General features: G+C 49.1%; 56 protein-coding genes, 1 other RNA gene and 2 riboswitches. Of the genes, 35 read left to right on the plus strand and 22 right to left on the minus strand.

Annotation, left to right across the window (positions count from 1 at the left end; genetic code table 11):
* On the plus strand, positions 1–279 hold a 279-nt coding region (locus AC4IFB_RS00730; protein WP_490779087.1), incomplete at its 5' end, for a hypothetical protein.
* A gap of 327 nt (positions 280–606) precedes the next feature.
* Here AC4IFB_RS00730 and pdxA read toward each other — a convergent pair.
* Genes pdxA through AC4IFB_RS00745 form a run of 3 tightly spaced genes read right to left on the minus strand, consistent with a single transcriptional unit; the run spans position 607 to position 5155 of the window.
* The gene (gene pdxA, locus AC4IFB_RS00735) at positions 607–1605 is read right to left on the minus strand and encodes a 4-hydroxythreonine-4-phosphate dehydrogenase PdxA (RefSeq protein WP_490779088.1); all 999 of its coding nucleotides are present in this window, start codon (positions 1603–1605) and stop codon (positions 607–609) included.
* Positions 1602–2912 carry a peptidylprolyl isomerase gene (locus AC4IFB_RS00740; protein ID WP_490775183.1) on the minus strand — a complete coding sequence of 437 codons (1311 nt, stop codon included), beginning with the start codon at positions 2910–2912 and terminating at the stop codon, positions 1602–1604. Before AC4IFB_RS00740 ends, pdxA begins: the two co-directional genes overlap by 4 nt.
* Positions 2912–5155, minus strand: coding sequence for an LPS-assembly protein LptD (locus AC4IFB_RS00745; protein WP_490779089.1), 2244 nt, complete (start codon positions 5153–5155; stop codon positions 2912–2914). The genes AC4IFB_RS00740 and AC4IFB_RS00745 overlap by 1 nt, the downstream gene beginning before the upstream one ends.
* 562 nt (positions 5156–5717) lie before the next feature.
* Here AC4IFB_RS00745 and AC4IFB_RS00750 point away from each other — a divergent pair.
* From AC4IFB_RS00750 to AC4IFB_RS00765, 4 genes are all read left to right on the plus strand, one after another.
* Positions 5718–6902 (plus strand): efflux RND transporter periplasmic adaptor subunit, encoded by a 1185-nt coding sequence (locus tag AC4IFB_RS00750; protein WP_490779090.1) that lies wholly within the window; start codon positions 5718–5720, stop codon positions 6900–6902.
* The gene (locus tag AC4IFB_RS00755) at positions 6856–10038 is read left to right on the plus strand and encodes an efflux RND transporter permease subunit (protein ID WP_490779091.1); all 3183 of its coding nucleotides are present in this window, start codon (positions 6856–6858) and stop codon (positions 10036–10038) included. Before AC4IFB_RS00750 ends, AC4IFB_RS00755 begins: the two co-directional genes overlap by 47 nt.
* A 445-nt stretch (positions 10039–10483) precedes the next feature.
* Entirely contained in the window at positions 10484–11476 is a 993-nt protein-coding gene (locus tag AC4IFB_RS00760; RefSeq protein WP_490779092.1) for an aminoglycoside phosphotransferase family protein, read from the plus strand.
* Positions 11477–11955: 479 nt separating this feature from the next.
* A complete protein-coding gene (locus AC4IFB_RS00765; RefSeq protein ID WP_490779093.1) occupies positions 11956–12975 on the plus strand; it encodes a porin in 1020 nt (339 codons plus the stop codon).
* A 141-nt stretch (positions 12976–13116) separates the two neighbouring features.
* Here the strand turns inward: AC4IFB_RS00765 and rpiA are convergent, their stop codons facing one another.
* Positions 13117–13776 (minus strand): ribose-5-phosphate isomerase RpiA, encoded by a 660-nt coding sequence (rpiA, locus tag AC4IFB_RS00770; protein ID WP_490775177.1) that lies wholly within the window; start codon positions 13774–13776, stop codon positions 13117–13119.
* Positions 13777–14125: 349 nt separating this feature from the next.
* On the opposite strand from rpiA, the gene ilvA reads away from it, so the two are divergent.
* Complete coding sequence (ilvA, locus tag AC4IFB_RS00775; protein ID WP_490775176.1) at positions 14126–15652, plus strand: threonine ammonia-lyase, biosynthetic; 1527 nt, start codon at positions 14126–14128, stop codon at positions 15650–15652.
* A gap of 51 nt (positions 15653–15703) precedes the next feature.
* Here the strand turns inward: ilvA and AC4IFB_RS00780 are convergent, their stop codons facing one another.
* From AC4IFB_RS00780 to AC4IFB_RS00800, 5 genes are all read right to left on the minus strand, one after another.
* The gene (locus AC4IFB_RS00780) at positions 15704–16159 is read right to left on the minus strand and encodes a hypothetical protein (protein WP_490775175.1); all 456 of its coding nucleotides are present in this window, start codon (positions 16157–16159) and stop codon (positions 15704–15706) included.
* A gap of 776 nt (positions 16160–16935) precedes the next feature.
* A complete protein-coding gene (locus AC4IFB_RS00785) occupies positions 16936–17520 on the minus strand; it encodes a 5-formyltetrahydrofolate cyclo-ligase (RefSeq protein ID WP_490779094.1) in 585 nt (194 codons plus the stop codon).
* Positions 17521–17539: 19 nt separating this feature from the next.
* Positions 17540–17725: non-coding RNA, 6S RNA (gene ssrS, locus AC4IFB_RS00790), on the minus strand.
* A 27-nt stretch (positions 17726–17752) separates the two neighbouring features.
* Positions 17753–18067, minus strand: coding sequence for a cell division protein ZapA (locus AC4IFB_RS00795; protein ID WP_490779095.1), 315 nt, complete (start codon positions 18065–18067; stop codon positions 17753–17755).
* Entirely contained in the window at positions 18064–18297 is a 234-nt protein-coding gene (locus AC4IFB_RS00800) for a TIGR02449 family protein (protein WP_490775220.1), read from the minus strand. The genes AC4IFB_RS00795 and AC4IFB_RS00800 overlap by 4 nt, the downstream gene beginning before the upstream one ends.
* A 377-nt stretch (positions 18298–18674) precedes the next feature.
* On the opposite strand from AC4IFB_RS00800, the gene AC4IFB_RS00805 reads away from it, so the two are divergent.
* From AC4IFB_RS00805 to AC4IFB_RS00865, 13 genes are all read left to right on the plus strand, one after another.
* Entirely contained in the window at positions 18675–19241 is a 567-nt protein-coding gene (locus tag AC4IFB_RS00805; RefSeq protein ID WP_490775172.1) for a UPF0149 family protein, read from the plus strand.
* Entirely contained in the window at positions 19222–20535 is a 1314-nt protein-coding gene (gene pepP / locus AC4IFB_RS00810; protein WP_490779096.1) for a Xaa-Pro aminopeptidase, read from the plus strand. Before AC4IFB_RS00805 ends, pepP begins: the two co-directional genes overlap by 20 nt.
* On the plus strand, positions 20532–21758 hold the full coding sequence (ubiH, locus tag AC4IFB_RS00815; RefSeq protein ID WP_490779097.1) for a 2-octaprenyl-6-methoxyphenyl hydroxylase: 1227 nt from the start codon (positions 20532–20534) through the stop codon (positions 21756–21758). Before pepP ends, ubiH begins: the two co-directional genes overlap by 4 nt.
* A gap of 2 nt (positions 21759–21760) precedes the next feature.
* The gene (locus tag AC4IFB_RS00820) at positions 21761–22978 is read left to right on the plus strand and encodes a UbiH/UbiF/VisC/COQ6 family ubiquinone biosynthesis hydroxylase (protein ID WP_490779098.1); all 1218 of its coding nucleotides are present in this window, start codon (positions 21761–21763) and stop codon (positions 22976–22978) included.
* 67 nt (positions 22979–23045) lie between these two features.
* Positions 23046–23134: riboswitch (glycine riboswitch) on the plus strand.
* A gap of 18 nt (positions 23135–23152) precedes the next feature.
* Positions 23153–23252, plus strand: a riboswitch (glycine riboswitch).
* A gap of 52 nt (positions 23253–23304) precedes the next feature.
* Positions 23305–24396, plus strand: coding sequence for a glycine cleavage system aminomethyltransferase GcvT (gene gcvT, locus AC4IFB_RS00825; protein ID WP_490779099.1), 1092 nt, complete (start codon positions 23305–23307; stop codon positions 24394–24396).
* A gap of 27 nt (positions 24397–24423) precedes the next feature.
* A complete protein-coding gene (gene gcvH / locus AC4IFB_RS00830) occupies positions 24424–24816 on the plus strand; it encodes a glycine cleavage system protein GcvH (RefSeq protein ID WP_490779100.1) in 393 nt (130 codons plus the stop codon).
* A gap of 37 nt (positions 24817–24853) precedes the next feature.
* A complete protein-coding gene (gene gcvPA / locus AC4IFB_RS00835; RefSeq protein WP_490779101.1) occupies positions 24854–26251 on the plus strand; it encodes an aminomethyl-transferring glycine dehydrogenase subunit GcvPA in 1398 nt (465 codons plus the stop codon).
* Positions 26252–26261: 10 nt separating this feature from the next.
* Positions 26262–27707, plus strand: a complete 1446-nt coding sequence (gene gcvPB / locus AC4IFB_RS00840) for an aminomethyl-transferring glycine dehydrogenase subunit GcvPB (RefSeq protein WP_490779102.1) — start codon at positions 26262–26264, stop codon at positions 27705–27707.
* Positions 27708–27813: 106 nt separating this feature from the next.
* Positions 27814–28746 (plus strand): carbohydrate kinase family protein, encoded by a 933-nt coding sequence (locus tag AC4IFB_RS00845; protein WP_490779103.1) that lies wholly within the window; start codon positions 27814–27816, stop codon positions 28744–28746.
* Between the two features lie 87 nt (positions 28747–28833).
* Positions 28834–30072 carry a molybdopterin molybdotransferase MoeA gene (locus tag AC4IFB_RS00850; RefSeq protein WP_490779104.1) on the plus strand — a complete coding sequence of 413 codons (1239 nt, stop codon included), beginning with the start codon at positions 28834–28836 and terminating at the stop codon, positions 30070–30072.
* A 198-nt stretch (positions 30073–30270) separates the two neighbouring features.
* The gene (gene moaD / locus AC4IFB_RS00855; RefSeq protein ID WP_490775162.1) at positions 30271–30522 is read left to right on the plus strand and encodes a molybdopterin converting factor subunit 1; all 252 of its coding nucleotides are present in this window, start codon (positions 30271–30273) and stop codon (positions 30520–30522) included.
* Between the two features lie 3 nt (positions 30523–30525).
* Complete coding sequence (gene moaE / locus AC4IFB_RS00860; protein ID WP_490779105.1) at positions 30526–30990, plus strand: molybdopterin synthase catalytic subunit MoaE; 465 nt, start codon at positions 30526–30528, stop codon at positions 30988–30990.
* Positions 30991–31256: 266 nt separating this feature from the next.
* Positions 31257–31898, plus strand: coding sequence for a hypothetical protein (locus AC4IFB_RS00865; protein WP_490779106.1), 642 nt, complete (start codon positions 31257–31259; stop codon positions 31896–31898).
* Between the two features lie 149 nt (positions 31899–32047).
* Here AC4IFB_RS00865 and AC4IFB_RS00870 read toward each other — a convergent pair whose 3' ends face one another.
* A complete protein-coding gene (locus AC4IFB_RS00870) occupies positions 32048–32422 on the minus strand; it encodes a helix-turn-helix domain-containing protein (RefSeq protein WP_490775159.1) in 375 nt (124 codons plus the stop codon).
* Positions 32423–32661: 239 nt separating this feature from the next.
* Here AC4IFB_RS00870 and lgt point away from each other — a divergent pair, with 239 nt between their 5' ends.
* From lgt to folA, 3 genes are read left to right on the plus strand one after another with little or no spacing between them, the layout of a single operon-like run.
* Positions 32662–33507, plus strand: coding sequence for a prolipoprotein diacylglyceryl transferase (lgt, locus tag AC4IFB_RS00875; RefSeq protein WP_490775219.1), 846 nt, complete (start codon positions 32662–32664; stop codon positions 33505–33507).
* 57 nt (positions 33508–33564) lie between these two features.
* Positions 33565–34359: a thymidylate synthase gene (locus AC4IFB_RS00880; RefSeq protein ID WP_490779107.1), complete on the plus strand. Its 795-nt coding sequence runs from the start codon at positions 33565–33567 to the stop codon at positions 34357–34359.
* Positions 34360–34387: 28 nt separating this feature from the next.
* Positions 34388–34876 carry a type 3 dihydrofolate reductase gene (gene folA, locus AC4IFB_RS00885; RefSeq protein WP_490775157.1) on the plus strand — a complete coding sequence of 163 codons (489 nt, stop codon included), beginning with the start codon at positions 34388–34390 and terminating at the stop codon, positions 34874–34876.
* An 82-nt stretch (positions 34877–34958) separates the two neighbouring features.
* Here folA and AC4IFB_RS00890 read toward each other — a convergent pair whose 3' ends face one another.
* The gene (locus AC4IFB_RS00890; RefSeq protein WP_490779108.1) at positions 34959–35789 is read right to left on the minus strand and encodes a symmetrical bis(5'-nucleosyl)-tetraphosphatase; all 831 of its coding nucleotides are present in this window, start codon (positions 35787–35789) and stop codon (positions 34959–34961) included.
* 114 nt (positions 35790–35903) lie between these two features.
* The gene (apaG, locus tag AC4IFB_RS00895; protein ID WP_490775155.1) at positions 35904–36287 is read right to left on the minus strand and encodes a Co2+/Mg2+ efflux protein ApaG; all 384 of its coding nucleotides are present in this window, start codon (positions 36285–36287) and stop codon (positions 35904–35906) included.
* 514 nt (positions 36288–36801) lie between these two features.
* Here apaG and AC4IFB_RS00900 point away from each other — a divergent pair.
* Together AC4IFB_RS00900 and AC4IFB_RS00905 are read left to right on the plus strand one after the other, a co-directional pair.
* Positions 36802–37272, plus strand: a complete 471-nt coding sequence (locus AC4IFB_RS00900; protein WP_490779109.1) for an ankyrin repeat domain-containing protein — start codon at positions 36802–36804, stop codon at positions 37270–37272.
* A gap of 130 nt (positions 37273–37402) precedes the next feature.
* Positions 37403–37558: a hypothetical protein gene (locus AC4IFB_RS00905; RefSeq protein ID WP_490775153.1), complete on the plus strand. Its 156-nt coding sequence runs from the start codon at positions 37403–37405 to the stop codon at positions 37556–37558.
* Positions 37559–37628: 70 nt separating this feature from the next.
* Here the strand turns inward: AC4IFB_RS00905 and coq7 are convergent, their stop codons facing one another.
* Positions 37629–38273, minus strand: coding sequence for a 2-polyprenyl-3-methyl-6-methoxy-1,4-benzoquinone monooxygenase (gene coq7, locus AC4IFB_RS00910; protein WP_490775152.1), 645 nt, complete (start codon positions 38271–38273; stop codon positions 37629–37631).
* Between the two features lie 46 nt (positions 38274–38319).
* Positions 38320–39516 (minus strand): (Fe-S)-binding protein, encoded by a 1197-nt coding sequence (locus AC4IFB_RS00915; protein WP_490779110.1) that lies wholly within the window; start codon positions 39514–39516, stop codon positions 38320–38322.
* Positions 39517–39754: 238 nt separating this feature from the next.
* Between AC4IFB_RS00915 and AC4IFB_RS00920 the strand changes: the two genes are divergently transcribed.
* The 11 genes from AC4IFB_RS00920 (at position 39755) to AC4IFB_RS00970 (ending at position 50320) form a co-directional block, all read left to right on the plus strand.
* Positions 39755–40063, plus strand: coding sequence for a (2Fe-2S) ferredoxin domain-containing protein (locus AC4IFB_RS00920; RefSeq protein ID WP_490779111.1), 309 nt, complete (start codon positions 39755–39757; stop codon positions 40061–40063).
* A 331-nt stretch (positions 40064–40394) separates the two neighbouring features.
* Positions 40395–42161 carry an Ig-like domain-containing protein gene (locus AC4IFB_RS00925; protein WP_490779112.1) on the plus strand — a complete coding sequence of 589 codons (1767 nt, stop codon included), beginning with the start codon at positions 40395–40397 and terminating at the stop codon, positions 42159–42161.
* A gap of 320 nt (positions 42162–42481) precedes the next feature.
* Positions 42482–43297: an ABC transporter ATP-binding protein gene (locus AC4IFB_RS00930; protein WP_490779113.1), complete on the plus strand. Its 816-nt coding sequence runs from the start codon at positions 42482–42484 to the stop codon at positions 43295–43297.
* The gene (gene mlaE, locus AC4IFB_RS00935; RefSeq protein ID WP_490775218.1) at positions 43294–44076 is read left to right on the plus strand and encodes a lipid asymmetry maintenance ABC transporter permease subunit MlaE; all 783 of its coding nucleotides are present in this window, start codon (positions 43294–43296) and stop codon (positions 44074–44076) included. Before AC4IFB_RS00930 ends, mlaE begins: the two co-directional genes overlap by 4 nt.
* Before the next feature lie 2 nt (positions 44077–44078).
* Complete coding sequence (mlaD, locus tag AC4IFB_RS00940) at positions 44079–44558, plus strand: outer membrane lipid asymmetry maintenance protein MlaD (RefSeq protein ID WP_490775147.1); 480 nt, start codon at positions 44079–44081, stop codon at positions 44556–44558.
* Positions 44548–44883, plus strand: a complete 336-nt coding sequence (locus AC4IFB_RS00945; RefSeq protein ID WP_490775146.1) for an STAS domain-containing protein — start codon at positions 44548–44550, stop codon at positions 44881–44883. Before mlaD ends, AC4IFB_RS00945 begins: the two co-directional genes overlap by 11 nt.
* 208 nt (positions 44884–45091) lie before the next feature.
* Complete coding sequence (gene trxA / locus AC4IFB_RS00950; RefSeq protein ID WP_490775145.1) at positions 45092–45418, plus strand: thioredoxin TrxA; 327 nt, start codon at positions 45092–45094, stop codon at positions 45416–45418.
* A gap of 178 nt (positions 45419–45596) precedes the next feature.
* On the plus strand, positions 45597–46853 hold the full coding sequence (gene rho, locus AC4IFB_RS00955) for a transcription termination factor Rho (protein WP_490775144.1): 1257 nt from the start codon (positions 45597–45599) through the stop codon (positions 46851–46853).
* 316 nt (positions 46854–47169) lie between these two features.
* Entirely contained in the window at positions 47170–47823 is a 654-nt protein-coding gene (gene murU, locus AC4IFB_RS00960) for an N-acetylmuramate alpha-1-phosphate uridylyltransferase MurU (RefSeq protein WP_490775143.1), read from the plus strand.
* A 22-nt stretch (positions 47824–47845) separates the two neighbouring features.
* Positions 47846–49264 (plus strand): glutamate-cysteine ligase family protein, encoded by a 1419-nt coding sequence (locus AC4IFB_RS00965; protein WP_490779114.1) that lies wholly within the window; start codon positions 47846–47848, stop codon positions 49262–49264.
* A gap of 15 nt (positions 49265–49279) precedes the next feature.
* Positions 49280–50320, plus strand: a complete 1041-nt coding sequence (locus AC4IFB_RS00970; protein WP_490779115.1) for a M14 family metallopeptidase — start codon at positions 49280–49282, stop codon at positions 50318–50320.
* Positions 50321–50343: 23 nt separating this feature from the next.
* On the opposite strand, the gene AC4IFB_RS00975 is transcribed toward AC4IFB_RS00970, so the two are convergent.
* The 8 genes from AC4IFB_RS00975 to galE form a co-directional block, all read right to left on the minus strand.
* Positions 50344–51039, minus strand: coding sequence for a YdcF family protein (locus AC4IFB_RS00975; protein ID WP_490775140.1), 696 nt, complete (start codon positions 51037–51039; stop codon positions 50344–50346).
* 74 nt (positions 51040–51113) lie between these two features.
* Positions 51114–52088, minus strand: a complete 975-nt coding sequence (gene lipA, locus AC4IFB_RS00980; protein ID WP_490779116.1) for a lipoyl synthase — start codon at positions 52086–52088, stop codon at positions 51114–51116.
* The gene (gene lipB / locus AC4IFB_RS00985) at positions 52075–52722 is read right to left on the minus strand and encodes a lipoyl(octanoyl) transferase LipB (protein WP_490779117.1); all 648 of its coding nucleotides are present in this window, start codon (positions 52720–52722) and stop codon (positions 52075–52077) included. Before lipB ends, lipA begins: the two co-directional genes overlap by 14 nt.
* Before the next feature lie 5 nt (positions 52723–52727).
* Complete coding sequence (locus tag AC4IFB_RS00990; RefSeq protein ID WP_490775137.1) at positions 52728–52994, minus strand: HP0495 family protein; 267 nt, start codon at positions 52992–52994, stop codon at positions 52728–52730.
* A 4-nt stretch (positions 52995–52998) separates the two neighbouring features.
* On the minus strand, positions 52999–54147 hold the full coding sequence (locus tag AC4IFB_RS00995; RefSeq protein ID WP_490775136.1) for a D-alanyl-D-alanine carboxypeptidase family protein: 1149 nt from the start codon (positions 54145–54147) through the stop codon (positions 52999–53001).
* Positions 54148–54536: 389 nt separating this feature from the next.
* Positions 54537–55031, minus strand: coding sequence for a hypothetical protein (locus AC4IFB_RS01000; RefSeq protein ID WP_490774956.1), 495 nt, complete (start codon positions 55029–55031; stop codon positions 54537–54539).
* 463 nt (positions 55032–55494) lie between these two features.
* Positions 55495–56295 carry an undecaprenyl-diphosphate phosphatase gene (locus tag AC4IFB_RS01005; RefSeq protein ID WP_490774955.1) on the minus strand — a complete coding sequence of 267 codons (801 nt, stop codon included), beginning with the start codon at positions 56293–56295 and terminating at the stop codon, positions 55495–55497.
* A 4-nt stretch (positions 56296–56299) separates the two neighbouring features.
* Positions 56300–57298 carry a UDP-glucose 4-epimerase GalE gene (gene galE / locus AC4IFB_RS01010; RefSeq protein WP_490774954.1) on the minus strand — a complete coding sequence of 333 codons (999 nt, stop codon included), beginning with the start codon at positions 57296–57298 and terminating at the stop codon, positions 56300–56302.
* Positions 57299–57411 lie beyond the last annotated feature (113 nt).

The raw sequence follows: 57411 nt of genomic DNA on the forward strand, positions 1-57411 counted from the left end.
CAAGTCGGTATAGAGATGCTGCTGGTAATGAACAAACTATCTGGGGTTTTAGTGAATGCTCACCCTGATGGTGCGGCAGGGCCGCACCCTACGATTCATCATGGCCCTAGCCTCAACAGAATCGTCAAGATCGAACAGCAAGGTAGCCTGGATGGAGTGAAGCGGAATCCGGGAAGATTGGTGCAGTGTTCTCCCGGATTCCGTTGCACTTCATCCACGCTACGGGTTGCTGTATTCAACGAGTACAGTGAATCGCCGGGGGACAAAACTGAATCGTGATCACTCCCGAAACAAATTCACCTGTAGGGTGCGGCCCTGCCGCACCATGTCCAACTAAAACCAAACCACCTAACAAGTCGGTATAGAGATGCTGCTGGTAATGAACAAACAATCTGGGTTTTTTTACTGAATGCTCACCCTGATGGTGCGGCAGGGCCGCACCCTACGATTCATCATGGCTACGGGTTGCCGTATTCAACGAGGAGAGTGCCTCGCCCGGGGGCGAAACTGAATCGTGATGACTCCCGAAATAAATTGATCTGTAGGGTGCGGCCCTGCCGCACCATCAGGGAGAGAATTCTCCAAAGTTGCAGAAGCCCATAGCAATCACATCTCAGCCTTGAGCCTGCTTCTCGCCATGGTGTCAGCAACCTTCACTGCATAGATCAAACTTCCAAGATCAGCCTGGTCTGTTCCCGCCAGGGGTAGTGCCGTGCCATGATCTACTGATGTGCGGATGATCGGCAGTCCCAAAGTGATGTTGACCGCATGGCCGAAACCGATATGTTTCAGAACAGGTAGGCCCTGGTCGTGGAACATCGCCAGCACAGCATCGGCCTGCTGAAGGTGGATCGGTGTGAACAGCGTATCGGCAGGTAGAGGCCCGATCAGTTGCATGCCCTGACTGTTGAGTTCTGCCAATACAGGTTCGATCACCTCGATCTCCTCCCGTCCAAGATGGCCCTGTTCCCCCGCGTGAGGATTGAGCCCGCATACCAGGATTCGAGGTTGTTTGATTCCAAAGCACTGCTGTAGGTCGTTATGCAGAATGGTGGCGACTCTGCGCAGACGATCTTTGGTGATGGCTTGACTGACATCCTTGAGTGGTAGGTGAGTGGTTGCCAGTGCAACTCGTAGCTCCGGTGTCGCAAGCATCATTACCGGGTGGGCATTGTCACACAAGCCGGAAAGATACTCAGTATGACCGGTAAAAGAGAGACCGGCATCGTTGATCACCCCTTTATGCACCGGGCCGGTAACCATGCCATTGAAATCCCCATTGAGGCAACCTTCGGTAGCGCGCTTCAGGGTTTCAATGACATAGGCTGCATTGTCCGGATTGAGCTTGCCACAGCGCACCTCATTTTGTAGTGACGCCGGCAGATAACGCAGTTGTCCTGGGGGTAGTGGCGAGGGCGGCTGATCTGCTTCAAACGGATGCAGTTTCAGTTCCATTCCCAGGCGTTCCGCCCTCAGCTGCAACAAGTGAGGGTCAGCAATAGCGATAATTTCTGTTTCCGGATAGGGCCGCTGGGCCAGCATGACGCAAATATCCGGTCCTATACCGGCGGGTTCGCCGGGAGTAAGTGCAAGACGTGTGATCAAGGGGTATTCAACTCTTCCAATAGTACTTCAACATAAGCCTCGTCACGCAGGCGACGCAGCCATAGCTCAATAGCCTCTTCCGATTTCTGCTTCTGGATTTCCTGGCGCGCTTTGTTCTTAATAACCTCTTCAGTACTGTCGTGCTGGCGTCGTTCCAGAGGCTGTACGATGTGCCAGCCAAACTGAGATTTAAAGGGCTCACTGATCTGATTCAGCTCCAGGGCATTCATCTGTTCCTCAAATTGAGCAACCAGGTCACCAGGATTTGTCCATCCCAGGTCACCCCCTTTTATAGCCGAAGCCTTATCATCTGAGTGTGACCTGGCCAGGGTTTCGAATAAATCTCCATTGATGATTCGGTCTCTAAGGGTTTCAAGACGCTGACGGGCTTCGTCATCAGAGACGATTTCATTGGTGTTGATCAGAATATGCCGGGCATGAGTCTGATTAATGATCATTTTCTGGCCGCCTTTCACCTCAGCCAGTTTTACAATATGAAAACCTGATGCATTCCGAATCGGTTCGCTGATACTGCCGCTATCCATTTCGTCGACTACGCTGGTGAAGAGGCTGGGTATGCGGGAGGTCTCCACCCATCCGAGGTCACCCCCTTCCAGGGCCTGCCGGCCATCAGAGTATCTTATCGCCAATTCGTTGAAATCAGCACCTTGTGTAAGTTGTTCGTGGATCTCGGATGCCTGCTTCTTGGCTTGCTGGACATCCTGCGGGGAAGCGCCTTCCGGTGTAGCAATAAGGATGTGAAAAAGTCGAACCGCGGTTCGCTGACGGCTGGAACCCATCTCCCGGGCAAGAAAGTTCTTAATATCCTGCTCAGTAATATTGATGCGATTGATCACCTCTTTCTGTTTCAGGCGGTTGATCAGGATGTCTTCCCGCAGCTGCTCTCTGAACAGGGGGAATCTGATGCCATCCGCTTCCAGGGTCTCACGAAGCTGCAGCAGTGTGATTTTGTTGGTTTCAGCGATATTGGAAATGGCCTTGGTCACCGTAGCATCATCCACTCTGAGGCCCAGTCGATCAGCGGCCTGCAGCTGCAGGCGCTTGGCAATCATACGCTCCAGAATCTGCTCCTGAAGAATCTGCATGGGGGGCAGGTTGGTGGGCTTTTGTGTCATTTGCGCCAACATTTCCCGGGTCTTATTGTCGAGTTCGCTCTTCGCGATGACGTCATCATTGACTATCGCCACAATGTAATCCAACTCTTTTACGGCCGAGAGTGAAGCGCTACTGGTGATCAGCAGGCTTAACAGTATAAACAGGGAGACAAGTGGGTATCGTTTAGTCATTAATATCGCTCAGGCTGGAAACCGTAAATAGACTGTTGCAGCTCCTGATCAGCCGATTGGCCAAGTGCACCGAGGCCTCGCAACTCAAGTTGCAACATAAAACGCGTCTCCTCTTCTTCATCTTTATCCTCATTTGCCACATAACGCTGATAGAAGGTTCTGAGTTTCCAGCAGCAGCGGCCACCATACTCGAAACCCACTATTCTATTCATATTCCTTTCATAAAGGTATGAGTGCTTCCATTTTCCGAACAAACTGAGTTTATGGCCAAATGGCCAATAGGCAGAAATATCCAGATCCTCGATAGAATTTCGTTTGAAATTGTAATCAATATTGAACAGCTCTTGCTCATCGGAGTGGTAGCGCAGGGTGAATCGGCCCTTATCGATATTCTCCTCTTCCAGATGAGGATTTCTACGAACACTCAGGGTGGTTTGCCAGGCTCTACCAAAGTGGGCTGCCAATTCAGCCACAACAGCGGACGATGGGTCATCCTCAACCGACCCAGTGAGTTGTACCTCTCTCTCCTCGGAGTAGTAGATCTGACCAATACTGGCACGTAATCGTTCCTGACCATTATCTGCTTGAAACCAGCGGGTAGTCACTCCGAAGGCGATTTGATTGGCATCGCCGAAGCGATCACTTCCGGTAAAACGATTTTCTTTAAACAGATTGGTGAATTTAAGATCCAGGTCGGCGGTATCGAAATCGGGTATAGCTGATTGATCCTCATAAGGGGCATACAGATAGTAGAGTCGGGGTTCCAGTGTCTGGTAGGCTGAATCGCCAAACCAGGAGGTCTCCCGCTCAAAAACCAGTCCGCTGTCGAGGCTGAAGGCGGGTACGAAGTAGTCTGGTTTGGCCTCTTCTGTTGCAGAGTCCCTTTCGAGATCGTAACTGGCGTAATTCAGGCTCACGCTGGGGATCAGGTGTCCCCAGCTGCGCCTTAGCGGCAAGCTGATGCTTGGACGTAGAATCAAGCGTTGACCATTGGTCAGGCTGTCGTGTTTGAAATGGGTATACTCCCCTGTGAAACCGAGTTGAAGTCCAAACGGATTGGAGAAGTTGGAATAACTGGTATGAAACTGAGGCAGGCGGCGATAGGGACGGTTGCTTTCACTCAATGTCTCATCAATGGTCTGGAAGCTCTGTACCCGGCTCAGGAAACGCCAGTCATTGAAGCGATAGCGAATCTCTCCGACCCGTTCTAAATTTCGGGTACTGGTGATGGCCAGTCCTGTACCGAAATCGTCGAGATAGTCACTGTCACTTACCGCATTGGTTTCAATGCGGGTGGTCAAACCACGCATCGGACGACTGGCATGATAAAAGCGCAGTGCCCGCCGCTCCTGGCCATGTTCCGAGCTCTCCAGCTGATCATTGGGTAGAAGCTCGCCACTGATTTCAGTTCGCTGTCTGTCACCCAGATAGCGCAATTCAGCACCCATCATAAGACCCCGCTTACTCATCCAGCGTGGCGTCAGGGTGGCATCATAGTTGGGTGCGAGATTGAAATAGTAGGGGGTCGAGAGTTCACTCCCCAGACGATTGGATGAGCCGACGGAGGGGACAAGAAACCCCGTTTTTCTTCTATCATCCACTGGAAAGGTGAAGTAGGGCAGGTAGAGAATCGGTATCCCCCCCAAACGCAATCGTGCATGTTTGGCGCTTCCCCAGCCCTCGGCCATATCTATCTCCAACTCTGAAGCGGCCAGACTCCAATCATCTCTTCCTGGAGGGCAGGTGGTGTAGGTTACACTCTGATATCTCGACTGCTGCTTGCTGAGAAGATCTATTTTTTCAGCATATCCACGGGCGTTGGCTGTTGTGAGCCTAAATTCCGTATCACTCAACCAGCCACGGTCATTGTCCAGCTCGAGATATCCCTGGTTGGCGCTCATCAACAATCCAGGTTGCTGCAGGTAGAGGTTGCCGAATAGCTCAGCAGCACGACGGCTCTCCCAATAGGTTAAACGATCCGCCTCTGCATAACCGTCGAGACGCCAGAGTTTAACGGCGCCATTTAATTCGCTTTGCCCCCTGTTTTGATCATGAACCATCCAGTCTGCATGAATCTGAATTGGCTCCATAGGCAGGGGTCTTGGGGGAGTGTCAGGGTCATTCAGTTGGTTTTCCGGATCGCAATAGTCCCAGTTGACCCCTTGCTCCAGCCTGGTCGATTCCGCGGCAACCGACAGTGCAGACCAAAGCAGTAGCAGTTGCAATAGATGAGGTTTAAACATTAAGTGGCTTGGGCCTGTGAACACGAATCCAATAGACTCTGCCGGGAGAGAAGCTCCTCTCCAGTCGGGCAGAATCAGCAAATGATAACCTAGTGTGGTGTAACGTATAAACTGTACCAATCAGAGGCCCGTCAATGCCTCAAGACCAGGCGCAGCGCGCAGGCAATGGCAGCGTCCTTGTCAAGCGCAGCAACGCAGGATTGAGGCATTGACGGACCTCCCTTCGGGCGAGACGCTAAGCCGTCATCTGCGTCGTTGCGTGGCTTGGAAAGGGCGCGCCATTCCCGGCGCCACGCGCCTAGCAGCTAACGGCTTAGCGTCTCGCTGATTGGTACAGTTTATACGTTACACCACACGAGCTGGAGAGAAAAACAGCCCCAGGTCGTAATTTTCTTCGTTGATTCGCTGGGGAACCTTTGTTTATGTGGTGTTTCATACAGAGTGACAATATTGGCGCAGGCCTAGTTTTGCACTAGTTCAAAGCCTGGCTATTGATAAATCATCACGCAGAGCGGGATAAATTCGCATAGAATCCACCCACTAAGTTACATGAGGATAACGCTTGACCACTGTTACACGCCGTTTTTTGATGACACTGACCATTCTGATCGTCACTGTCATGGTTGTGGCGCTACTGATTGCCACGCGACCTGAAGCAAATGTGGAGATCAATGAACCTGCAATTACGCGGGTCGAGGTGACCCAGGTCGAACAACGAGACATCCTCCCCGAAGTGACCTATACAGGCGTGCTGCGCCCCCGCCTGACCGCCTCTTTGAGATTCGAAGTCTCTGGAGAACTGCAGGTTCGTCATGTCGAACCAGGTTTTCAAGTGGAAACGGGGGGGCTGTTACTGCAATTGAAAGATGCCGACTATAGGGATGCGCTGATTGAGGCGGAGTCGCAATTGAGTGAGACCCAGGCTACGTTGAAGCGTGACCGTACCCTGCTTGAACTTGCAAGAGAGAATCGCGGTTTGGCTGAGCGGGAATATGAACGACTCGAAAAACTGGGTAAGGGCTCTCTGGCCTCGGTTTCAACCCGCGAAAGTTCTCGTCAGCAGCTGATCAATCTTCAGAGTGAAGAGGCTCGCCTCTCTTTCAGTCTGGAGAGCAGTTTGGCGCGTATGGAGCGGCAAAAGGCAGCCATCAGCCGTGCACAGCGGAATCTTGACCGTACCTCTCTACGGGCGCCATTCTCAGGTCGGGTCAATCGGGTGATGGTGGAGGCAGGAGACTATATATCCGCCAACACGCTGGTAGTGGAGTTGATCGATACCAGCACCCTCGAGCTGCAGGTGGCTGTCAGCAGCGATGTGGTGTCTGCGCTCACCCTTGGCCAGAAGCTGGAAGTCGATGTCGATGGTCAGACGGTTGAGGGTGAACTGGTTGCTTTGCAATACGATCCAGATACCCAGACACACACCTACCCGTTGCGTATACAGATCCAGGAGGAGGGGTTGATTCCTGGGCAGTTGGGTCAGGTCAGGCTACCGCTACGCCCACGAAAGAGTGCGATGATCGTTCCGGCATCCGCGCTATTGCGTGAGGAAGGTAAATATTATCTCTTTCTGGTGCAGAATAAGCGTTTGGTACGGCAATCGGTCACGCCTGGAATACGCCATGGAAATTTACAGATTGTATTGGGTGGTGTGGAGCCGGAAGCACTACTGGTGGCGCGAGATGTTGATGTGTTGAGCCATGACATCGAAGTTCAGATTGAAGATCAAAGGCTCTCCAGTGATTGATTTTTCGATCCGTAATCCACTATTGGTAAACCTGTTTCTGGTCATCATTCTGATGTCTGGCTTGATCTCCTGGTATGCCATGCCACAAGAGATGTTTCCTGTAGTGGAGCAGGATAAGGTCAGTATAAAAACCTTTTTTGAAGGCGCTTCTCCAGAAGAGGTTGAACGGCAGATTACGCTACCCATAGAACAGGAGCTGGATGGCCTGGCAGATATCGATGTGATCAGCTCTACCAGTAACGAGGGTGGCTCGAATATTCTCATCGATTTGAAGAGTGGATCTGATGTAGATAATTTCATGCGTAAAGTCCGTACTGCACTCGATCAGGTTGATGACCTGCCCGAAGAGGCGGAAGAGCCGGAACTGGCCAGACTCGAGACCCGCTTCCCGGTGATCTCAGTGAGTTTGTATGGAGAGATCTCCCGCAGTGAACTCTATCTCATTGCTGAAGAGATCAAAGAGGAGTTGATACAGATTCCTGGCGCCGCCTCGGTCGGGGTTGCTGGCGACAGAGACTGGGAGATCTGGGTGGTTGTCGATCCTCAGGTGCTGGCTGCCAGAAGTGTCTCCCTTAACCAGGTCTCGCAGGCTCTGCGTAACAATCTGAGAGATCTGCCTGGCGGTACTTTAAATGCAACGGGGGGCGATATTCGACTGCGGGGTATGGGCGTGCCCCCTGATCCGCAACAGATGTCCACTATCGTATTGCGTAATAACGAAATGGGTGGGCAGTTACGACTCGGAGATATAGCCAAAGTCCAGCTTAGACATGAAGAGGCATTGACCCTGGGCCGCTTTAACGGCAAGTCTTCGGTTAATCTGACCATCAGTAAAACCAGCCAGGCCAGCACTATCGAAGTGGCGAAGTTGGTGCGGAAGTATGTTCAGGATCGTCAGCAAACCCTTCCTGTCGGGGTTAAGTTAGGTTTGTTCAGTGATCTTTCTGTGTATGTCAAAAATCGTCTTGAGACGGTTAAGTCATCCGGGATAGTCGGCCTGGCCCTGGTTCTGCTGGCACTCTATCTGATGCTTAACTTTCGTGTGGCATTCATCACTGCTCTGGGAATCCCGGTCTCATTTCTGGTGGCAGTGATTGCGCTCTATATGCTCGGCTATAGCATTAATATGGTCTCACTGTTTGCGTTTCTTATCGCCCTTGGACTGATTGTCGATGATGCGATCATTGTCAGTGAAAATGTCTATCGTCATTTAGAGTTGGGAGAGTCTCCGGCAAATGCGGCTACCTTGGGTACGAGCGAGGTCTACTGGCCTGTGGTTGCCTCGACTTCAACCACCATTGCGGCATTCATGCCGATGTTTGCCATTGGTGGCACCATGGGCGCGTTTATATCGGTAATCCCGGTTGTGGTGAGCGCATCACTGTTAGGATCACTGTTGGAGGCATTTGGTGTACTACCCTCTCATGCCAAAGAGATGCTGCGCAAAGCAAGAACTCGAAAGGCTGGAAGAATTGACTGGTCTGCATTAAATCGCCGCTATACCAAACTACTACGCACCTGTTTGGATTATCGATATCCAGTGGCGATGTTGAGCATTGGTGTATTGGTTATTGTGGTTACCTTTGCGGCCACACGAATTCCTTTTCTTCTATTCGGTCATGTGGATGTTGGGCAGTTCTTCGTCAACATAGAGGCGCCCAGTACTTACAGTATCGATGACTCCTCCCGACTGGCAGAAAAACTTGAGAAGACCCTCATGCAGACTTTGGGCGATGACGAGTTGGATACTCTGCTGACCAATGTGGGGGTAACGTTTATCGACTTTCATCGGGTGAAGATGGGCAGTCGCTATATTCAGTTGATCGTCGATCTGAAAAAACAGAAACCCCAGGGCTTTATCGAACAGTGGATATCGCCAGTAGTCAGCTTGAAGTTTAGCTGGGAAGGTAGTCGTGAACGCAGCTCCGCAGAGGTTATTGATGAGGTGCGTAGTGCCCTGCAGCAGATACCGGGTATTCAGCGGATGTCTGTACTGCGTGCCCAGGGAGGGCCGGCTGGTGCTGATGTTGAAGTGGGTATTTTAGGCGAGTCAGTCGATGAAATCAGTCGCTCTGCTGAATTGATACGCGGTTTCATACAACGACTGCCGGGTGTATCGGATGCGCGTCAGGATATGGATCCGGGAAAACTTGAGTATCGTTATGAACTGAATGAGCGTGGGCGACGGTTAGGACTCTCTCAAACGCAATTGGCCGATGCGGTGCGTACCGGCTTTCTGGGGCTCAAACTCTCTTATGTCAGTTGGCAGGACAAGCGAATTCCAGTTCGGCTGATTTACAATGATGAGATTCGTCACGATGCCGGTGCTTTGACCCGTTTACCCATTACATTGGATGATGACCGTACCGTCTATCTGGGAGATGTGGCGGATATTCAGGAGGCCAGGGGGTACAACGCAATCAGTCGGCGAAATCTAAATCGTTTGGCCACGGTAACCGCCGAAGTGGATGCAAAGATCACCACTCCAAATCAGGTTCTTGAGCAGATTAAAACCGAGTTTTCAAAATTGCCGGACGGGCAGCGGATGATTTTTCTTGGAGAAAAGAAAAAGGCTCAAGAGTCAATGGCTGGTATGAAACGGGCTGCGATAATTGCTCTGGCAGTTATCTTTTTTATTCTTGCTGCACTATTTAAGTCACTGCTTGATCCATTGGTGGTTATGTTTGCCATACCATTTGGCGCTATTGGTGTAATACTTGGTCATTGGATATTTGGTTACCATTTACAATTTCTCTCATTGGTAGGGTTTCTGGCATTGACCGGTATTGTGGTCAATGACTCTTTGATACTTATTGATTTTGCAAAGCGTCTAAGGCGTGAAGGTTGGGAACGAAAAGCGGCCCTTGTAGAAGCTGGTCGAGTACGTATTCGTCCCATTCTCTTGACCACGGCAACCACATTCCTTGGTATATCTCCATTAATATTCTTTGCTACAGGACAGACCGCGTTTCTCTCACCTATGGCTGTAAGCCTGGGATTTGGTTTAGTGTTTGCAACAGTGCTGATTCTGCTGGCGCTGCCATGTTTCTATCTGATTGCGGATGATATGCGCAGTCGAGTATTAAAACAGCAGGAGAACCCTCCAGTGGATGACTATATCTCAGAAAGCCCCTAGTGGTTGTGTCACCGTTTTATAGATTGTCAGGTTTAGAAGTAGAAGAGAGAGACACTACCCCACCCTTGTGTGAATCTTTTTGGTGCTATTATTTCGCCCTCCCTAATCAGCTTTTCCTCTGCTTCTCGCCCGTTTTAAAACGGAATTTCAAGAAGCACATTCGGCTGGGATTTGCGTAGGGTGGGGCCATGCCCCACCACATCAGTTGGCGTAGGGTGGGGCCATGCCCCACCACATCAGTTTAAAAAATAGTATGAAGTTATTGGTGTTTTTCAATCGAGATCTACAATAGCGGTGAATAACTAACCGCATGTTGCAGGGATAGCTCTCTACCCAACACGTGTTACAAGGATTTACTCATTTGAAGATGATCAGGTGACGCAGCTAAAGCTATTGTGTACATTCCTACGGGTTTGAATATCGGTTAACGGCAACTGGAGCTTACATGCCACAACGTATCGAGCAGCTGAAAGATTGGTTGAACACTCTGCCTGGAATGGATAGTTACACATTTGAACCGGCATCGGGTGATGCCAGTTTTCGGCGCTATTTTCGTATCGGCGTAGCAGATAAAAGCTATATCGTAATGGATGCACCGCCAGAAAAAGAGGATACAAAACCATTTATTCAGGTGGCAGAAGCTTTTGAAAGTATTGGTTTGAATGTCCCTCATATCCACGCCAAGAATCTCGAACAGGGTTTTTTACTACTTGAGGATTTAGGTGAAACCCTCTATCTGGATAGCCTGTCGAAGCAGACAGTAGATCGTTTGTATGGCGATGCATTGGGTGCACTTGTCACACTACAGGCCTGTGGCCCAGTTAGCGGTTTGCCTCTATATGATCGAGAATTGTTAATCAGCGAGATGAGCCTGTTCAGTGATTGGTTGATAGAGCGGCATCTGAATTTGACCCTGAGTAGTGACGAACGTCAGTTATTGGAAAAGACCTTCAACGAACTCGCAGATAATGCACTGCAGCAACCTCAGGTTTGTGTCCATCGGGATTACCATTCACGAAACCTGATGGTGACTAAATCCCATAATCCCGGAGTAATCGATTTTCAGGATGCAGTTGTTGGGCCGGTGACCTACGATCTGGTCTCTCTTTTACGTGACTGCTATATCGACTGGTCAAAAGAACAAGTCGAGGATTGGGTAAAGGGCTATTTTGAATTGGCTTGCCAATCGGGTGTTTTAAGCCAAGAGCATGAAGATCAGTTTTTAATCTGGTTTGACCTTATGGGGATTCAACGTCATCTGAAAGCAAGCGGTATCTTTGCCAGACTTAATCAGCGTGACGGAAAGCCGGGCTACCTGCAGGATATACCGAGAACATTGAACTATATCGTTGATGTTGCCAGTCGACACAGATCGATGGCTGATCTTGGTGGTTTTTTGAGTGGACGGGTTCTTCCTGCGTTAAGCAATAGACTCTAAGCAAAGTGCTTTACTGACGCTGTTTGTCAGAGGTTTGTAAGATAAACGCAGCAGCGTATCATTCTCCCTACTGAATAGTGTTTACCAACCACAGATACCCTATTTTAATCAGGTAATTCATGCTGTTAGTTCAGAGTTTGAATTCTTAATATGACGTATCTATCTGTATTCACGAACTATTCTTAGAAAAACACCAGTTTGCTGTTGCGATGATTATTTGGCAACAAATAGCGCAACATAAACCAAGTATTTTGCTTGGTCTTACTCTGAACTTAAGTAATAAATTAAGCTAAAATAGTACGTTAACTTATTGATTACATATTTATTTAGTTTTTATAAATTCTATGTGTATCAAATAAACAACAAATTGGTTTTATGTGTCTTTTATGCAAAAAAGGGCTTGCAATTTAAGTTTTCGTTGTCTAATATTCGCATCGTAGTCAAATTTTCTACCCATCAATTCTTCGGAGTTAACTCAAATGAAAAAAGTACTCTCTTTGGCAATCGCCGCTGCCCTGGTGGCTCCTGTTGCAGCTATGGCTGATGCCACTATCTACGGTAAAGTCCGTCAGTCTCTCGATATCGTTGATTTCTCTGATGCGGGCGGCGATGATGAAATCCAGATCAACAACCGTACTTCACGTCTTGGCGTTAAAGGTTCAGAAGACCTGGGTAACGGTCTGACCGGTGTTTACAAGATTGAATATGGTGTGAACATCTCCAGCAAAGGTAGTCACGAGTTCAGCGGTAGCGGCGCACTGGGCGCTCGTAACGCTTTCGTTGGCCTGGCTGGCGGTTTTGGTACTTTCGTAATTGGTCGTCACGACACCCCTCTGAAAATCTCCACCGGTTCTCTGGACTACTTCGGTGACACCGCTGTTGATAACAACCTGGGCTACACCGAAGATCTGCTTGATCTGCGTGCTGACGGTACCCTGGCTTACATCTCACCTGCAATGGCTGGCCTGACCGCTGCTATCGCTCTGGTTCCTGGTGAGAACACAACTGAAGTTGAAGGCGAAGAGGCTGATGGCCTGACCGACGCTTACTCTGTAGCTCTGATGTACTCTAACTTCGGTGTTTTCGCTTCTATCGCTTATGAAGTAGCTACTCCTGAGACCACAGTTCATCCTGTAGTTGGTGGTGACGCTGATGATCACGAAAATATGCGTTTAGGTCTTGGTTACGACGGCGGCATGTTCAAAGTTGGTCTGATCTATGACACCATCGAGAACCCAGTAGACGATTCTACCAGTATCATGCTCAATGGTTCTGTGAAAGCAGGTCCTGGTGCTGTTAAGGCTAAATACTTCAAGGTTGATTCTGATGATTCTACCGGTAGCCTGTTCCGTACCGACAGCCACGATGGTTTCGGCTTCGGTTACGACTACAACCTGAGCAAGCGTACCCAGGTTGCTGCTTACTACGTAACCTCTGAAATGGATGACAGCGGCGACAAATCTAGCGTTGTCAGCTTCCAGGTCAACCACAAATTCTAATCATTATTAGAGTTTAGGTTGTCTCAAAAAGGCGGGGCTCTCTGAGCCCCGCTTTTTTTTGTCTTCTTTTATGCTTCCTAACCTAGACAGATTATTCTGAGGTTCTTGAGTAAAAAAAGTGTGTGAATCGGAGTCTCGATCCTATTTGGGGTGTACTGTTTTCGGACCCTCTTCTGTACCCAGGATCAATACATCCGCCCCGCGCAATGCAAATATTCCAGTCGTCACAACACCAGCGATTGCATTGATCTCATGCTCCATCTCTCTGGGTTTCATGATTTCAAGATTATGTACATCAAGGATGGCGTTACCATTATCTGTTATGAAATCTTCACGCCAGACTGGGGTGCCGCCAAGTTTTACGAGTTGTCGGGCGACATGGCTTCTGGCCATGGGAATAACTTCAACAGGAAGTGGGAATGAGCCCAGCATGTCTACCAATTTGCTCTGGTCGGCGATGCAGACAAAAGATTTACTGGCGCCAGCGATGATCTTTTCCCTGGTCAGGGCGCCACCGCCACCTTTGATCAGGTTGAGATAGTGGTCAGACTCATCAGCACCATCGATATAGACCTCCAGGTCGCCAGTCGAATTCAAGTCCAAGACAGGTATGCCATGGCTTTTCAGTCGTTCTGTTGAAGCATCAGAGCTTGAGACTGCACCCTCTATCTTGCCTTTTACGGTAGCGAGATAGTCTATAAAGTGGTTGACTGTAGAACCGGTGCCTACACCAATGATACCGCCTGTGACATATTGTAAGGCAGCTTCAGCGGCCTGTTTTTTTAGTTCATCTGCATTCATTTGATCCCTCCGGGTACTGCTAGTTAGGCTTAATGAATAAATGGTAATTAAAAACGTGACCAGAAACCATCAGATATGCCCAAGCAAAAAGTACTTGGATCTCTGATATGTTTAATTTATTCCTTAGCACACTAGGCTTGTAATTGATCTGATGACTTAGTTGTTGTCTGTAAAGAGATGCTTTAGGCCTCGCCGGTTACGAGGGATTAAGGTGTGGAAGCATCAAACACAAAAAAATAAGCATCTCAGAACTGTTTTTGTTCGGTTTTAAACCGGCAGTGGGTAATAATACCCATGCAAGTTGAGAAAGTCAGTTATTGTAACCCTGATTGTCATTTGGAATGAGCCAATGCCCCTAGCTTATATAGAAAAAATTCTTCGAGCACGTGTTTACGATGTAGCGAAGGAGACGCCTTTAGATCGCATCAGCCTTCTATCGTCCCGCCTGGACAACCAAGTGTTATTGAAAAGAGAGGATATGCAGCCCGTATTCTCTTTTAAACTGCGTGGCGCTTACAACAAGATGGTCAGTCTGCCTGAAAGCAAACGTGAGCAGGGTGTGATTGCTGCGTCAGCCGGGAATCATGCACAAGGGGTCGCCCTGGCGGCGCAGAGGCTGAAGATTCAGGCATTGATTGTGATGCCAAAGACTACACCATTGATAAAGGTTAAATCAGTACGAAATCTTGGCGCGAAGATCGTCTTGGCGGGTGACTCCTATGATGAGGCTTATGCGAAATCGGTTGAGTTGGCAAAGGAAGAGGGTTTGACCTTTATTCATCCGTTTGATGATCCAGAGGTAATTGCGGGGCAGGGCACTATAGGTATGGAGTTGTTGAGGCAGCATCCTACTCCACCAGAGGCAGTGTTTGTTCCTGTTGGTGGAGGCGGATTGATTGCTGGGGTTGGTGCGTATATCAAATATGTCTACCCTCAAGTAAAGGTTATCGGTGTTGAACCGGAAGATGCACCCTCTCTATATACCGCCTTGGCATCGAAACGTCGTGTTAGGTTGAAGCAGGTGGGCATATTTACCGATGGTGTTGCAGTCAGGCAGGTCGGTAAGGAGACCTTCCGTCTGGCTCGTAAGGTTGTAGATGAGGTGATCCTGGTTAATACAGATGAAATTTGTGCTGCAATCAAGGATATTTTCGATGATACACGGACCATAGCAGAACCTGCTGGAGCGCTCGCTATTGCTGGATTGAAACGCTATGTAAAACGTGAGGGTTGTCGAGGAAAAGACCTGATTGCTATCAATAGCGGTGCGAATATCAATTTTGATCGTCTACGCCATGTTGCTGAACGGGCTGAGTTTGGTGAACGTAGGGAAGCTCTGTTTGCAGTACAGATCCCTGAAAAGCCTGGTAGCTTCTTTCGTTTCTGTCAACTTATTGGCAAGCGAAGCATTACAGAGTTTAACTATCGTTTCTGTGATGCAGTAAAAGCGCAAATATTTGTTGGAATTGAGTTGAGTGGCGGCGACGAAGAGCGTGAGTCACTATTCCAGCGATTTTTGGATAAAGGTTACTCTGTTGTTGATATGACCGATAATGAGACTGCCAAGTTGCATATACGATATATGGTTGGCGGGCATGCTAAAGGGATCGGGGATGAATGTCTGATACGTTTTGAGTTCCCAGAGAGGCCTGGTGCGCTACTCTACTTCCTTAACCATTTGGGTAAGGAGTGGAATATAAGTCTGTTCCACTATCGGAATCATGGCGCGGCCTATGGGCGTGTTTTGATGGGGATTCAGGTGCCGCAAACTGAGAAAAGTGAGTTTATACGGAAACTTAAAGGTCTTGATTATCCCTTTTGGGATGAGACTGATAACCCGGCATACCGCTTGTTTGCTGGAGTTAGCGAAGATTGAGAGGGCGAGAAGCAACAAACCCCGCATTGCGGGGTTTGTTGTTGCTAATGCCTAGCTCGCGGCCCTTTTCTTTCTAGGAGTCACTTTCCTAGGACGTGCCGGTCTCTTTTTGGCAGCTACCTTCTTTTTAGCTGTCTTTTTCTTGGTGACCTTTTTCTTTGCCACCTTTTTCTTAGTAGCCTTCTTCTTAGCTACCTTCTTTTTAGCCGACCGCTTTTTAGTCGTCTTCTTAGCTACCCGCTTCTTAGTGGCTTTCTTCTTTGCCACTCTCTTCTTGGTAGCCTTCTTTTTAGCTGTCTTCTTTTTGGTCACTTTCTTTTTAGCGACCTTCTTTTTGGTAGCTCTCTTCTTCGCTGCTACCTTTTTCTTAGCTACCTTTTTCTTGGTGGCTGCTCTCTTCTTAGTTGTTACCTTCTTTTTGGTAGCTCTTTTCTTAACAGCTACCTTCTTGGTTGTGGTTGAACGTTTTGCTGCTGCCTTCTTTTTGGCGGCTTTTTTCTTCGCCATGTATGTTCCCTCCCAGAAGAACTACCTAACAGATGAACTGAGTATAATTCAGCTTTTAAAAAAATCCAGAACATAAAGCAATCTTTTGTTAATTAATTCAACTTGTTGTTACTTTTTTTGCCCATGTAAGTCTATTTTGACGTGATTACGATCAAAAATGGGTGTTGATCTTATATTTCTCGTTAGAGGTTGAAGTAGAAAAATCAGGATATCTGTTTAACTTCTTTCATTTGAATAACGATATGTAAGCCTATCTGATGGCGCCACTCTATGGAGCCGCTAGATAAAATATGATTAACATCCCTTGTTGTTGATCTGCTTTCTGATGCAATTCTATCTCTTTCAAAAGCCTCTTTAACGCTTTATGAAGTCAATCAGTATGCTATGGCTCCATCCAACTGCATTTTTTATATCGCTAAGAGATGCAATAACGTGACTATGTTATGGCTCTACTTATGAGTGTGTATAGTTTGCCAACTACCACTGAACCGAATGAGGCGTTGTCATGTTATTGATGTGATTCTATATGAATCAAGATTGATGCTGATCGTTGGTTGATGTCATATCGGCGTACTATGTTTGATAGTGATACCAGCTTAGGCTTATGCGCTGATTCTTTAACTCAAACCACCTGATTATTGATTTAACTTTGCTCATCAAGGGTCGTATTCTTATTTGGTGAGGTTGTCAGATAGAAGGTCAAGATTCATTGCAGGTAGCGCCAGTGTTGTCCGCAAAACTATGTTCAGCAGTGGTTTCTCCGGTTAAATGGAGTGTCAGAAAGAGTAGAGACCTGATTCAGTTATGACCTGATCGAGAGGAATATCCCATGTATTGCTATCCAGCATGGGTTGTAATTGAAAATCATGCGCCAGACCGACCATCTTAGGACCTCGCAGGTGAGTACGAAATCGTTTGAATGCAAATGTACGATCGTAATACCCACCCCCCATGCCTATTCGGTTGCCCTCCAGATCAAAAGCAATCAGTGGCACGAACACCATATCCAGAGACCAGGGACTGATTAACTGCTGATATTTGAAGATTGGTTCAGGAATACCGAATTTGTTGGCCTTTAGCTTTGAGTTGTAGGAGTAGGGGGCAAACAAGAGTCCAATGTCAGGGATATTTCGTAATATCGGCAGGTAGGGGGTCTTTGCAGACCTTAGCGCTTCAGTCAGTAGTGGATATGGGTCGATTTCACCTGAGACAGCATGGTAGAAAGCGATACGCTTACTCTGTCTGAAGGCTTTTAGGTTAGATGCTAAGCGAGATATCTGCAGACTATGTCTTTTGAGTGTCTGCCGGCTGAGTTGGCGACGTTTGGTTTTGATCTGTTGTCGAAGTAATTGAATATGCATGGGTATTGATGGGAGAAGTGACACCCCCGTTTGTGCCGTCGCTTACCATTGTTCTTGAACCAGAGGGTTCAAGTGGGGACAACAGTAGCAACCTCAGGCTTTCCGCATGAAAACGGACATGCACACCGGTGCTAGCATTATGTCCCCAGGGTAGATATTAGGCTCAAGAAAATACCCGGGTCACTAACATGCACCACAGGGGGGTCACAACTTAAGGCTAAACCTATTTGGATCAAAGTTCCAGTTGATTGGTGGTGTTGAGTGCAATCTCGATCTTCTCTTGCAGGCTCTTTATGCGTCGCGTGATGTTTTGAGAGCCGTCATCCTTGGTTTTCTGGCTGAGGAGAAGGTCGTTGGCAATATTCAGTGCTGACATTACCGCAATTCTCTCAGTACCGATAATCCGCCCACCCTGTCGAATTTCACGCATCTGGCCATCTACATATGCTGCAGCCTGTAACAGTGACTCACGCTCATCCGGATGGCAGGATATACGATACTCTTTGTCCAGGATCGAGACGGTGACCGGTAAAATATCGCTATTCACTGAGGTGCTTCCATTGATTTAAGCCGGGTGATCATGGCTTCAACTCGGGTTCGTGCCAGCTCGGTTTTCTCAATCAATGCGGCTCGTTCTGCTACAAGGTTGTCCTGTCTCATACGTAAGGATTTATTTTCGTCCTTGAGGTAGGAACAGGCGCGTATCAGCTCTTCAACACGGACTTCGAGTGCCTGCAGATCAAATTCGGCTGGATTTTGTGTCTCTTTCTCTGTCATGGGCATCAATATAGTGGGCAGTTTGTGGTGGGTCAATCACTATAACTGCATGATATGATTCGAATCTATAAACTCCATGCTGGAATTGGTCATGCTAAGTCGAGCACTACACTAGTCTACAGCAAGGCATCATAACTAATGTAGTACATCTACACTAAGTTCATATAATCCAGCCGAAGAGCTGTAGTCGTGAGTCTTACATTTAAAAATAGATGGTAAGGGAGTTCAAGAAATCTCTCGATCCAGCTTGTGTTTGTTGCCAAAGGAATCACTCTTTTTGCGGGGTAAGGTCTTGATTCCGGGTATCCTTGAAGTCAATAACATGAACTATTAAGGTGCTGCACTGTTAACAATTTAAGAGGCATGAAGGAAATGAGATGTTAGATGATAAGCAGATGCCTGAATATGAGCATCTCGAGAAGCTACTAGGGGTCATGAGTTCAGATGTCGGGGCGAGTGAATTGCACGGCTTAATCAGTGGATTGATTTGTGCCGGTACGCCAGAGGCAGCTGTTGATTGGATTACAGCATTTTTCGAAGCCTGGCCCGCTGAAGATCTGCTGGCTCAAGAAGCCAGAGAGCTTATCGGGCAGCTCTATTATGCTTCCAAGCGTCAGATCACTCATGATGAATACTCATTCATGCCTTTACTTCCTGAAGAGGAGGAATCAATTGCGCAACGCGCCAAAGGCTTGAGTGAATGGTGCGAAGGCTATCTCTATGGACTTGGGTTGGCTGGGGTGACGGAAAGCAATCTGTCTGGTGATGCTAAAGAGGCGATTCAGGATCTGAGTCACTTCACCCGCCTGGACTATGAAGAGCTTGAATCGGGTGAAGCAACAGAGATGGCCTATGTTGAACTACAGGAGTTCCTTAAAGTGGTTACACTGCTGATGTGGGAAGAGCTGGTCAGCATTAGGGGAGATGAGAGTGCAGATAAATGAGTTTAAGCGCCGTCGGCGTGAATTGATGCGTATGATGGGGCCGGGCAGTATTGCGATCCTGCCTACTGCTCCTCAGCTGATTCGCAACCGCGATGTGCACTATCCTTATCGTCCGGACAGTGATTTTTTCTACCTCACAGGTTTTCCCGAACCTGAGGCGGTGTTGGTTCTGATTCCCGGTCGCAAGCAGGCTGAATATATCTTATTCAATCGTGAATCAGATCCTGTTAAAGAGTTATGGGATGGCGCCAGAGCAGGACAAGAAGGGGCCTGTGAAAAGTATGCTGCAGATGACTCCTTTCCAATTGGTGATCTGAATGACATTCTGCCTCGAATGTTGGAGCAGTGTGAGCGAATCTTCTATGTCATGGGGTGTAATCCGCAATTCGACAAGCGGCTATCAGAGTGGATAAACACAATCCGATGCGAATCCCGTACTGGTGCTCAGGGACCTGTGGAGATAATTGCCCTTGATCACTATTTACACGAGATGCGTCTGATTAAAAGTCGTTCCGAGTTGAAGGTCTTACGCCAAGCCGCGAAAATCTCCGCTCAGGCGCACAAGAAGGTCATGCAGGCATGCAAGCCGGGTGTTTGGGAGTATCAACTCGAAGCTGAGTTCGTCAAGGTGTGCAGTCATCAAGGTGCAAGGGATCAAGCTTATCCACCTATTGTTGGCGGTGGTGAGAATGCCTGTACATTGCATTATATCGATAACGAAGCGCAGCTTCAGGCGAAGCAGATGCTGCTGATCGATGCCGGGTGTGAATATGACTACTATGCCTCTGACATCACTCGAAGCTATCCGGTAAATGGTAGTTTCAGTGAACCCCAGCGCCAGTTGTATGAATTGGTACTGGCGGCTCAGGAAGCCGCAATCGAGAAAGTGAAGCCAGGTAATCATTGGAATGAGCCACATGATGCGGCAGTACGAACTATCACTCGTGGCTTGATCAAGTTGGGCATTATCAAAGGAACTCTGGCTAAATCCATTCGTGATGAAAAATATAAACCCTTCTTTCCCCATCGAACCGGTCATTGGCTGGGAATGGATGTGCACGATGTAGGTGATTACAAAGTGGATGGTACTTGGCGTATGTTCGAGCCAGGGATGGTTTTAACCATTGAACCCGGCCTCTATATACCTGCTGGGACAAAAGGTGTGGCAAAAAAATGGTGGAATATTGGTATCCGCATTGAGGATGATGTGGTTGTAACCAAGCAAGGGTCTGATGTGTTGACTAAGGATGTTCCGAAGACGGTTTCTGAGATTGAATCGATAATGGCAGGATGAACGGCGTGACGGATCAATATGACATTCTGATAGTCGGTGGCGGTATGGTTGGCGCCAGTCTTGCTCACGCCCTCAGCGGTCAGGGTTATACGATTGGTGTAATAGAGGCCTGGCCATTGGATTCCACGCTCCAGCCAAGCTATGACGATCGGGTTATAGCACTCTCCTGGGGGAGTCGTCTGATACTTGAGGGCATGGGTGTCTGGCGTGGTATTGAGCCGGTTGCTCAGCCAATATTGGATATACATATCTCTGATCGCGGACACTTTGGCTTTACCCGCCTGAATCATCAGCAGGAGGGAGTTGATGCTTTGGGGTATGTGGTCACTGCGCGAGCCCTTGGCAGTGCCTTGCTGAATGAGCTTGAGCATCGCCCTGATGTCAATTTGATCTGTCCTGCAAACTTAAAAAGTTTTTCTGTTTCGGACAGCCGTGTCGAAGTGAAAATCGAACATGAAAATGTTGAGCGTCAAATCAACAGCCGACTGTTGGTTGCAGCAGATGGTGGAGATTCGCTGGTGAGGCGATTCCTTTCGATACCTTTGAAAGAGCGAGGTTATGGTCAGACCGCAATTATTGCCAACCTCAGCAGTGATAGAGCACATCAGAGTGTCGCCTATGAGCGCTTCACCGATTCCGGGCCACTTGCCCTGTTGCCGATGACTGATGATCGTCTCTCAATGGTGTGGACGGCGGAAGATCATCAGGTCGCTGATTTGATGGGGCTTAAGGATGATCTCTTTTTAGAGCGTTTACAGGATAGGTTCGGTTATCGTTTGGGGCACTTATGCCGTTTGGGCAAGCGGGTCGCCTACCCACTGCGGCTTCGCCAAGCTGTGGAACAGGTTCGTTCTCGCATTGCTCTGGTTGGAAATGCGGCTCACGCAATTCATCCAGTCACTGGTCAGGGATTCAACCTGGGTTTGCGGGATGTTGCCGTACTGGCAGATGTGCTTACTGAAGCCGCAAAGCATGGAGAGGATCCAGGGGATCTTTCCCTGTTAAATGAATATCGCAAATGGCGCGAGGGAGACCAGAACAGGGTGGCGGCCATTACTGATGGACTGGCGCGTCTGTTTGCCAATCCGTTTGGTCCGCTAAGATTGATGCGTAATATGGGACTCGTTGGTCTTGATCTGTTGCCTGGTTTAAAGCATCAGGTTGCCAGGCAGTTTATGGGGGTCAATAGCAGGCGCCAATCAAAATTGGGTAGAGGAGTTTAATCATGACAGATCCAAAGTCGCAACCTGACTTCGATTTACTGATTGTTGGCGGCGGCATGGTGGGTAGTGCTTTGGCCTGTGCTATGGCGGACGCAGGGTTTGATGTCTGTATCGTGGATCTACGGGAACCCGCTCGCAATTGGCCGCAACAGGAGGTGGACCTTCGAGTCTCTGCCTTGACCCGCGCTTCACAACGAATTCTGGAAAATCTTAAAGCCTGGCCACGGATGACTGAGATGCGGGTCAGTCCCTATAGCAAGATGGAGGTTTGGGATGCGGGTGGCAATGGACGCATTCGATTCAGTGCAGCAGAGATCGGTGAAATAGATCTGGGACATATCGTTGAAAACAGAGTCACCCAATTAGCTTTATGGGAGCGTCTTGAGTCCTACCCGAATGTGCGAATCAGCTTTCCTGAGCGGGTGAGTAGTTTGAATTTGAGCCAGGTGCCTGAGGTTGTCCTTCAGAGTGGTGAGCGTCTGACTGCAAAACTGATTGTCGCTGCTGATGGGCGTGATTCTGAGGTCAGACACTTGGCGGATATTGCAACCAAGGGTTGGGATTATGATCAGCATGCGATTGTCGCCACAATCAAGCCGGAGAGGTTTCATCAACATACCGCAATGCAGCGATTCATGAGTTCCGGGCCACTTGCACTGTTACCGATTGATGATGGGCGATGCTCTATTGTCTGGTCCACTTCGCCGACGCAAGCAGAAGTGCTGATGGCGCTTGATGATGCCGATTTCTGCGAGGAGCTGACTCAGGCCAGTGAGTCTGTTCTGGGGGATATTCTTGAAGTCGGGCCTCGTGGTATTTTTCCGTTGCGACTCGAGCATGCAGAGACCTATATCCAACCTGGGTTAGCCCTGATCGGGGATGCGGCTCATGCAATGCATCCGCTTGCGGGCCAGGGGGTCAACCTGGGTCTGATGGATGCGATGACGCTGGTTGATGTCCTGACTGATGCACGTAGAGCCGGCAGGCCAATTGGCTCTATGAGTACGCTGCGACGTTATGAGAGAGCAAGAAAAGGGGCCAATATTGCAATGTTGGGCGCGATGGATGGATTCAAGCGTCTGTTCAGCAATGAAGTGCCCCCGTTGAAGCTGCTGAGGAATCTGGGCTTGAATCTCGCTGACCGTTCAGGATTTTTAAAGCAGCAGCTGATACGCCGAGCGCTGGGGGTTATCGGGGACAGGCCCAGATTGGCCCGTTGACCATGATAAATTCTGAGGTTTTTGCCGATTGGCAACGGCTCAGTGGCAAGGTATAGTCTCAACTCGACCCGCCCCCGTGGGAGAGATCGGTGAAAGCCGACGCCGAAGGCGCAAAACCGCCCGGAATCGCTCAGGCAAAAGGACCGTGGGGGTAAGCCATCGTTTTGTAAGGCTTAGATCGACTCTGGAGAGTGGTGTAATAGCACCCACCGACGGGGCAGGCGCTCTAGATTGAAGTGCGCCAAACTCTCAGGTTTAGGACAGAGGGGCGGCGTGGATGTATTCATCCGCGCCGCCCTTTTGCGTTTAAAACCGAGAGAATGTTAATGAATAAACAGACAGTTCTTTATGCCAAGCATCAGGCGATGGGTGCAAAGCTGGTTCCATTCGGTGGTTGGGATATGCCACTGCACTACGGTTCGCAGTTACAAGAGCACCATCAGGTGCGTAGAGATGCAGGGATGTTCGATGTCTCTCATATGACCGTAGTCGACCTGAAAGGGGCTGGGGTCAGGTCCTTTCTTCGTTATCTTCTCGCGAATGATGTCAATCGCTTAAAAGTTATTGGCAAGGCGCTCTATACCTGCATGCTCAATGAGCAGGGCGGGGTGGTTGATGACCTTATCGTCTACTATCTCGGCGATGAGTGGTATCGGTTGGTGGTGAATGCCGCCACTACTGAGAAAGATCTTGCATGGATGGAGGCCCAGTCTGCTGAATTCGATCTGAAGATAACGCCAAGGCGTGATTTAGCCATGATTGCAGTGCAGGGACCGAATGCAAAATCGAAGACCCTGCCCCTGCTCTCTCAGCAGCTGCAACAGACCGGCTCTGATCTGAAACCCTTCAACGCGGTTGCTGATGGTGATTGGTTTCTCGCCAGTACAGGTTATACCGGTGAAGATGGCTTCGAGATTATGCTGCCTGGAGATCAGGCTGCAGATTTCTGGCAAAGCCTGAATGATGCCGGGGTGGCGCCTTGCGGTCTTGGTTCAAGGGATACCTTGCGTTTGGAGGCTGGAATGAATCTCTATGGTTCCGATATGGACGAAGAGACGACACCACTGGAATCGGGCTTGGCCTGGACAGTAGCCTGGGAACCTGATGATCGGCAATTTATAGGTCGAGGGAAGCTGGAGTCACAGCGAAATGATCCGCAGAAAAAGAAATTCATCGGATTAGTCTTGACCGGACGAGGGGTGCTGCGTAACCATTTGAAACTGTTTAATGGAGAGCAGGAGATTGGTGAGATCACATCAGGAGGGTTTGCCCCTACCCTGGAGAGATCCATCGCTTTTGCCCGTGTATCACCTGATGTTGGCGACCACTGTGAAGTTGAAATTCGCGGTAAACGGGTTCCGGCAGAGGTGGTAAAACCACCATTCGCACGCCAAGGCAAAGCCGTTTTGGCACTCTGAAATCAACTATTTCTAAAGGATATTCACATGAGCAATGCACCTGTAGACCGCCGTTATGCGAAATCTCACGAATGGGTAAAAGATGAAGGCGACGGTAGTTTAACTATTGGTATAACAGATCACGCTCAGGAGCTGTTAGGTGATCTTGTCTTTGTCGATCTGCCGGAAGTTGGACAAACCCTCGAAATGGGAAATGATTGTGCAGTTGTTGAGTCGGTTAAAGCTGCCTCAGATGTATACAGTCCTGTGAGTGGTGAAGTGATCGCTATCAATGAGGCACTGGATGGTGCGCCTGAAACCATCAATGAAGATGCTTTCGGTGAAGGCTGGATGTTCAAAATCAAACCATCTGACGCAGCTGAATTAGCAAATCTGCTGGATGCAGAGAGTTACGATGCCCTTGTAGCAGAAGAAGAGTAAAGCTCAAGGTTTCTTTCAAGTAAGACAAGAGGCGGGTATGCCATTTATCCCTCACACTGAAGAAGATATTCAGGAGATGCTATCGACCATAGGCGTTGACAGCATCGATGACCTGTTTGATGAAATTCCTGAGGCACTTCGTTGCGGCGAGTTGGAGGAGATTCCCTCTGGTTTGCCTGAAATGGAGGTCTCCAGATTGATGCGGGCGCGGGCCCGCACTGATGGTCAACCACTCTGTTTTATTGGGGCGGGGGCCTATGATCATCACATCCCCGCTGCAGTCTGGGAGCTGACCACTCGGGGTGAATTCTATACGGCATACACCCCTTATCAGGCAGAGGCCAGCCAGGGAACATTGCAACTATTGTATGAGTTTCAGTCGATGATGACTGGTCTGATGGCTATGGATGTCTCCAATGCCTCGCTCTACGATGGTGCTTCGGCACTGGCCGAGGCGGTACTGATGGCTGTCAGAGCAAATCGCAAATCCAAATCGAAGCGGATACTGATGCCAAAAAATCTACACCCAGCTTATCGTCGGGTGGTCTATAGCATAGTTCGCAATCAGCAGATCGAGTTGGTGGAAGTCAACTATGATAGCGCCAGTGGTCAGGTCGATATGAGTGATCTGGAGCGGTTTGCGGGAGAGGATTATGCGGCACTGGTTATTCCTCAGCCCAACTTTTTCGGTGTGCTGGAGCAGACGGATGAGTTGACAGACTGGGCCCATCGCAACGGTATGCTGGCTATTGCGGTGGTCAACCCACTGGCAATGTCGATCCTTAAACCTGCAGGTGAATGGGGTGAACAGGGTGCGGATATCTGTTGTGGTGAAGGACAGCCACTAGGTGCGCCACTGGCTTCAGGTGGGCCCTATTTCGGATTCTTATGTTGTACCGATAAATTGGTTCGCCAGATGCCTGGCAGAATAATCGGCAAGACTGTCGATCTGGATGGTAAACCTGGATATGCACTGACCCTGCAAGCACGGGAGCAGCATATCCGGCGTTCAAAAGCGACTTCCAACATCTGTACCAATCAGGGGCTGATGGTGACTGCTGCGACCATACACATGGCGATCATGGGTGCGGAGGGTTTGCAGCGGGTTGCTGCCGCCAGCCATGCCAATACACTCAAACTCAGTCAGGCACTTTCAGGCTTGCCGGGCGTGAAGCCAAAATTTACTGGTTCGGTTTTTCATGAGCAGGTACTTGAACTACCCATTGAAACCGGTGATGCGTTGCGTCTGCTTGCTGCTCACAATGTGCTCGGTGGTTATGATCTGAAAGATGACTACCCGGAGTTGGGTAGTGCGCTACTGGTATGTGCTACCGAGTTACGCAGTGATGAAGATATTGAGAGCTATCACGGCAAGTTGGAACGGGTGATTCAATCTCAAGTCGAGACGCCCTGTCAGTTGAAACCTGATTGGTAAGCGGGGAACTATGATTTACGACTATTCACGAAACGGTCGCCGGGCTACAGCCCAGGCACCTTTAGAGATGGCTGAATTGACTGATATCCCAGAAGAGATGCGTCGCACCAGTCGACCTTCTCTTCCCCAGGTATCTGAGATGCAGGCGGTGCGGCACTATACCCGCCTTTCACAAAAGAACTTCGCCATTGATACCCACTTCTATCCGTTGGGTTCATGCACCATGAAATACAACCCCAGGGCCTGTAATACTCTGGCCAGCTTGCCTGGGTTGGCAACCCGCCATCCTCTGGCGCCAGATACGCACAGCCAGGGTTTCCTGGCCTGTATGCATGAGTTGCAGGAGATCCTCAAAACAGTTACTGGAATGCATGCTGTCTCTCTCTCTCCCGCAGCTGGTGCTCAGGGTGAGTTTGCTGGTGTTGCGATGATCCGGGCCTACCATGATGCCCGGGGTGATACAGCGCGAAATGAGATCCTGGTTCCGGATGCTGCGCATGGCACCAACCCGGCGTCAGCTGTGATGTGTGGTTACAAAACAAGGGAGATTCCAACCGGATCGAATGGAGACATCGATGTGGCGGCGTTGCAAGCCTCATTGGGGCCGCAAACCGCAGGCATCATGCTCACCAATCCGTCTACTGTTGGTGTATTCGAGAGACGCATCAAAGAGATTGCTGGCATGGTGCATGAGGCGGGTGGCCTACTCTACTATGATGGCGCCAATTTGAATGCCATCTTAGGCAAAGTGCGCCCGGGTGATATGGGTTTTGATGTTATCCATATGAATCTTCATAAAACATTTTCAACGCCACATGGCGGCGGTGGTCCGGGTGCAGGTCCTGTTGGGGTGAGTGAACGGCTGGAACCCTATCTACCCGTTCCCTTGGTTGATTTTGATGGCCATGATTATCGCTGGCTTACTCAGAAAGATCGTCCTGACACCATCGGGCAGCTCTCGGCGTTTGCCGGTAATGCCGGGGTCTTGTTACGTGCTTATGTCTATGCCCGCTTGCTGGGTCGCGAAGGAATGCACCGGGTATCGGAATTTTCCACCCTGAATGCCAACTATCTGTTGAAACGTTTAATGGATGCCGGTTTTGATGCTGCTTATCCAACACGCAGAGCCAGCCATGAATTCATTCTGACCTTGAAGAAACAGGCCAAAGAACTGAACGTGAATACCATGGACTTTGCCAAACGGCTGCTCGACTACGGGGTGCATGCACCTACCACCTATTTTCCTCTATTGGTGCCTGAATGCCTGTTGATTGAACCGACTGAGACTGAAGCCAAGGAGGAACTGGATCAGTTTGTCGACATTATGTGTAAGATAAAGGGTGAAGCTGAGAGTCAACCTGATGTGGTGAAAAATGCACCACACACCATGCCGGTAAAAAGGCTTGATGATGTGAGAGCTGCACGTGAGCTCGATCTGGCCTGGAAGGGAGAGTAGTCAGGATATGATTTAGACCTGGTATGAAATGCCATACCAGGTTAAGCGCGCGCTCTTATCTCTGTACAATAGTCACAACTGAAACTTATCGCGACAAGAGGTAGCTATGTCGGCATTGATCTGTGGTTCATTCGCATTCGATACCATTATGGTCTTTCATGACCACTTCAAACATCACATTCTTCCCGAACAAGTCCATATCCTGAATGTATCTTTTCTGGTGCCCGATATGCGCCGGGAGTTTGGTGGTTGCGCAGGGAATATTGCCTATAACCTGAATATGCTGGGAGGCAAAGGAAAGCCGGTAGGGACTGTTGGCGATGACTTTGAACCCTATGCCAAATGGATGGGCGAGTGCGGTGTCAGTCTGGATCATGTTCGAGTGATACCGGGTAGTTATACTGCCCAGGCTTACATCACAACTGATAAGGACGATAATCAGATTACCGCTTTCCATCCGGGAGCGATGAACCAGGCTCATGATATCGATGTCTCAAAAATTGAGGGTTGCACATTGGGGATGGTATCTCCTGATGGGCGTCAGGGCATGGTGGATCACGCCAAACAGTTTGTAGAGAGTGGGGTGCCTTTTATCTTTGATCCTGGTCAAGGCATGCCGATGTTCGATGGGGATAGTCTGCTTGAGTTTGCGGAGCAGGCGACATGGATGGCCTTCAATGATTATGAAGCCATGCTGATGCAGGAAAGAACCGGGAAGAGTCTGAAACAATTGGCGCAAATGGTTGAGGGCGTAGTTGTTACCCGAGGTGCAGAAGGTTCTGAGATTATTACCCAGGATAAGGTTTTCGAGATCCCCAATGCTCCGGTAAAAGCGGTAGTTGATCCCACGGGCTGTGGTGATGCTTATCGTGCCGGCCTGATTTATGGTCTGATGAATGATATGGATTGGGAGACCACTGGCAGAATAGCTTCATTGATGGGCGCGGTAAAAATTGAACAAGCTGGAACCCAAAATCATTTTGTCACCGTGGAAGAGTTAGGGCATAGGTTTGAGAAGGCATTTGACTATAAGTTCTGAGCTTATTAACCCGGTGACTAAGTATTCTCTTACGCCCTGGTCTAAATTTGTGATGCTAAATCTTGCTCTGTTTTAGGAGGTGTGAAAATGGGTGATTGCGATAGCCATCAGCCATCATTGAAACCTGTTGATGAAGCACTCTCCTACCTGCTGCAACAGGCAGTATCGGTTATAGAGAAAGAGTCAGTGCCGTTAGAGCAGGCCTTAGGCAGGGTGTTGGCTGAGCCTGTCAATAGTCAGGTCGATGTGCCTCCCTGGGATAATAGCGCCATGGATGGGTATGCACTGAGGTCATCAGATCTCTCTGGAGAGGTCGAGCATCTGGTTATCGATCAACGCATAGCCGCAGGATCGGTTGGAGAGCCATTGGCGCCTGGGTCGGCTGCTCGCATCTTTACCGGTGCGCCGATTCCGCCAGGTGCGGATGTCGTTGTCATGCAGGAGGTCTGCGAAGCGCGTGATGATCACCTGATCGTCAATGAAAAAACGGTCGTCGGTGCAAATATCAGGCGCGCCGGAGAGGATATTTTACAGGGAGAGGTGGTTCTCAAGCCTGGCTTGAGATTAGCGCCCCAGCACCTTGGTTTGGCCGCCTCGGTTGGTGTTGATGAGCTGAGAGTCTACCGGAAGCTTAAGGTGGCACTGTTTTCCAGTGGTGATGAACTGGTTATGCCAGGCAGAGATCTGGGGCCCGGGCAGATCTATAATTCCAATCAATTTACCCTTGTGGGCCTGGTGCAGCAGCTTGGTTGCGAAGTGGTTCAGATGGGTATCGTGGAAGATACTTTTAAAGCAACTTGTGAAGCCCTGCAACAGGGGGCAGAAGAGGCGGATCTGGTGCTGGCTTCCGGGGGTGTTTCTGTCGGAGAGGAGGATCATGTGAAGCCGGCAGTGGAGAGTCTGGGTTCTCTGGAGTTATGGAAAATCGCCAGCAGACCAGGAAAGCCGTTGGCTTTTGGACATATCAATGGAACACCATTTTTAGGTTCACCCGGTAATCCGGTTTCACTATTTGTAACCTTCTCGATATTCACCAGGCCCTATATCAAGAGTATGCAGGGGGTGACTGAGGGTGTGCAGCCCCTGGCGCGTAAGGTTGTTGCGGGTTTCAAGAAAGGCGACTCGGACAAACGCCAGGAGTATGCTCGCGGACGGTTGGAAGTTGATGAGCAGGGGCGAGAGGTGGTGAGACTCTTTTCCAATCCTTCATCCGGAGTACTGACCTCAGTAGCCTGGGCCAATGGATTGGTGGTTCTACCGCCATTGACAGCTGTTGCTCCTGGGGATCTTGTTGATTTTATTCCCTATAGTGAGTTGATGGTCTAATCTCAAGAGCCTATCTGTTGAAACTGTTTGGCCTGTTGTTCTAAGCCTGATTAGCGTAGGTTCACCGAACAATTTTTCAGAAAAATTAGCAAATTAGTCACAGAATGGAGCGGTCAACTGAATTTTTTAGGTTCAAATCGCTGCACCCTATTCGGTAATGCCGAAACGGCCGTTTCAGTCTGCACTGAGGATTCCTGAATGATTCAACTACGTCTATTTGCCAGATTTCGTGAAGAGCTGGGAGTCGATTCCGAGTCTATAACGTCGGATAATATCTACTGTGTTGAGGATCTTTTACAGCAATTGCGTGAAAGAGAGGGTGCCTGGTCACGACTTTTAGCTGCTGACCAACGCATAATGATGGCAGTTAACCAGGAGATGGCTAATTCACAGACCCCTTTAGAGGAGGGGGATGAGGTAGCACTATTTCCACCGGTAACTGGAGGCTGAGAAATGTTCAGCATCAGCATTGATAGTGAGCCGTTTGACCCGAATCTGGAAGTGGATCTGTTGCGGGGCGACAATCCAGCCATTGGGGCGGTGGTGAGCTTTGTTGGTCTTATGCGTGACCTCAATGATGGAGATAGGGTTGATCATCTCTTTCTGGAGCACTATCCCGGAATGACTGAGAAGGCCTTGGAGAAGATTGTCTCAGTAGCTTTTGAGCGCTGGTCTTTGCAGGGATGCCGTGTGGTACACCGGGTAGGGGCGTTAAAACCCACTGATCCCATCGTATTGGTCGCAGTAGCTTCATCCCACAGAAAAGAGGCTTTTAAAGCTTGTGAATTCATTATTGACTATTTAAAGACTCAGGCGCCTTTTTGGAAGAAAGAGGCTACTGAAAATGGTGAGCGATGGGTTGATGCAAGGCAAAGTGATGATGAAGCTATCCGTCAGTGGAGCGAAGAGAATAACTAGGGCCGATTCGGTTAGTGTTAACAGGTCCTGGTGGCCCACAAGCAAGTCTCTTGATACCACCCTAACCAGGGTGATTAGATGAGTAAAATGTAGATTTTCAACAGCTAATTTCACCTCTTTTTCTGCCACTTCCTGGTATCTCTTACAGAGCTCTGCACAATCCATGCAAAAGGTATGGTTTTTTAAAGAAATCCCAATTGTCGCCGCCTATCTTATTACGATTGTGCTTGCACGATTTTTTATGGATAGGGTGACAGGAGAGGTCGATGAACAAGCGCCTGGGATTGATGCTTGGCTTGATATTTTTACCTATGCCAGGGTTTGCGAATGACTCAACGTTGAGCGTGAGACTGGGTAGTTTGGGGTTTGGTATTGAAGCGGGGATAAACCTGACCGATCAGTTTTCTGCCCGTTTAGGGTTGAATCGATATGATCTGGAGTTCGACGAGCGCGTCGACGGCATTGAATATGATCTTGATCTTGAAATGCGCAGCATATCGCTACTTGCTGACTGGCACCCCTTTGAGTCATCTTTCCGCTTTACAGCAGGAGTGTTTCGAAATAACTCTGAAATCACTGGCGCAACTCGATACGCGATCACAACCATAGGTGACACTGTCTATCGGGATGTAGGGCTGGAAGCTGATCTGGATTTCAGATCTTTTGCACCCTATTTTGGTTTGGGTTGGGAGACAGGCTTATTTAACGCTCATGGCTGGGGCTTCAATGTGGATCTTGGATTAATGTATCAGGGTTCCGGAAGCGTGAACTTAACAGCCACAGGGTCAGCTGCTGACCTGGTTGATCCCAATGATCTTGCACTGGAAGAGCAGCGCTTCGAAGAGGATATCGAAGACTTCAAGTACTACCCTGTTTTCTCTTTTGGGGTCTCTTACAGGTTTAAGTAGAGTGGCTGTCCATAAGTCGATATAAACAGCAGTTCAAATCCATCTGTGCATTGGCTGAAATCCTCATCGGATTGCCAATGAATAGAGTATAGAACCAGGGAATCTTGAGCACCGGGACGCCAGAAGAGCATCCCGGTATTGAAGGGGAGCTATTTCTTGTTCGAGTGAAGCAAAACCTGTTCAAATATATTTCTTTTGATCCGGCTACGTATCGGTTCAGGCAGATTATGCCAGGCTTTAGCGACCTCGATGGACTCATCATCCACTACTGTCGAAGAGTTTTCTCCGAACATCAGCCAAGCTGGATTAACATCCAAAACTTGAGCGATCTCGTCGATTTTTCTGGGGCGCAGGCTTTTACCGTTCTCTATCTTCTGGATCACGGCCTGGTTAGTGCCAGCACGAAGCGCCAGCTCCTCTTGCGTCCAGCCTCTTTCCCGTCGTTTTCTGCGTAATCTAGAGCCTAGAGTATCCATTTCCCGCGGTATATAAGTTTCAAATTTTTGTGCGTGTACGTAGCTCATTGTCCTTCCCGTTGGATGCCAAAAGGTTATTGCATCATCTTGTACCTGGTAGCGGCGCAGCCAACAAAAACTTGACACTTTGAATTTGTACGTCACGGCGCTTGTGAAATTAATTCCAGTACAGGGGAATTGTGTGACAAGCATCACAGCATACTATCATGGCTTGTGTGTCGGGAAATGGTTGATTTACAAAAAATTGTCACATTGGAGAATGGGATTCCTGTGATAATATGCCTGCCATGCTGACCTACCCCGACATTGAACCTGTGCTACTGACCCTGGGGTCAGTCAATATCTATTGGTATGGCGTGATGTATATCATCGGCTTCTTTGGGGGGTGGTGGCTCGGGCGGGTGCGCGTGGGTAAGCCTGGCATTGTCTGGAGTGCGCCTCAGGTGGACGACATCGTCTTCTACATCGTGCTTGGGGTTGTATTGGGTGGGCGAGTCGGTTACCTCCTGTTCTATGATTTAGAGAGTTTTTTAGGAAACCCGCTCATAATTTTCATGGTTTGGGAAGGCGGTATGGCCTTTCATGGCGGCCTGGTTGGTGTTTTGTTAGCGATGTGGTTTTTTGCCCATAAAGAGGGGCATACTTTTTTTGATGCAACTGATTTTATTGCACCGTTGGTGACCATTGGTCTGGGTGCTGGGCGACTGGGTAACTTTATCAACGCTGAGCTTTGGGGAGGCGTAACCAATCTCCCATGGGGGATGCGGGTACCTTGTGTCGAGGCAGATAGTCTGTGTGCCAGGCTGGGGTTGAGTCCCGATGCGGTTTACTCTCCCCCTGTACATCCAAATCAACTCTATGAGTTCCTGTTGGAGGGCGTGCTGCTGTTTCTGATCCTATGGATTTTTTCTTCCAAGGCCAGGCCAAGAATGGCGGTTTCCGGTCTATTTCTGATCTGTTACGGTATTTTCCGCTTTGGCATTGAGTTTGTACGCATGCCGGATCTACATATCGGCTATCTGGCATTTGGCTGGTTGACCATGGGTCAGTTGTTGAGCCTACCTATGGTTTTATTTGGTATTCTGCTGTTCTATCTGGCCTACAGACCCATCGTCAGCCGTTCCCAGGCTTGAACCTCTGAACCTAACCGATTATGGTGCCGGTTGTTAATCAGACCTTTAGGCAATAGCATGCAACAGTACCTTGATCTTATGCGCCATGCGCGCGATAACGGTACCACCAAAGAAGATAGAACAGGCACTGGTACCCGAAGCATATTTGGCTATCAGATGAGGTTTAATCTGCAGCAGGGTTTTCCACTGCTCACCACAAAAAAACTCCACCTGAGATCAATTATTCATGAATTATTGTGGTTTCTTCAGGGAGATACCAATATCCGCTACCTGAAGGAGAATGGTGTCAGAATCTGGGATGAGTGGGCAGATGAAAATGGTGATCTTGGGCCTGTTTATGGCTATCAATGGCGGTCGTGGCCGGCGCCTGACGGTGGACATATCGATCAGATCAGTCAGCTGGTTCAACAGATCAAGCAGAATCCAGACTCACGGCGACTGATTGTCTCTGCCTGGAATCCCGCGCAGGTCGACACCATGGCGCTCCCCCCCTGTCACTGCTTATTTCAGTTCTATGTGGCGGAGGGGCGACTCTCTTGTCAGCTCTATCAGCGCAGTGCGGACATTTTTCTTGGTGTGCCGTTTAATATCGCCTCATATGCACTGCTGACCATGATGATGGCTCAGGTAACAGGATTGAAGCCTGGGGAGTTTGTGCATACATTTGGCGATGCTCATCTCTATCTCAATCACCTCGAACAAGTAGAATTGCAGCTTGCCCGCGAAACCAGAAATTTACCCAGAATGTCGATCAATCCAGAGGTAACGGATATTTTTGCTTTTCGCTTCGAGGATTTTGAATTAACCGATTACGACCCGCATCCACATATCAAGGCACCGGTAGCCGTTTGATATTTTGTCCATATTATAAGGAGTGCAAGTGTCCGTAATCTCTCTTATTGCAGCAGTGGCCCGGAATGGGGTGATTGGTCACCAGAATCGCTTGCCCTGGCACCTGCCCGCCGATCTGCAACACTTTAAGTCCCTGACCCTGGGGAAGCCGATAGTGATGGGGCGAAATACCTGGGAATCATTACCGGGTCTGCTACCGGGCAGGCAGCATATCGTTATAACCCGAAACCCAGACTATCAGGCGCCTGGTGGTCAAGTGGTGCACTCCGTGGATGAAGCTTTGGCGGCAGTGGCGGGTGTACCTGAGGTGATGATTGTTGGGGGTGGTCATCTCTATTCCGAGATGATGCCAAGAGCGGATCGTCTCTATCTGACACTGGTCGATGCTGATGTGGAAGGTGATGCTTATTTCCCTGAGATTGAACGGAGTCAATGGCGGGAGGAGAATCGAGAAGAACACCTTGCAGATGAAAAGAACACCTTTAGCTATTCATTTGTGAATCTGGTGCGTAAATAGACTTTCGGGGAGATGATCTTCTGGGTCTGAATGAATGGATTCTCTTCAGCCTGGAATCGACAGTCAACTGCAGATTCCAGGTTTAACCGCTCCGCCTGGATGAGCAGGGCAGGTGATAAGGTTTTGGTGGCTTGTGCTTCCTGATTCGAAGTGCAGTGAGTTGTCCACCCCAAAAGCAGCCACTATCCAGAGACCACACATTGTTGATTTGGCGGTAACCCAGGGTAGACCAGTGACCAAACAGGATGCGGTCATTTCTGGTTTTTCTTCCAGCAATGGCATACCAGGGAATTGAGCCGTTAAGGTGCTGCTCCGGCGGTCCTTTATCCCGCATCGCGAGATGGCCATCCTTAGTGCAATATCTAAGGCGAGTAAAACAATTGGTAATGAAGCGCAATCTCTCTATGCCGCGTAAACCTTCTTTCCAGATGTCAGGTTTATTGCCATACATGTTTTGGCAGTAGTCATGAAAACCAGGGCCCCTGAGGGTCGACTCAAGTTCAGCAGCACATTTTAAAGCTCGGTTGAGATCCCATTGTGGCGGTAGCCCCGCATGAATCATGCTATAGCCCCTTTTGGAGTGGTGATACATCACCGGGCGATGACGTAACCACTCAATCAACTCACTGCTGTCGTGGGCATCGAGGATCTCTGCAAGGCTACCATGTTTCTGATGGCTGGTATTACCTTGAGAAAGCGCAAGAAGATGCAGGTCATGGTTGCCTAAAACTGAAACTGCACGACTCCCCAGAGATTTGATGAAACGGATAACCTGAAGTGATTTAGGACCTCTATTGACCAGGTCTCCGGCAAACCAGAGCTTATCTTTGGCGGGGTCGAAATGTATCAGCTCCAACAGGCGCTGAAGCTCATCATAACAACCCTGTACATCCCCAATTGCATAAATAGCCATAGTTAACTTTTATTTTTTATTAGTGGTTTGACTGGTGGTGTAATAGTGAGTTCAGCGCGTCTGTTTATATGAAACTACATGTTTGACTATTGGATAGTGATATTTCTGATTGGATCAATGCAGGCTGCCTGGACGTGCAAGTGAAAAGGCAGGGATTAAGGCGTCGAAATGGTTGCCTTGTGCATCGATCATGTCATAGCTTCCCTGCATGCTGCCGACAGGCGTGTCGAGTACAGTACCGCTTGTGTAGCGAAATGTCTCTCCTGGATTGAGATGTGGTTGCTCACCGACTACCCCTTCACCTCGGACTTCCTGCGTTTTGCCATTGGCATCGGTAATGATCCAGTGACGATTCATCAATCGCGCCGAAGAGTCGCCTTCGTTGCGAATGGTTACCGTATAGGAAAAGACATACCTCTGTTCCTTGGGTAGTGATTGAGATTCGATGTATCGTGTCTCAACCTGAACTTCGATATCGTGCTTCGTTTCCTCTTCCATTTTTCTCAAACCTGGCCGTTATTTATTTTGGTACTGCAAAGGATAAAACCTGAATCTGCTGGACTAAGCTGGCTCATTGCGCAAGTTGTCTACTCCTGTAGTTAAAAAAACCGCTCAAACTATGGATGAAGCTAAGGTTATTCTCCCATACCTGAAAACCAAGGTCTGACACTCTGCTTCCATCATGAACCCACTGTTTCAGGTTAAAGATTACTGAGGCGCAGAGGGGAGTGCAACGGCTAGTGGGAGAAAGATTATTGTTCAATAGCCTCTTCAAAGAGTTGGGTCTATTTCCATGAGATTGGTTCAGGTTTGCTGTAATGAGCAGAATATTACCTGAACAAGGCTATTCAAGGTGCCGGGTTAATACTACCACAAGATAGCCTGTGCAAATGGCGTCGATCACTGGCTTGGCAGTGTCTACTGAAAAATCAGTGGTTCATGCATGACATTTCAAGAAATAAATTCGGATGCCGATATGGTTTGCAGGGAATGTGATAGGAATTTGACTCAAATGAGAGTGGGTTTATTGATATTGATGTTGCTCGTCACCCAAATGGGTATGTCTGCTGAGCTTACCCCGGAGGCTCAGGCTCTGCTTGCGGCTGGGACATTGGGGCAAGTGGAGCGGGTCAATGATCTGCTATCCCAAGGGGTTGATGCTAATAGTACTAACCCTTCCGGTCGATCTGCTCTGCATATAGCGGCTTTTAATGGAAACCTGCAGACGGTGCGTGCTTTGTTAGCCGCGGGTGCTGATGTCAATTTGGCTGATAAATCTGGCCAGACCCCGCTAATTGATGCGGCAGCATTCGGTCATCTGGAGGTGGTTAGGTTGTTGATTCAGCGCGGTGCTGATGTCAATGCAGCAGATCAGGCTGGCAATACCCCGCTGGGGTTGGCTAATCGGGGAAAGCATACTCAAGTGTCAGCTCTGCTGAGTGAAATGGGTGCTACAGAAAGTGCGGCTAAAGATCAGAAGTAATCTTGTGAGTTGATATCACAAAGGAAGGTATTTGGTTTATTCGGGTGCAACAACGTGATGAATGTCAAAGTAAACGTTGTAATGTACACGAATAATTAATAGTAAGTCATTGATTGAGAAAGTAAGAGATATGAATAGACAGCATCCACATCATAAACCGGATTTCTTTGCCGTGGTGGTGGTGTTGGTCATGATTGGCTTTGGGTTGACACTGGCTGTCCAGGTCAGCGCCATCGATCGGCATGAGGTTGTTCACAGTGAAGTTTCTCAGGCTAAGGCTGGATAGACCGAAGAGATCCAATTTTTTTCAAATGAATTGTTTCAAAAAGAGTCTGTTTTCGGCAAGACGCTCCTGTTTATAGGTAGAAGACCGATTTCGTCATCACTTTTGATGTGAGTTTCATGGCGGCCCTGATGGGCTGAGGTAGAGTGGCTCCACCGGCTTCCAGTGCCATCACAGCATGCTGAGCTTCATCGATTTTCATCTGCTCCAGCACAGCATGACTTTTTTCGTCTTGCGGTGGGATTCTACTGATATGGTCATCCAGGTGGGATTCAACCTGATGCTCGGTTTCAGCAACAAAACCCAAACTCCATTTGTCTCCTGCTATTCCTGCGGCTGCGCCTAGCATGAATGAGCTGGCATACCAGAAAGGGTTCAGCAGGCTTTTTCGATTGTCGAGTTCAAGCAGTCGATTCTCGCACCAGGCAAGATGATCGTTCTCCTCTTGTGCGGCCCTCTCCATGCGTTCTCTCACCTCAGGCAGACGGGCTGTCAAGGCTTGGCCTTGGTAGAGGGCTTGGGCGCATACCTCACCGGTATGGTTGATACGCATCAGTCGAGCAGTCAGATCCCGCTCCTGGTCACTCAGATCTGCTTCTTTGAGCTTATCTGCTGGATTCTTCCGTTCAGTGACCTGAGGTCTGCCAAACAGGGTTCTCACCGCGGTATCCAGACCGATCATCAGTTGATCCGTCATTTTGAATTTTCGTTCAGTCATCAGCAAACCATAGCGTCAATTGCAGGGTGTGTTCAACCCTGTTTGATTATCCTTTCGGGTTGTCGTTCCACTGATTTAGAATCAATTCAATTGGGTGAAAAACTTCAATTGAGAGATCTGCCTCCTTGATCAGTTGTCGAAACTGCATGGCGCAGCCAGTATTGGTAGTGATCAGGAGGTCAGCGCCAGAGGCTTTCAAACTGTCGATTTTAGCCTGTCCGAGCCGCAATGAGAGTTCTGGTTGGGTCAGCATGTAACTGCCGGCTGCACCACAGCAAAGACCATTTTCCTCTAGTTCAAACAGTTGTAGGTCAGGAATCTTACTCAATAACTCCCGAGTCCGGTCACTGCGCGCCGAGCAGGGTATGTGTATGGCGGCCTTTTTGTGTAGTGGTTTCAGGGGAGGAAAATCACCAACAGGCAGTTGTAGAAGAAGATCTGTGACTGAGATCAGAGGAAGATTGCTGGCGCTCTGTTCATCAAGCTCAAGATGGCAAGCTGTGGCTATGGTTAGCAGATATTGTGCGCTGCTTCTGAGGGTTTGCTGGCGGACGGTGTCACAGTGTTGTTCTGCATCGGCAGCATAGCCATTGTGGCGGTGGAGTGCGCCACAGCAAGAGTCTTCTACAGGTATGTCAACTGCGTAACCGAGCCTGCTCAATATCTGTAGAGTGCTCTGGATCAATCTATCTTCAACTTGAGACCCCACACAACCAGTAAACAACTGAACACTCCGGCCTGTGGGCTTTGATGCGGGGTAAAAACCGGCTCGATGGCTGGGTTTTGATGGTAGATGATCGGCAATAGAGAGCAGTCGACGAATTCGTGGTAGAGGCAGGTAACTTGCCAGAGCAACCAACCCGGAGCGGCGAAATATCTGGAAAACTCTATTCCAAATGTTAATGCGTCTGACACTGGATAATTGATCGATAACAGATTTCAGCAGATATCTGTGGTGGTGTTTTGTCGTGATCACTTCCCGGCTGGTATCCAGCAGTTTGCCGTAACGAACGCCGGATGGGCATGCGGATTCACAGGCGCGACAACTGAGGCATCGATCAAGATGTATTTCGATATTCGAATGGAGATCGATCTCCTCTCTGACCAATGCCTGAATCAGACTGATCCTGCCGCGGGGAGAATCAGCCTCGCTGGCCAGCAGGCGATAGGTAGGGCATACAGGTAGGCAGAGACCGCATTTTACGCAACGGTCTGCTTCAGCAAGCAGGTCTTCTGGTGTCACAATGGGTAGAGTTATAGGGAAAGATCACCATTTTACCTGAATTTTCGTGAGAGTTGGAGACGACTTACAGATTTATATGAAAATAGGGATGAAGGCGTCAGAAATTGTGGATATAGGTCAATCTCATCTGCTTTACTTGGTTGTGAAGCGAATAACGCTTAAGATTCCCAAAGAGATTATGGCCTTTTAGAGTGGAACTCAAAGGTCATAGTGTTCAAAACATTGACGAGGCCAACCTATGTCCTACTATCGCTACCACCTTTTCTTCTGTGTCAATCAGCGAGAGGATGGACGTGCCTGCTGTGGAGATCACGGTGCAAAATCGATGCGCGACTATCTGAAGTCGAAGGTTAAGGAGGTGGGTCTGAATGGGCCTGGGGGGGTCAGGGTGAATACAGCCGGTTGTCTTGATCGCTGCGATCTGGGGCCGGTGATGGTTATCTATCCCGATGCGGTCTGGTATACCTATGTAGATCGTGAGGATATCGATGAGATCCTGCAGCGACATCTTATTAATGGGGAGAGGGTTGAAAGATTGGCTGTTTGATCTTCCTGTCTGGTGAAGGTATAGAGTAGAAAATAGCCTGAATCAGTTGTTAAATTGGCGCTACGGGAATTATATTCCCATAAAGGTGTTTTGATTTTTTCTAAAGCGCTAACTGATGCTGCCGCTATGATGTAGAAGCCGAGGATTGAGTGATTTAAGTGGCTTGCAATCCCTGATGCAAAAGCGTGACCTGTGTTTGTATTAAGGTGAAAAAATTGCCATTTGATTGCTTATAATTCCTTGCAATAGTCGAGTGTTTGTATACTATTAAGAAATTAGTCTAAGTATCCTCCCTTAATGGACTGTTTCATATGGGATTTTGGAGTTCGCCATGTCAGGTTTAGCCCGCTTTGTCACCCCTTTTATTCTTATGTTCCTGCTTGCCGCATGCGGTGGTGGTGATGCTGAGACGCCTTGGGATGAGGCTGTTTCTACTGAAAATGGTGACACAATCGAAGATGAAGGTGCCGGCGGGGCAAATATTTTCCTCGGCAGTGGTTCAGGCACATCTTTTCTCCCGGGTGTATTGGATATCGCAGTGACTTCCCTTGCTGCCGGAGGTCAGACTACAATTTCAGCAACCCTCGCTGATAGTGATGGTAATCTATATCAAGAAGACGCGAGCATCTCATTCAATACCGATTGTTTCTCGACCGGGTTGGCTACAGTAGATACGCCAGTCGATGCGATTGGTGGTGTGGTTACTTCAACCTACGTCGCCATGGGTTGTTCTGGGACTGATGTGATTCGTGCGACTGTAACTGTCAATGGCGATACCACTACTGCAACCGGTACCATCAATGTGCAACCTGCTGAGATCGGGTCTATGGAATTCATATCAGCCGAGCCGACCCTCATAGGCTTGCGGGGTGTTGGTTTGACCGAGGTCTCCCGGGTATCTTTCAGGGTGCTAGATCAGAATGGCAACCCGGTCCCACAACAGCGGGTTAATTTTACATTGAGTACCGATGTAGGTGGAGCGAATATTCCAGCGGGTGCAGAGACTGCGGTCAGCGATTCCAATGGATTGGTAGGTACCGATGTCAAATCTGGGACCATCCCCACGGCGGTACGTGTTACCGCATCCTTGGATTCCAATCCGTTGATCTCCACCCAGTCAGACGGTTTGATTATTTCCACAGGGATTTCCGATCAAAACAGTATCTCTCTGAGCACGGAGAAATTTAATCCTGAGGCCTGGGGAGTTGATGGTGTTGAGGTTGCGTTGACTGTCCATGCCGCCGACCATTTCAATAATCCGGTTCCTGATGGTTCATCAGTCTACTTCACCACCGAGGGTGGGCAGATCCAATCACAATGTCAGATTACAAATGGTAGCTGCTCAGTCACCTGGACCAGTTCGAACCCCCGGCCGGCAGAAGACTTTGTACCCGGCGGTATGGCGGGACGGGTCACCATTCTTGCAAGTATGTTGGGAGAGGAGAGCTTCATCGACGCCAATGGAAACGGTGTTCTTGATAGTGGAGACACTCCTTTTGCCAATATACCCGAGGCCTTCAGGGACGATAACGAAGATAACGTCAAGGATCCAAGCTTTGAAGAGTTTGTGGATTTCAACACCAATGGTATTTACGATGATGCCAACAGCGATCCCAACTATAATGGCACCCTCTGTTGTGATGCGGTTGCTGTTGAAGATGCGCAAAAGGCTGTGGCTGCAGGTGAGGATCCTGGCGTCTGCTATGATGTTACACCTATCACATCACCGGTGTGCAGCAGCGAAAAGAACATAAATGTGCGTGACGACATTGTCATGATCATGTCTGAGAGTTTAGCTTCAATCAGATTAATTTCCGGCACGCCAGGTCCTGGTGCCTCAGTGACGTTCGAAATTGTAGGCGCTCAAACCGGGCAAATCATGCCTGGGGGGACAATTGTTACTGCAACTCTCCAAGAGGGCACGATTAAAGATCGTTATGAAGTGCCTGATTCAAGCTTTAATGCCCGATTGGATACTCGGCTGGGATCGGATATTTTTACTTTCATCATTCCAGACGATGCCGTTGGCCCGTTGACAATTCTAGTGACAACGCCAATACCAAGGGAAAGCGTTACAAGATTTGATGTCAGTTTTTAATTGGAAATTGAAACCGCTACATTAATTTGATTTTTGGTGTTGGGCTAGGACTAAGAAAATATCTCATTATCTGCCAGGCTTACCCTGCATGGAAGCAGGGACCTGGCTTGCGCTTCTGACTGTTTTCAGTCGCACAATCTCAGCTGGAACGATGTAATTAACTTTCCCTCCCTTTTTTCTTGATCTTTCTAATGCGTAGAAGGCTGTGATTCAGTACGTATATCTAAAATAGTCACTGACTTAGGCTTGACGCCCTGCCATCCCGCCGCCACAATGCCCGAACTTCAATTATCCCAAGGGTTCCCGGTTAGAAGGTAACAGTGAACACTAGCATTCCACTGGTCAAAATTCGCAATCTCCATTTTTCGCATGGCAACCGCACTATTTTCAATGGTGTAGATATCGATATTCCCCGAGGCAGGGTGACGGCTATTATGGGGCCCAGTGGAACAGGTAAGACCACCTTACTGAAATTGATCGGCGGCCAGCTGCGACCCTCCAAGGGCACCATCGAAGTGGATGGTGAGAATGTCCATAAACTCTCACGAAAGGCGCTCTATAAGCTGCGTATGCGAATGGGGATGCTGTTTCAGAGTGGGGCACTCCTGACCGATCTTACTGTCTACGATAACGTTGCCTATCCTTTGCGTGAACACACCAACCTTCCGGAGTCTATGATCCGACGTCTGGTGTTGATGAAGCTGGAGGCCGTTGGCCTGCGCGGTGCACGGGATTTGATGCCCTCCGAGCTGTCCGGTGGTATGGCAAGAAGAGTAGCGCTCTCGCGGGCTATATCCCTTGATCCAATGATGGTGATGTATGACGAGCCTTTCACCGGACAGGATCCCATATCCATGGGCGTGTTGGCTCAATTGGTGAGACGATTGAATGATGCGGTTGGCTTGACCAGTATCCTGGTTTCTCATGATGTAGAAGAGACGGCAGGTATATCAGATCTGATTTATGTGATCTCTGGCGGAAAGGTGATTGAGTCCGGCTCCCCTGATGCCTTGATGGGCTCCGATTCACCGGCTGTGAAACAGTTCATGAGTGGATTGCCAGATGGACCTGTCGGCTTTCACTATCAGGCACCGACTTTGTCAGAAGACCTGTTGAGCATGAGAGGGGCGGGATAGTGTTTGATCTATTGGCCAATTTCGGACGCGTAGGGCTTGGTGCCCTGGAAAGACTTGGACGAGGTCATCTACTACTGGTTCAGATCCTTTTCGGTTTGACCAGTCTGCTGCCCCGTTTAAAGCTTTTAGCTGCACAGATCCACAGTATCGGCGTACGCACCACGACAATTATCGTGGTCTCAGGTCTGTTCGTAGGTATGGTGCTGGGGCTGCAGGGCTACTATGTGCTGTCACAGTTTGGCGCCGAGGATAGTTTGGGTGTGATGGTGGCAGCGTCCCTGGTGCGTGAGTTGGGGCCTGTTGTTACCGCATTACTGTTTGCAGGGCGTGCCGGGTCAGCTTTGACTGCTGAAATCGGCCTGATGAAGGCGACTGAGCAGCTGTCAGGTCTGGAGATGATGGCGGTTGATCCGATTCGTCGCATCTTGTCGCCGCGATTCTATGCCGGTTTTTTATCCATGCCTCTATTGGCCGCCATGTTCAGTGCGATAGGGGTTATCGGTGGCTATTTCGTCAGTGTGGGTCTATTGGGTGTTGATGATGGGGCCTTCTGGAGTCAAATGCAGTCGAAGATCGACTGGAATGAAGACGTCCTCAATGGCGTAATCAAAAGCTTTGTGTTCGGGTTCGTATGCGCCTGGATAGCACTTTTTCAGGGATACGATGCGATCCCGACGTCGGCGGGTGTCAGTCAGGCGACTACCCGGACGGTTGTTCATTCAGCGTTGGCTGTGCTGGTGCTGGATTTTGTACTGACGGCGTTGATGTTTGGAGAATAATCATGCAGACAAAACAGTTGGAAATTACCGTCGGTTTCTTTATGGCGTTGGGCCTTGTGGCGCTCTTTTTTCTGGCGATGCAGGTGAGTAATCTTGCCAGTATTTCAGCAAATGAAGGTTATAAGATAACCGCCCGTTTCGATAATATCGGCGGTTTGAAGGTCAGGTCTCCGGTATCAATGGCTGGTGTAAGGGTGGGTCGTGTCGCTGGAATTACCTATGATCAGAGTAGCTTTGAGGCGGTAGTGACTCTCGCTATAGATCCTGAGTTCAATCAGATTCCAGATGACAGTATCGCTAAGATATACACTTCAGGTCTGCTGGGTGAGCAGTATATCGGTCTTGATCCTGGTGGCAGTCTTGAGAGTCTGGAGCAGGGAAGTGAATTGATGATGACCCAGTCTGCACTGGTTCTGGAAGAGATTATCGGACAATTTCTCTTCAGCAAGGCTGAGGAGAACGCAATCTCCGATGAGCCTTGAAGCCGTGAGTGAAGCAAGGATAGAAAAAGCAGACGGATCTCAATTTCAAGTGCATGGCGCGATGACATTCGAACATGCAAAGGTTCTGTTGCAACAGTCAGAAAAGTTGTTTGTTGCTCTACCAGAGATCGAAATCGATCTTTCTCAGGTCGAAAAAGCGGACAGTGCGGGTCTTGCATTGATGCTGGAATGGATGGCCTGGGCTGCAGAGCGGGAAACTAAGGTCAGTTTTATCGGTGTGCCTGAGGCTATTCTATCAATAGCCCACTTATGCCAGATTGAATCCCTGCTTGATGGTTATATCGCCCATCCGAGTCAGGTTTAAATGGAATTTTGTCAATTAATGTCGGGTTATTAACATTTAGGCCTTGAAATGTGATCATTTTTAAGATTCAATAATCAATCCTATCCAGTTGTTCCCCTCGATATAGTTAATTCGTCTCACGGTGTGTCACTGGATTCAAACAGATTAATAGTGGCGGATAGCATCCGTTCAAAAAATCCCCAAGCATTCAGTTGGAGATCCTCAATCAATGAGTGAGCAGATTGTTCATATAACTGACGACTCTTTTGAGTCTGACGTACTTCAATCAAGTCAGCCAGTTCTGATCGACTACTGGGCCGAGTGGTGTGGTCCATGTAAGATGATTGCCCCAGTACTGGATGAAATCGCTAAGGAATACGGCGATAAGCTAAAGGTGGCTAAACTTAATATTGACGAGAACCCCAACACCCCGCCCCGTTATGGGATCCGTGGTATACCAACCTTGATGCTTTTCAAGAATGGTGAAGTTGAGGCGACTAAAGTCGGGGCCGTATCAAAATCACAACTTGTGGCATTCATCGATAGTAATTTATAGATAGAGCTCAGGTGCAGGACGTATCACCACTGTCTGCCAGCTTCCGATCATTGTAGACTCCTCGCACTGTTCAGGCCTGAACTGATAAAGAATCAAAATATATAGTAATCAACAATCCCGGAACGGGCCTATTTCCTTCCAAACTCATTTCTCAGACAACAACAACTCCTAAATCATTATGAACCTTACCGAATTAAAGAAAATGCCTGTGCCAGCACTGGCTGACCTTGCAACAACCATGAAAATAGAGGGTATGGCGAGGACCCGCAAGCAGGATCTGATCTTCGCTATTCTCAAAGCCCACGCAAAAAAGGGTGAAAGCATCTTCGGTGATGGGGTGTTGGAGATTCTCCAGGATGGGTTTGGTTTTCTGCGTTCTGCAGACAGCTCCTATCTAGCCGGTCCTGATGATATCTACGTCTCTCCGAGTCAGATTCGTAGATTCAGTCTACGTACAGGCGATACCATCTCCGGTAAAATTCGTCCTCCTAAGGATGGTGAGCGTTACTTCGCGCTGTTGAAGGTTGATAAAATCAACTACGACAAACCGGAGAATGCGAAAAGTAAAATTCTATTCGAGAACTTTACTCCACTGTTTGCCAACCAGCGTTTTCATCTGGAGATTGGTAATGGCAGCACCGAGGATATTACCGCTCGAACCATCGATCTGTGTGCGCCAATTGGTAAAGGACAACGCGGCTTGATCGTCTCCCCGCCAAAAGCGGGTAAGACAATGATGTTACAAAATATCGCCCAGTCGATCACCAATAATCACCCAGAGTGTTATGTGATGGTATTGCTAATCGATGAACGCCCTGAGGAGGTCACGGAAATGGCCCGCTCGGTACGCGGGGAAGTCATTTCGAGTACCTTTGATGAACCGGCTACCCGACATGTTCAGGTTGCTGAAATGGTAATTGAGAAGGCCAAACGGTTAGTCGAACACAAGAAGGATGTGGTGATTCTACTTGATTCCATTACTCGTCTGGCGCGTGCCTACAATACGGTAATTCCTTCCTCAGGTAAGGTATTGACTGGTGGTGTCGACGCGAATGCATTACATCGCCCAAAACGCTTTTTTGGTGCTGCCCGAAACGTCGAGGAGGGTGGCTCTCTGACCATTCTTGCCACAGCGCTGGTAGATACAGGCTCTCGAATGGATGATGTAATCTATGAAGAGTTTAAAGGCACTGGCAATATGGAAGTCCATCTTGATCGACGTATCGCAGAAAAACGTATCTTCCCTGCAATAAACATAAATCGTTCTGGTACCCGCCGCGAAGAGTTGCTGATGAAGCCGGATGAGCTGCAGAAGATGTGGATTCTACGCAAGATACTTCATCCTATGGACGAATTGGCAGCGATGGAATTCCTTTTTGATAAGCTGAAAGTCAGTAAGACTAACGATGAGTTCTTTGATGCCATGAAGGGCTGAAAATAGACTATTTGGCCGTCGGGCTTGTAGCAATAAAAAATGGGGGCCTAAAGCCCCCATTTTTTATTGCCTGTTTATTTTATCTCACTGCCTTAACCTAAAAAGATCAGCTGGACAGAATGAAGAGGCGATTTGGGTTTTTGGTTTAATCAGACTGTGTCATTGAAGAGGCAACAACCAGTGGATTCTCTGCGGCTATACTTTAGACAGAGTGTAGCTAAGGTCGAGGCAAGAGGTTACAGTTTGGCTTTTAAGGCGTGTTGTTTTGTTTAAAGTAGTCTGAAAATACTCTGTTTGTTGTTGGGTTAAATAATTAATGAAAGCCATGATTCTGGCCGCTGGCCGTGGCGAGCGCATGCGGCCATTGACCGACAAGTTGCCAAAACCTCTGTTACCCGTGGCTGGAAAGCCACTTATTGTTCATCATATCGAAAAGCTCGCGGCTGCCGGCTATCGGGAATTGGTGATCAATCATGCCTATCTGGGGGAGATGATCGAAGCTCACCTGGGTCGGGGTGATCAGTGGGGGGTTGATATTCACTACTCTGCTGAAGGCAAAGCCCTGGAGACTGGGGGTGGTATTTTCAAGGCACTCTCCCTATTGGGTGAGGCGCCGTTTGTTGTGATCAATGGGGATGTCTGGTGTGATTTTGATCTTTCCGGCCTCTCACTTTCGGTTAATGACCTAGCGCATTTGGTTATGGTTCCAAATCCTGGTCACAATCCACGAGGGGACTTTTACTTACAGGGCAACCGGATCTCAGAGCATCAAGGAGAGTGTCTGACATTCAGCGGTATTGGTGTCTATCACCCCAGGCTTTTTGAGGGCTGTCGCTGCGAAGCTTTTCCTTTGGCACCTCTGATACGCAGAGCGATATCTCAGAGTGGTGTTTCAGGTGAACGTTACAACGGCAACTGGGTTGATGTAGGAACACCGGAGCGATTACGCGCACTGGAACAGGATATGTAGCACCACACTAAATGGGCAAATCATGGGTCAGGAGATCTATTCCAGCAACTTTTCAGAATCAGACTTCGCAGAGTTTCAGCGGCGACTGATATCTGAAACCCGTCTTCTTGACGAGTGGTTCATGGATGGCTTGATCGGTGATCAGGGTCAGATCGGGGGATTGGAGCTCGAAGCTTGTATACTCGATAGTCAAGGTAATCCAGCGCCGCTCAACCAGGTTTTGCTGCAAGGCTTGGATAAGCGGTATGTGGTGCCAGAACTGGCAACCTTTAATCTGGAAATCAACACAACCCCCCGTTCCCTGAGGCAGGGTGCTTTAAACGAGATGTACCAGGAACTACTGGGCATCTGGCAAGAGTGCAACCAGCAAGCTGAAAAATTTTCAGATCAAATGGGGATGTTTGGCATATTGCCCACCCTTCGCCAAGCAGATCTCAGTCTGGAAAATATGTCACCGCTGAACCGCTATCGGGCGTTGAATGATCAAGTATTCAAGTTACGTAATGGGCAGCCGGTTGAACTGCATATTGATGGTCCTGAGTCACTCGACCTTTGTCATGATGATGTGATGCTTGAATCGGCGGCAACCTCTTTTCAAATCCACCTGCAGGTGGCTGTCAGCCAGGCTGCAAAACTCTATAATCTGTCTAAGATCGTCTCTGCTCCGATGGTTGCATTGAGTGCTAACTCACCCTACCTGTTTGGTCGGAATCTCTGGGATGAGACAAGAATTCCTCTCTTCGAACAGTCAATTTCGGTGGGGGCTTCCGATTTGACCAAGCGAGTCAGTTTCGGAATTCGCTATATCTACCAGTCTATGATGGAGAGTTTTCGAGCCAATTTGCAGCGCTATCCCGTCCTGCTTCCCAGGTTATTGGATGAGCCAATTGAAAAACTGGCTCATTTGCGACTGCACAATGGCACCATTTGGCGCTGGAACCGCCCCTTGATCGGCTTTGATAAAAACAACAAGATCCATCTCCGTATTGAGCATCGGGTTGTGCCTGCTGGCCCCAGCATGCCGGATATGATTGCCAATGCCGCTTTCTATTTTGGCCTTGTAACCGGTCTGGCTGAACGATATGAGCGGCCTGAAGAAGAGATGGGATTTATTCGCGCGCGTAGTAATTTCTATCAGGCTGCCAGGTATGGTTTGCGATCCCAACTCTATTGGTTTGGCTGGCAGCGTCTTCCTGCAGCACAGTTGATTGGCGAACAGCTGCTACCTATTTCAAAAGACGGACTGCTTTCACTTGGCATCGATCCTGAGTCAGTCGACCATTGGTTGGAGATTATCCGTAAACGGGTAACTCTGGGTGTCAATGGGGCTATCTGGCAAAAGCAGTGGGTTGCGAAGTATGGAGTGGATATGCAGGGATTGACCAAGGCCTACCTTGAGAGGCAAGAGCGTGGCAAGCCTGTCCATGAATGGGATATTTAGTTTTGTAGAATCAGTATGTTAAAGCAATACGACTACTTACCAGACAAGCTGCTCTCTTTGCAGGCTCATCAACTAGCCGATAGTCTGCCTGGCCCAAGTTTGATTCACCTGCCTGGAAGGAAACAGCAGCCGCTATTTGTTTCCGTATTGATGCATGGCAATGAGCAGGTGGGTTGGGAAGCGATTCGATTGTTGTTGAGACGCTATCAGGGTGGCAAAGAGCTGCCTCGTTCATTGAGTATATTCATTGGGAATGTGTCAGCGGCTACGCGGCATAAGAGGTTGTTGCCGGGGCAACCTGACTATAATCGAGTCTGGCCTGGTAGTGAGCTTGAGGAGAGCCCTGAGAAGCAGATGATGGCTCAGGTGGTTGAAATAATGCGGCAGCATCAACCCTTCGCCAGTGTCGATGTTCATAACAATACCGGTCTCAATCCTCACTATGCCTGTGTTAACAGATTGCATGGTCCATTTCTGCATCTTGCACTACTTTTTTCCCGCACGGTGGTCTACTTTCTTCGTCCAAAGGGGGTTCAGTCGATGGCATTTGCAGAACTTTGTCCCTCGGTTACCCTAGAGTGCGGCAAAGTGGGCAGTGCATATGGTGTCGAACATGCGTTGCAGTACCTGGAGGCTTGTCTGCACCTGGCGGAGCATCCACTTCACCCTGTTGCACACCAGGATATTGATCTGTTTCATACCGTGGCACAGGTTAAGATAACCAAGGATACCAGTTTCGGCTTTATACCCAATGAGAGCCAGCTGGTATTCGATCCCGATCTCGATCATATGAATTTTCGAGAATTGCCTGTGGGAACATTCCTCGGATGGGTTAATGGCAGAGGACTTGAAGCACTGGAGGTCAGGGATGAGAGTGGCTCAGATGTGGGCTGTGACTATTTTCATATCGAAGAGGGGCAGCTCTGCCTCAATCGCATGGTAATGCCCTCGATGCTGACAAAAGACCTGGAAGTGATAAGAGAGGATTGTCTCTGCTATCTGATGGAGCGCTATATGGCCCATGTGGATGATGATAATCAAGGGGCCTCTGAATAGTTCAGGCCGAGCTGTTTTCAGGGCTACTTCAGAGAGTACCAAAATTGCCCCAGAAGCTCATGCAGGCCCAGTGAAATGTTCATTGCCGCAGTCATGCTGGGGATGAATCTTTCATAGTTGGGTCGCTCTCCCTGCAGCTGGTATTCAAAGTTGATCGGCGCCGGAATTAACTGCACACCATGGCGCTTGAAAGCATCCGCAGCTCGAGGCATATGTGCAGCATCGGTAATTAATATAACTTTCTTGATATCCAGCCCATCGATGAGCTGGGCAATGTTACGGGCATTCTCCCAGGTGTTTCTACTACGCTTGTCCATATGCTGGACAGATATGCCATAGTCCAGAAGTAGAATCTTTGCTGAGATCTCAGCTTCTGAATCACCCTTGCCACCAGGCTTGCCTCCGCTTGGAATAATCGGTAATCCGGTCTCTCTAGCGATATTTGCAGCATAGCGAAGACGGCTCAACAATCGCAAACTTGCAGTGTCAGATCCATACTCCGGTGCTTCACGGTAGCGCCCTCCTCCAAGAACAACGATTGCCTGAGCCTGATTGTCTTGTATCTGCTGTCTGCTCAGGGGAGGGTGCTTTTGAAGGGTTGAGAAAATCAATTCCCCGGTGATCGGTAGACTCAGTGTTATCTGCAGAAGTAGCGCTATTACAACCAATTTACGACCAAAGGCGGTAGCCCATAGCAGCAAGCCGATAAGGCCAAGCATAAGGGGGCCTGCCGGGGGCAGGATCAAAGTGCTGATTAATTGGGTGTTGAGGCCGTCCACTCTGTTAACTGTGGTTAGGTGTTCAGTAGTGGATTTGCTTGTAGGTCAGCATGGTAGGAGGAGCGCACCATAGGACCACTGGCGACACTGGTGAAGCCCATCTCTTCAGCCATTCTACCCAGTTCTGCAAACTCCTCTGGGGTGACGAATCGATCCACAGGTAAGTGGTCACGACTGGGTTGCAGATACTGACCCAGAGTGAGCATTTCACAGCCATGCTTGCGAAGATCCTGCAATACTTGCAGAACCTCTTCTTGTTTTTCCCCCAGTCCCAGCATCAGTCCCGATTTTGTTGGGACTTTGGGTTGCTCCTGTTTGAATCGCATCAGCAGATCCAGTGAGCCTTGGTAGTCAGCACCTGGGCGGGCCTGACGATAGAGACGAGGCACAGTTTCAAGATTGTGATTGAAGACATCTGGTGCTGACTCAAGTAGTGGCTTTAGGGCTTGTGCTTCACGTCCTCGAAAATCCGGGACCAGGATCTCAATCTTGGTTAGTGGCATCTGTTCACGAATCGCTGCGATGCATTGTGCAAAATGGGCGCCTCCCCCGTCACGGAGATCGTCCCGATCCACCGATGTGATCACAACATATTTGAGTGCCATCGCAGAGATTGCCTCAGCAAGTTGTTGTGGTTCTTGTTGATCCAATGGTTGGGGTTTGCCGTGGGCCACATCGCAAAATGGACAGCGCCGGGTACAGATATCCCCCATGATCATAAAAGTTGCAGTGCCATGCTGAAAACACTCCCCAAGGTTGGGGCAGGCAGCCTCTTCGCAGACAGAACTTAGACCTTTATCGCGCAGTATTCGGCGGATGCGGCTCACATCACGGCCCAAAGGTGCTTTGGCCCGTATCCAGCTGGGCTTTCTCAGGGTGGTTTGGGTTGGTTCGACCTTTACCGGAATACGGGCAAGTTTAGTTTTACCCCGTTGATGACTCTCTGGCTGGGTGCGTGAAGGTGGTAGAAGGTCTTTAGTCGTACTCATTGGGTTCATCCGGATCAACGAAGCTGAGAGTGTAGCCTAAACGCTCCGCCAAGTGTTGCGCCAATTCCCGGCCAAGACTGGGTAAATCTGCATCTATATTCAAGTCAGCTAACTGAGTGACCTGCAGCCCCGGAAAGCCACATGGATTGATTCTGCTGAAAGGTTCGAGATCCATATCCACATTGAGGCTGAGCCCATGATAACTGCATCCCCTGCGTACGCGCAGACCAAGAGAGGCGACCTTTGAGGTGTCTATGTAGACGCCTGGTGCATCTTTTCTGGCGTTGGCTTTGAGCCTATGCTCGGCCAGTAAGCTGATTACAGCGGCTTCCAGGTGGGTTACCAGACCACGAACACCTAAATGAGCCCGACGTAGATCGAGTAACAGATAGGCGATGAGTTGTCCTGGGCCGTGGTAGGTGACTTGACCGCCCCGGTCACTGTTGACTATTGGGATATCACCCGGGTTGAGCAGGTGCTCTGGCTTGCCTGCCTGACCAAGGGTAAAAACAGGGGGATGCTCAAGCAACCAGAGTTGGTCGGGGGTGGAAGGGCCTCGTTGATTGGTGTAGTCCTGCATTGCCTGCCAGGTTTTGGCATAGGGTTGGATACCCAGAGACTTCACCAGCAACATTGCAGTTAAAGTGCCATGACAACTTTTTCGTGGGCACTAAGGTCAACGTAGATTGCATCGAGCTGAGCCTTGCTTTCTGCACGCAGGGTAACGGTAACCGAGACCCATTTTCCACCTTTACTGCTACGGCTGTTGACGGCTGTTTCAGTGATACCCGAAGCATGACGACTGATCAACTCCACCACCATCGCCTCGAATCCCGGTTCAGCCTTGCCCATTACCTTGATGGGAAAATCACAGGGAAATTTTAATAGTGTCTCTTCTTCTTCCAACGGGTTACTCCAGCCAGAGAAGGGCGCTGTCTTTTATCTGTTGCCAGAGGTTGCCTTCAGGGATTGTCTTTAGAGCAATCAGAGTGGCGGAGGTAACCGGTTCGCCATCCAGAGTGACCATGACCTTTCCAAGAGATTGCCCCTCTTGTACCGGCGCCATGATCTTGGGTTCGATCTCGAGGTTTGCATCCAGGTTTTTATATTGATGCCTGGGAATAGTCACATTCAGGTCTTCACTCAGACCCAGTGGTAACTTATCACGCGCTCCTTTCCAGATCCTGACCCGATTGAGTGCTTCACCAGCAGCATACAGTTGGTGGGTTTCATAAAAACGAAACCCATAGTTCAACAGACTTTGGCTTGCCTGGGCTCTTGCCTCTTCACTTTTGGTACCCATAATTACGGAGACCAGGCGCATATTCTCTTTCATTGCAGAGGCTACCAGGCAGTATCCTGCTCCCTCGGTATGGCCGGTCTTCATGCCGTCAACGCTACTATCCCGCCACAGCAGTTTATTTCGGTTGTGCTGCTCTATATTATTGAATAAAAAGGATTTCTCTTTGTACCATTGATAATATTCCGGAAACTCATGAATCGTCGCTCTGGCAACCTTGGAAATATCAGCTGCCGTGGTGTAGTGGTTTTTGTGGGGTAGCCCGGTGGAGTTCATAAAGTGGGTATCAACCATTCCCAGGCGCTGAGCGTGATTGTTCATCAATTCAGCAAAGGTGCTTTCACTGCCGGCGATATGTTCTGCAAGTGCTACACAGGCATCGTTGCCGGATTGAATGATCATTCCTTTGATCAGGTCTAACATTTTGACCCGTTTGCCAACTTCGATGAACATCCTCGATCCTGGTGTGCGCCAGGCCTTTTCACTTACCAGCACAGTATCTTCGAGATTAATATTACCCTGCTGTAACTCCCGAAAAATGGTGTAGGCGGTCATGATCTTGGTCAGACTGGCCGGTTCGAGTCGCTTGTCTGAATTTCGTTCGGCAAGGATTTTACCGCTGTGAAAGTCCACCAGCAGATAGCCGGTAGCAGAAACCTCAGGAGGTGCTGGTAAGGGGGTGGCAGCCTGCAAGGGTAGCGAGATTAGAGCTACAAGCCATATGAGCGAGAGGTTGAAATATTGCGCAAGTTGATACATGGGTGTTTTTATTTAATTCGTTAAGTTGGTTCTATTGTAGTGAAGTAGCGGGGCGTTTCATATTGTTTGATGTGAAGTGACCCTCTAGTGTGGTGCGTCATATAAATCCTATATTTAGACAAGGCCTATCTCAGTTTGAGTTTAAATCACCTGCCTCGCCCTGCGGGAAGCCACTCAAGCCGCGATTGCGGCGTTGCACCCCTTGGTAAGGGAACAACCATTACCTGCGGGCTGCGCCTTGCACTCACGGCTTGAGCGGCTTTCTAAATGCATGGTTTATATGACGCACCACACTAGGCCCTGGAAAGCGCTGAGCAAGGGATGAGAAGAGTATTGGTAAATTACGCCCCATCCACCTGATTATAATGGATGAGGCTTTATTTCACGGGCTAGCGTAACCGGACAGCCACAGCTTCAGTATCACAGTCTGAGCCGTTGCAGGCTTCAACGATAACGTAGAGATCTTCAGGAAGCGAGTCGATGAGTTCATCAACATCGGTTTCTGGATCATCATCATCTTCACAGACCATCTCCAGATTGTTATCAAACCAGCAATCTTCGTCATTCCTGTCGTCATGATCACAACTGCCAAATTCACCACACCAGACAGTGTAGAAACGAATGTCATTGTCTTCATCAAGATTGCTATTGACGCTGAGATAGAAGTAAGCGGTATAGCCACTTGCATTGTCATCATCAACCTTCCAGACCAATTCGAATTCGCCGTTGTTAATGGCTGAATCGATCGTTACCCGGCCCTCTTCAAGCTCTGATGAAGAGCCGTTGATGCTGAACTCTTTTACTTTAACGTCATCGCCGCCGCCGCAGCCTGCAATGACCAGAGTGAATAATAACAGTGATATTAGAGTGATATTTTTAAGCATAAATTGGTTCCTCCCTCCATGGTTTAGTGAAATCAAATATATCATTGATAACAAACTATCCCACCCGGAGATTGCAGTAGTCAAGGCAGATATTGTATCGAATTGTAGCCTGGAACACGGTTTTAATCGCTTTCAATCGACCACTTACTAACCTGGCCATAGATATTAATAGACTCAGGGCTACAAGCGTGGCTCAGATCAAGACGCACCCCCAAGGGCACTTCCTTCGGGGCGCGGCACGCCGGCAGGAGTGGCACAGGGATGTGCCGTTTGCGGACCTAAGGATGGAATGGCCCATCCCTTGTCAAGAGCCGCAACACCGAGCTGAGCCACGCTTGTAGCCCCTATCCTCAGATATTTAATGACAGGCCGTCGTGTGTATTAATATCTATGGCCTGGTTAGTAACCACGGAAAGAGTGAATTAGGGGCTGATTGTTAAGATACCGTTTAGAGTCGAAGACCCTAAAGCAGATAGACCAGAATCAAGCCACCCAGTAAAAATCGGTAGATGACAAACGGCACCATGCCGATATTCTCAATAAAGCGTAGAAAGTAGTGAATGCAGAGGTAGGCGGTAAAAAATGCCAACCCGGCACCAAGAGTTATCGAGAGCCAATCCACAGGTGTCTCACTATTTAAGAGATCAAGCCCCAGCAGTCCCCCGGACATGAGGATAGTGGGAATCGAGATCAGGAATGAGAAACGGGATGCGGCTTCCCGGGTCAGGCCAAGAAACAGACCTGCTGTCATGGTGGAACCGGAGCGAGAGGTGCCTGGGATGATAGCCATGGCCTGGAACAGTCCGATCACCAGGGCATCACTCCATCGTAGGGTATATTCATCCCTTTGCCGACTCCCCAACTTATCTGCCAGTAGAAGCAATACGCCAAAGCCAATTGTGGTTATGGCAATCACCATCGGTGATCGCAGATCGCCCTCCACCAGGGATTTCATCAGTAGACCAAACAATCCAACCGGTATGGTTGCGATTACGATCATCCAGCCCAGTTTTGATTCCTGTGAGCGGGCTGATGGATTGACCCATGAGCGGAAAAAATCAACAGAGATGGATAAAACCTGGTGGCGGAAATAACCGATGACAGCAGCCAATGTTCCCACATGCACTGCTACATCGAAGGCCAGTCCCTGGTCGTCATAGCCGGTGACCTGGGGTGCGAGAATCAGATGGGCCGAACTGGAGATCGGCAGGAATTCGGTCAGTCCCTGTAGCGCAGCCAGGATAATGATTTGTAACAGATCCATGTCATCAGTTCTTCCAAGGGGTCTCCAGTTGTTTCTGCTCCCAGGCAAGTGCGGAGCTGGCGATAACTGACAAGTCGTCATATTTTGGGGACCAGCCCAGAACTTCGCGCACTTTTTTGGCTCCGGCCACCAGCTCAGGCGGGTCTCCTGCACGACGCTCAGCCTCAATGATATTCAGGGGTGAGCCATGTGCTGTTTCGACAGATTTGAGCAGTTCACGGACTGAGTAGCCGTGTCCATAGCCACAGTTGAGGATGGCAGAGTCACCGCCGTTGCGCAGATAGTCCAAAGACTTCACGTGGGCTGCAGCAAGATCCTCTACATGGATATAGTCACGCACACCGGTACCATCCGCTGTTGGATAATCTGTGCCGAAGATGTAGACCGCATCCCGTTTACCTACAGCTGCCTCACAGGCGACTTTGGTTAACAGGGTGGCTTTTGGGGTCGACTGGCCGATTCTGCCCTCCAGGTCACAACCGGCAACATTAAAATAGCGCAGAGCGATATAGCGCATGTCACTGGCAACAGAGAGATCATGCAGCATCATCTCTGACATCAGTTTGGAGGTGCCGTAGGGGTTGATCGGACTGGTAGGGGTATCCTCGTAGGCGACCCCTTCCTGAGGGATGCCATACACTGCAGCGGTCGAGGAGAAGACAAAGTTCTTAACCCCTGCTTCGGAACAGCACTGGAGCAGGTTGCGGGTATTGCAGGTGTTGTTGGAGTAATACTTGAGCGGGTTCTCCACTGATTCGGGTACGATGGTGTGGGCAGCGAAGTGCATCACTGTATCGATGTCATGCTCCTTTAGGACACGGCTGACCAACTCACGGTCACCGGTATCACCCACCACCAGTTCGCCGTGAAGAACGGCTTGGCGAAATCCGGTGCAGAGATTGTCCAGGGTAACCAATCTTTCACCCGCTTCACCAAGCTGACGTGCAGTGTGACTGCCTATATAGCCGGCGCCGCCGGTAACCAGAATTCCTTTTTTCGACATCAGTGGTTCCCCATCTTTGAAAGGATCAAATGTGTATTTTCCGCGTGTCTACCTACTTCGCCTTTTCAAAAGGTCAGACAGGAATGTCGCTCAATGTGAAGACGAAACTCAGG

The sequence above is a fragment of the Candidatus Thiodiazotropha sp. AKIB8 genome, assembly GCF_058244675.1.

Coding starts and splice junctions, on each gene's coding strand:
- AC4IFB_RS00765 (WP_490779093.1), top strand. CDS start 11,956: ATGAAAAAAGTACTCTCTTTGGCAATCGCCGCTGCCCTGGTGGCTCCT.
- AC4IFB_RS00865 (WP_490779106.1), top strand. CDS start 31,257: ATGAACAAGCGCCTGGGATTGATGCTTGGCTTGATATTTTTACCTATG.
- AC4IFB_RS00740 (WP_490775183.1), bottom strand. CDS start 2,912: ATGACTAAACGATACCCACTTGTCTCCCTGTTTATACTGTTAAGCCTG.
- gcvPB (WP_490779102.1), top strand. CDS start 26,262: ATGATTTACGACTATTCACGAAACGGTCGCCGGGCTACAGCCCAGGCA.
- moaE (WP_490779105.1), top strand. CDS start 30,526: ATGTTCAGCATCAGCATTGATAGTGAGCCGTTTGACCCGAATCTGGAA.
- AC4IFB_RS00805 (WP_490775172.1), top strand. CDS start 18,675: ATGTTAGATGATAAGCAGATGCCTGAATATGAGCATCTCGAGAAGCTA.
- AC4IFB_RS00890 (WP_490779108.1), bottom strand. CDS start 35,789: ATGGCTATTTATGCAATTGGGGATGTACAGGGTTGTTATGATGAGCTT.
- trxA (WP_490775145.1), top strand. CDS start 45,092: ATGAGTGAGCAGATTGTTCATATAACTGACGACTCTTTTGAGTCTGAC.
- mlaD (WP_490775147.1), top strand. CDS start 44,079: ATGCAGACAAAACAGTTGGAAATTACCGTCGGTTTCTTTATGGCGTTG.
- apaG (WP_490775155.1), bottom strand. CDS start 36,287: ATGGAAGAGGAAACGAAGCACGATATCGAAGTTCAGGTTGAGACACGA.
- AC4IFB_RS00905 (WP_490775153.1), top strand. CDS start 37,403: ATGAATAGACAGCATCCACATCATAAACCGGATTTCTTTGCCGTGGTG.
- lgt (WP_490775219.1), top strand. CDS start 32,662: ATGCTGACCTACCCCGACATTGAACCTGTGCTACTGACCCTGGGGTCA.
- gcvPA (WP_490779101.1), top strand. CDS start 24,854: ATGCCATTTATCCCTCACACTGAAGAAGATATTCAGGAGATGCTATCG.
- AC4IFB_RS00975 (WP_490775140.1), bottom strand. CDS start 51,039: ATGCTTGGCCTTATCGGCTTGCTGCTATGGGCTACCGCCTTTGGTCGT.
- AC4IFB_RS00745 (WP_490779089.1), bottom strand. CDS start 5,155: ATGTTTAAACCTCATCTATTGCAACTGCTACTGCTTTGGTCTGCACTG.
- AC4IFB_RS00920 (WP_490779111.1), top strand. CDS start 39,755: ATGTCCTACTATCGCTACCACCTTTTCTTCTGTGTCAATCAGCGAGAG.
- AC4IFB_RS00800 (WP_490775220.1), bottom strand. CDS start 18,297: ATGACAGAGAAAGAGACACAAAATCCAGCCGAATTTGATCTGCAGGCA.
- AC4IFB_RS00970 (WP_490779115.1), top strand. CDS start 49,280: ATGTTAAAGCAATACGACTACTTACCAGACAAGCTGCTCTCTTTGCAG.
- AC4IFB_RS00965 (WP_490779114.1), top strand. CDS start 47,846: ATGGGTCAGGAGATCTATTCCAGCAACTTTTCAGAATCAGACTTCGCA.
- gcvT (WP_490779099.1), top strand. CDS start 23,305: ATGAATAAACAGACAGTTCTTTATGCCAAGCATCAGGCGATGGGTGCA.
- galE (WP_490774954.1), bottom strand. CDS start 57,298: ATGTCGAAAAAAGGAATTCTGGTTACCGGCGGCGCCGGCTATATAGGC.
- rpiA (WP_490775177.1), bottom strand. CDS start 13,776: ATGAATGCAGATGAACTAAAAAAACAGGCCGCTGAAGCTGCCTTACAA.
- rho (WP_490775144.1), top strand. CDS start 45,597: ATGAACCTTACCGAATTAAAGAAAATGCCTGTGCCAGCACTGGCTGAC.
- moaD (WP_490775162.1), top strand. CDS start 30,271: ATGATTCAACTACGTCTATTTGCCAGATTTCGTGAAGAGCTGGGAGTC.
- AC4IFB_RS00880 (WP_490779107.1), top strand. CDS start 33,565: ATGCAACAGTACCTTGATCTTATGCGCCATGCGCGCGATAACGGTACC.
- coq7 (WP_490775152.1), bottom strand. CDS start 38,273: ATGACTGAACGAAAATTCAAAATGACGGATCAACTGATGATCGGTCTG.
- pepP (WP_490779096.1), top strand. CDS start 19,222: ATGAGAGTGCAGATAAATGAGTTTAAGCGCCGTCGGCGTGAATTGATG.
- AC4IFB_RS00900 (WP_490779109.1), top strand. CDS start 36,802: ATGAGAGTGGGTTTATTGATATTGATGTTGCTCGTCACCCAAATGGGT.
- AC4IFB_RS00845 (WP_490779103.1), top strand. CDS start 27,814: ATGTCGGCATTGATCTGTGGTTCATTCGCATTCGATACCATTATGGTC.
- lipB (WP_490779117.1), bottom strand. CDS start 52,722: ATGTTGCTGGTGAAGTCTCTGGGTATCCAACCCTATGCCAAAACCTGG.
- lipA (WP_490779116.1), bottom strand. CDS start 52,088: ATGAGTACGACTAAAGACCTTCTACCACCTTCACGCACCCAGCCAGAG.
- ilvA (WP_490775176.1), top strand. CDS start 14,126: ATGCCCCTAGCTTATATAGAAAAAATTCTTCGAGCACGTGTTTACGAT.
- AC4IFB_RS01005 (WP_490774955.1), bottom strand. CDS start 56,295: ATGGATCTGTTACAAATCATTATCCTGGCTGCGCTACAGGGACTGACC.
- AC4IFB_RS00785 (WP_490779094.1), bottom strand. CDS start 17,520: ATGCATATTCAATTACTTCGACAACAGATCAAAACCAAACGTCGCCAA.
- gcvH (WP_490779100.1), top strand. CDS start 24,424: ATGAGCAATGCACCTGTAGACCGCCGTTATGCGAAATCTCACGAATGG.
- AC4IFB_RS00925 (WP_490779112.1), top strand. CDS start 40,395: ATGTCAGGTTTAGCCCGCTTTGTCACCCCTTTTATTCTTATGTTCCTG.
- AC4IFB_RS01000 (WP_490774956.1), bottom strand. CDS start 55,031: ATGCTTAAAAATATCACTCTAATATCACTGTTATTATTCACTCTGGTC.
- AC4IFB_RS00945 (WP_490775146.1), top strand. CDS start 44,548: ATGAGCCTTGAAGCCGTGAGTGAAGCAAGGATAGAAAAAGCAGACGGA.
- AC4IFB_RS00760 (WP_490779092.1), top strand. CDS start 10,484: ATGCCACAACGTATCGAGCAGCTGAAAGATTGGTTGAACACTCTGCCT.
- AC4IFB_RS00780 (WP_490775175.1), bottom strand. CDS start 16,159: ATGGCGAAGAAAAAAGCCGCCAAAAAGAAGGCAGCAGCAAAACGTTCA.
- AC4IFB_RS00850 (WP_490779104.1), top strand. CDS start 28,834: ATGGGTGATTGCGATAGCCATCAGCCATCATTGAAACCTGTTGATGAA.
- AC4IFB_RS00995 (WP_490775136.1), bottom strand. CDS start 54,147: ATGTATCAACTTGCGCAATATTTCAACCTCTCGCTCATATGGCTTGTA.
- AC4IFB_RS00755 (WP_490779091.1), top strand. CDS start 6,856: ATGACATCGAAGTTCAGATTGAAGATCAAAGGCTCTCCAGTGATTGAT.
- AC4IFB_RS00820 (WP_490779098.1), top strand. CDS start 21,761: ATGACAGATCCAAAGTCGCAACCTGACTTCGATTTACTGATTGTTGGC.
- ubiH (WP_490779097.1), top strand. CDS start 20,532: ATGAACGGCGTGACGGATCAATATGACATTCTGATAGTCGGTGGCGGT.
- AC4IFB_RS00870 (WP_490775159.1), bottom strand. CDS start 32,422: ATGAGCTACGTACACGCACAAAAATTTGAAACTTATATACCGCGGGAA.
- murU (WP_490775143.1), top strand. CDS start 47,170: ATGAAAGCCATGATTCTGGCCGCTGGCCGTGGCGAGCGCATGCGGCCA.